We start from the raw sequence: 57,113 nt of genomic DNA, 5'->3' as shown, positions 1-57,113 counted from the left end.
GAAAGCGTAGGAGAACGCGTCGTCCCAGCTCTGCGGCCAGTCGAGGCTGTTGCGGGTGAGCGACATGTTGATCACGTCGGCCCCGTGGTCGACCGCCCAGCGCACGGCGTGCGCGATCTGTTCGTCGGAGTCGACCGATCCCGTGCCCAGCGCCACCGAGATCGAGAGCAGCGATGCCTCGGGTGCGACGCCGATCACGCCGTTCCCGTCGCCCGTGCCGCGTCCCGCGATGAGCGAGGCCACCATCGTGCCGTGTTCGGAGCTCTCGCCCACCGGGGTCTGGCCGTTCGTCGAGCCGATGCCCGAGACATCCGTGCCGTCGACCACGGCGCCCTGCAGTTCGGCGACGCTGCCGTCGACCCCGGTGTCGATCACCGCAACCGTGGCGCCGGCACCGCGAGTCGTGTCCCAGGCGTCGCTGAAGCCGTAGTCGCCGAGCCAGTACTCCATGTCACGGATCGAGTCGGCGCGCGCCGGCAGCACGGCGCCGACCGGCGCGATGCCCACGACACACACCGCCGCGAACGCGCCGACGAGGAGAGCCGGCCGACCACCGTGCACTCGGCGCCGTCGCATCAGGCGTCGATCAGGTAGTCGACGCACTCGCAGACCTCGGGCGACCAGTCGCCGCGCGCCAGGGCGAGATCACCGATCGGGTTCACACCGGGGCCCGCCGCCAGAGCGTGAGCGGCGAGGGCGTGCAGGCACTTCACCCGAGTGGGCATCCCACCGGCCGAGATGCCCGCGATCTCCGGCACCTCTCCGAAGACGGAGCGGTCGGCCAGATAGGCCTGATGCGCCGAGTGATACTGGGCCGACAGTGCCTCGTCGGCCAGCGCATCCTGCAGCTCCACCATGACGTGCTCGGCCTCGAGGTCGCTCATCGCGGCAGTGGCGGCCGGGTGCGACAGGTAATAGAGGGTGGGGAAGGGGGTGCCGTCGGCCAGGCGAGGAGCAGTGGCCACGACCGTGGGGTTGCCACAGACACAGCGCGCGGCGATGCCCAGCACGTTCCGCACCGGCCGCCCGAGCTGAGCGGAGGCGACCGCCAGGTCGTGCTCGCTGGCCGGCTCGAAAGGCGGGGTGGTCATTGCACGGTTCCGTTCGACTGCAGCTCTTCGGGTGTCTGGGTGGAGAGGCCCGCGGTCATGCCGGAGGCGAACAGCGACGACAGCCAGTCGACGTTCGTGGTGGTGATGGAGTCGCTCACCGGCGCATCCGTCGACCCCGCGCTCGGCACGTCGTCGATGATGAGGAAGCTGGTCTCGCCCGGCATCACGTAGTAGAGCCGGTCGCGGGCTTCGGCCTTGATGTAGGCCGGATCGCTCCAGCGGGCGATCTGCGAGGTCAGGTCGTCGTTCTGCTCCGACTTCGCATCCACGGCCGCCTGAAGTGCCGCGAGCTCCTGGCGCTGCTCGATGTAGACGCGGAGGCCGGGAGCGATGATGATCACGAACATCACGATGACCACGAACATCAGCACCGTGAATCCGGAGAAGCGGATGCTGCGCAGCCAGCTCCCCGGCGCCGGAGCGCCCCCGGGGGAGTTCTGCGGCAGCGCCACCGGCACCCGGGCGGGCCGGGTCTTCGGTGTGCGCTGCCGCATGAGAACTACCTTCGATCGACTCCTGGGCGGGATGCCTAGGCGGAGAAACGAGGGAACGCGCCGCGACCGGCGTAGACCGCCGCTTCGGCGAGTTCTTCTTCGATCCTCAGCAACTGATTGTACTTAGCCACGCGCTCGCTCCGGGCAGGCGCACCGGTCTTGATCTGGCCGGCGTCGACGGCGACCGCGAGGTCGGCGATCGTGGTGTCCTCGGTCTCGCCGGAGCGGTGCGAGAGGATGGCGGTGTAGCCGGAGCGCTGGGCCAGGGCGACAGCGTCGAGCGTCTCGGTGAGCGTGCCGATCTGGTTCACCTTCACCAGGATCGAGTTGCCGGTGCCGCGGGCGATGCCGGTGGCGAGGCGGGCCGGGTTGGTGACGAACAGGTCGTCGCCCACCAGCTGCACCTTCGAGCCGATCTCGGAGGTGAGGTGCGCCCAGCCGTCCCAGTCGTCTTCGTTCAGCGGGTCTTCGATCGAGACCAGCGGGTAGTTCGCCACGAGGTCGGCGTAGTAGGCCGACATCTCTTCAGCCGTGCGCTTCTGGCCTTCGAAGTTGTAGACCCCGCCGTCGAAGAACTCCGAGGCAGCGCAGTCGAGCGCGAGCGCGACATCCTTGCCGGGGGTGAATCCGGCCTGGGTGATGGCCTCGAGGATGAAGTCGAGCGCCTCGCGGTTGTTGGGGAGCTCGGGGGCGAAACCGCCCTCGTCGCCGAGGCCGGTGGAGAGGCCCTTCGACTTCAGCAGCGACTTGAGCGAGTGGTAGGTCTCGACGCCCCAGCGGAGCGCCTCGGAGAAGGTCTCGGCGCCGAGCGGAACAGCCATGAACTCCTGGATGTCGACCCCGGTGTCGGCGTGCGCGCCACCGTTCACGATGTTCATCAGCGGCACGGGCAGGGTGTGCGCGTTGGGTCCGCCGACGTAGCGGAACAGCGGCAGGTCGGCCGAGTCGGCTGCAGCGCGGGCCACGGCCAGCGACACACCGAGGATGGCGTTGGCGCCGAGGCGCTTCTTGTTCTCGGTGCCGTCGAGCGCGATGAGCGCGGCGTCGACGAGACGCTGGTCGGTGGCGTCGAAGCCCTCGATGGCCGGGCCGATCTCGTCGATGACGGCGTCGACGGCCTTCTCCACGCCCTTGCCGAGGTAGCGGCCCTTGTCGCCGTCGCGCAGCTCGTAGGCTTCGAAGGCGCCGGTGGACGCGCCGGACGGAACAGCGGCGCGCGAGACGACGCCGTCTTCGAGCAGAACCTCGACCTCGACGGTCGGGTTCCCTCGGGAGTCAAGAATTTCGCGAGCGCCAACGGCTTCGATGAGTGCCACGGGTGGTTTTCTCCTCAGGTTTTCGAACAGATGCGTTCAGGCAGGGCGGGAGCGCTGACCGTGCGCCCGCCGCTGGCTAGTCTAACGATTCGCAGCCGTCTCGACCGCCCGGCATCCTGGGGCCTCTCTCGGTGCGCAGGGTCGTCGTCGCCGCTCGATCCCGTCGTTGACGGCGCCGAGCAGACGCACGAACGGGGCGAGGTCGTTCTCGCTCCAGCCGGCGAGGGTGTCGGCGCAACCGGCGTGGACGCCTCGGCGGGTGCTCTCCATCCGTTCGATCGTGTCGGTCGTCGGAGGTCACAGGGCCCAGGGTGTCGGCGGTACTCACGGGTTCGCCGGGCGCTGCGCTACTCCCCCGCGGTGATCGCCTCGGCCTCTTCGATCTCGCCTTCTTCTTCGTGATCGACATGCGCGATGAGGCGGTGACCGACGATGACGATGAGCGAGGCGACGACCACCGATCCGGCCGCCACGTAGAACGGGGTGGCCGCCGCGAAGGCGACGGCGATCAACGAGGCGACAGGAGGAGCGACCGCGCCGCCGATGAAGCGCACAGCGGAATAGGCCGACGACGCTACCGGCCGCGGCAGATCGGTCGCCGCCATCACCGATTCGGTGAGCACGGTGTTCATCACACCGAGCAGGGCTCCGCCCACGATCACGGCGACGATCAGGCCCACCGTGCTCGACACGAAGAGCCCGGCGGCGACGAGGTCGAGTGCCAGCAGGAGAAGCACCGCCCAGAGCACGCGGGTGCGCGGGAGCCGCCGGGTGAGCAGCGGGGCCACCCAGACCGAGGTGATGGCCACGGCGAGGCCCCAGCCGAAGAAGGTGAGCCCCAATCCCATCGCGTCGAGACCGAGCGGGAACGGTGTGTAGGCGAGCAGGATGAAGAAGCCGATGTTGTAGAACAGCGCGGCCACGGCGAGCACGGCCAAGGCGGGCCGGGTGAGCGCCTTGAAGGGAGCGGAGAGCGGGGTCGGGGTGGGCCGCGCTGTCTCCTTCTTCATCAGGGTGGCGATGGCGATGAAGCCGATCGCCATCAGAACCGAGGTGCCGAAGAACGGGCCGCGCCAGCTGATCGAACCCAGGAGTCCGCCGAGCAGCGGGCCGATCGCGATGCCGAGGCCGAGCGCCGCCTCGTAGAGGATGATGGCCGAGCTCGCGCCGCCGCTCGCCGCGCCGACGATCGTCGCCAGCGCGGTCGAGATGAAGAGGGCGTTGCCGAGGCCCCAGCCGGCGCGGAAGCCGATGACCGACTCCACGTTCTGCGAGAGCCCGGCGGCGAGAGCGAAGACGACGATCAGTGCGAGACCGAAGAGCAGCGTCTTGCGGGCGCCGATGCGGGTGGAGAGCCAGCTCGTGAAGAGCATCGCGAAGCCCGTGATGAGCAGGTAGCTCGTGAACAGCAGGCTCGTCTGGGTGGGCGTGGCGTGCAGGCTGTCCGCGATGGCCGGCAGGATCGGGTCGACCAGGCCGATGCCCATGAACGCGATGACGCACGCGAACGCCACGGCCCAGACGGCCTTGGGCTGGTGCAGGATCGGGTTCTTCTTCGCCGGGGCGCCGGCCGTGGTCGACTTCTCCGCCGCTGCGGTCATCCTCAGGCGGCCTTCACGACGTCTGCCGCCCGCACGTCGGTGCACTCGTGGAGGAGGTCGACCGCCCGGCTGATCACGTCGATCTCCTCGTGGTCGAGGTCGGTGAAGAGCGGCGCGAGAGCGGAGCCCAGACGGTCGCGCCATTCGTCGAGCGCCTTGATGCCCTTCGGGGCGAGAGCGATCTGCCAGGCGCGGGCGTCGTCGACGTCCGCGATGCGGCGGATCCATTCGACCTCATTGAGGTTCGCGACGATCTTGGTCATCGTGGGCTGCGAGACGCGGCTCTGCTTGGCGAGCTCGCCGAGGCGCATCGGGCCGAAGGAGCTCAGCACGCTGAGGGTTCGCCAGGTGGCGGGAGAGGTCGACTCGCCCGTGGCCTGGGCGGCGATGCGGGTGAGGCGGTTCGTCACCGACACGAGGTCGGAGAGGAGTTCGGAGAGTTCGGATCGGGTGGCTGTGCTGGTGGAGGTGATTTCGTTGTTCACGGTCAACTACTATACATAGCTCAGCTATGCATCTGTCACCACGGCCGTTTTCGGCGTTAAGCCGAGAGCGATTTGAGGTCGAGCTCGGCGGCATCCGTCGTGTCCCAGCCCACCAGCGCGAAGCTCGTGAACCCCGCTGCAGCGGCTCGGTCGAGCAGCGGAGTGAGGTTCTTGGTGCGGCGTTCCAGACGCACCCGGGCTCCGCGGGCGACGAGCTGCGCCTTCAGCGAGAGCAGCCGGGTGGGGTCGGCGGCCTTGTCGTGCACCAGCACGATCGCCTCGGCGTGCGCGGCCTCGGGCTCGTCGATCAGATCGATGATGCGTTCGAAACCGATCGAGAAGCCGCAGGCGGGCACCTCCTCGCCGAGGAAGCGGCCGATCATGCCGTCGTAGCGGCCGCCACCGCCGAGCGAGAACGAGAAGTCGGGGTGCTCGATCTCGAAGATCGTGCCGGTGTAGTAGCCCATGCCGCGCACGAGGAAGGGATCGAATTTCAGCACGCCCTCGACGCCGGCTTCGCGGAGGGCCGCGCCGATCGACACCAGTTCGGCTACCGCATCCGGAGCCACCCCGGCGGGAAGCGCTGCGGCGACCTCCGACCCGGTGAGTCCGACTGCCTGCGCGAGCACGGGCGCACCGGCGAAGTACGCCTCGATGGCCTCGACCGCAGCAGGGGTCGCCTCACGGCTCCGCAACTCCTCGACCACGCCGGTGGGGCCGACCTTGTCGAGCTTGTCGACGGTGATCAGAACGGATGCGTGCTCCTCGGCGGCGAATCCGAACGCCTCGAGCATCCCGATCAGCAGCCGGCGGTCGTTGATGCGGATGCTGCAGCCCTCGAGTCCCAGCGAGTCGAGGGTGGCGAGGGTGGCGGTGAGGAGTTCGATCTCGGCGAGGATGCCGGCTTCGCCGATGATGTCGATGTCGCACTGCACGAACTGGCGGTAGCGGCCCTTCTGCGGGCGCTCGGCGCGCCAGACCGGAGCGATCTGCACCGCGCGGAACACCTGTGGGAGGTTCGCGCGGTGGGTGGCGTAGAAGCGGGCCAGGGGCACGGTGAGGTCGAAGCGCAGGCCGAGGTCGGCCAGCTGGTCGGGATCGTCGGCTTCGGCGGCCGCCTGGAGAGCCGCGGCATCCAGACCCCGCTTCATGACGTTGAAAGCGAGCTTCTCGTTGTCGCCGCCGAGGCCCGAGTGCAGGCGCCCGAAGTCCTCGACGACCGGGGTCTCGATCTCGTCGAAGCCGTGCGCCGCATAGCTCGCGCGGATGAGGCCGAGCGCGCGCTCGCGCTTCGCCTTCTCGGCGGGCAGGAAGTCGCGCATGCCGCGAGGGGGTGAGACGGGAGAAGCCATTCGTCCAGATTACCGACTCGTGCGAGCCGCCCCGATCCCGGGTGCCGCCGTCATCGGCGGTAGCGCAGACATCGCTCCGGTCAGCACTCGACGTACTCCTGCACGTTCGAGGACAAGGAAGCCAATCCACCGATGAGTGTCAACTGCTTCACACTCTGCTGCGCCAGGGCGCCCGTGACCGCTGTGGGTATGCAGTCCGGCACGGAGACGTACAGCGGCGCACCGAGCTTTCCGGCCCAGGCAGCGCCGGCCAGAGCATCGGGGAACTTGTAGCCCGTCACGACGAAGGCGCGATCGCTCGTGCCATAGGCGTCCAGGTTGATGGCGGCAGCGGCCTCGATGCGGTCCGCGCCCCAGAGCCGCGTGGTCGGAGCAATGAGCGAGAGGTCGTGCTCGATCCCCGTAGAAACCGAGTTCGGACCGCCCGCGATCTTGATTCTCGTGACGCCCAGGTCGACGAGTTGCTGCTTCGTCGCGTCGTCCAGCCTCGGAGCGCCGCCGTTGACGAGGATCACCGGGGCATCCGCGTGGCCTGCGGCCCCTCCGGCGGCGAGCGCGTCGGGGAAGTTCGCTCCGGTGGCGATGTAGGCCAGGCCCGAGTGGCTGTCGGCGAACGTTCCGGAAGCCACGGCCCGCGAGGCCTCGTAGCGGTCGGCGCCCGCGATGCGGTGCACGGTGGCGCCGATGCCCTCGATCTGCGAGACCACCGACTCCGACACGGAGTTCACCCCGCCCACCACGTAGACGTCTTTGACGCCGAGTCGTTGGAGTTCGGCTTTGACTGACGGCAGCAGCGATCCCGAGGGGGTCAGCAGAAGTGGGGCACCGCGGTGAACGGCCGCTGGCGCCGCGGAAAGGGCGTCGGGATAGTTCTCGCCGGTCACGACGAAGGCGGTGTCGGCTCCTTGCGGGTACGACCGGTAGGAGAGACCGAGTGCGACCTCGTATCGATCGGCACCACTGATGCGATCCGTGACCGGACCGGTGGGCGGCAACACGTTCATGTAGGCCTGAACGTTGAAGCTGGCCGGAGAGTGAGGAGCCTGGGGCAGGGTGACCTGCACGGTGACCGAGCGCGAGGTCGCTCCATCAGGGAAGTACGGAGTCAGAGGGCTCCTGGGGATCTGGACCGTGACGGTCGATCCGTCGGGCGAGGCCGTGCCGGTGGTGATTCCGAAGAATCCCCCTCCCCCGGGAGCGAACAGGCTGACGGAGATCGCTCCCGGTGTCGCCCAGTCGCCGTCCGGGCCATGCGTCCAGGAGCCAGGAGGGGAGGTGATCGTGATGGTCTGACCCGCCACGACGTCCGCGTTCACCGGTGACGACCCGAACGACGACGTGCGGCCGTACGAGGTCGCGGTCGCCTTCGTGAGAGGGATGGCTGCCGATGTCGAGTTCAGATCCGAGTGCACGTGCAGGATGGCGTTCAAAGTGACCGGCACGGCGACCGATCCGGTGTTGTAGCCGTTGGTCACGAGGAGCTCGAGTTCGGAAAAGCCCTGCAGCGATTGCGGCACCGGCACGGTGAACGTTCCGCTGGTGCTTCCGACGGCACCGCTCACGAGCGTCTGTGCGGCCTCACGGGTTCGTACGGCATAGTCCCACGACTCCGCGAAATGGCTCGAGAGTTGCGAGGGGAGGGTCACTTGCAACGCCGTGGTGTCGTCGGACACCATGAATCCGCCGACGGTCGGCGCCATGAACGATCCCCACGAGGCGTTGATGGAATCGAGCATCGGCGTCACGTTCTGGGTGAAGGCGACGGACGCCGGTGCCGGTGGCGCCGCATTCGCAGGAGCAGCGAAGCCCGCCATCAGAACCACCGCAGCCGCTGCTGCTCCTGCCAGCCGCATACTCAACCGCATCTGTCACTCCCCCGTTGATCGACACTCGTCGGTTGAGTGTAGCGGTCGTTGAGGGCCGTCAAGTATCGAGGGTCGACTCCGCGGCCGCGATCTCCTCGCGGAGGCCCCGGAGGGTCGCGCGAAGGGCCCGCTCGGCGTCGAGGCCCTGCGATTTCGCCGACGCGACGATCGCGAGCAGCAGACCACCCAGTTCGTCCTCGTTCTGCACGGGAACGATCGACGGCGCATCTTGGTCGAGCACGCCGACCTTCTGGGCCCGGCCCAGCAGCTTGTCGGCCAGGGCCAGCGACGGCATGCCGAGCGGGATGCCGTCGAGCACGCTCGTGCGCGAGGGTTTCTCGGCCGCCTTGAAGCCATCCCAGGCGGCTACGACGTCGTCGGCCGACTCCAGCTCCAGATCGCCGAAGACATGCGGATGCCGCCCCACCATCTTCTGGGTCATGTGCTCCGCGACGTCCTGGATGTCGAAGTCCTCACCGGGCGTGTGGGAGGCGATGTCGGCGTGGAAGATCACCTGGTAGAGCACGTCGCCGAGCTCCTCGATCATCTCCTCGCGGCTGCCGGACTCGATCGCCTCGATCAGCTCGTGCGTCTCCTCCACGAGGTACTGCACGAGCGAGGCGTGCGTCTGATCGGCATCCCACGGGCATCCGCCGGGCGCCCGCAGCACCGCGGTCACTTCGACGAGCTGATCGAGCTTGGTGGGGGCATCCGGGATCTCGGCCATGAGGCCAGCCTATTTCGCCTCGGCGACCGGCACCTTCGCGGGCGGGAAGATGGCGTCGAGGAGGCCCTGGGTCCAGGCGATGAGCTCGGCGTCGGGCAGGGGCTTGCCATCGACCACGGGCATCGGCACGGAGACCGCGGCGGTCTGGGCGAAGTACTTCGCGCCCGGATACATCCGCTGCAACCGCACCTGGATCGAGTCGGCGAGCTCGGCCGTGGCCACCCGCAGGTTCGACCCCATCGTCACCACCTCGCTGAGCCCCGCCTTCTGCGCCTGGCGCCGCAGCCGCGACACCGCGATGAGGTTCGACACCTGCACCGGCGGCTCACCGTAGCGGTCGGTGAGCTCCTCGATCACCCGGTCGATCGAGTCGTCGGACGCCGTCGGCGCACTGGCCGTGGAGAGCTTCTGATAGGCCTCGAGCCGCAACCGCTCGCTGTCGACGTAGTCCTCGGGGATGTGCGCGTCCACCGGCAGCTCGAGCCGCAGCTCGGTCTGCCCCTCGGCGACGTCGCCGCGGAACGTCGAGACGGCCTCGCCGATCATCCGCAGGTACAGGTCGAAACCGACCCCCGCGATGTGCCCGGCCTGCTCGCCGCCGAGCAGGTTGCCGGCACCACGGATCTCCAGGTCTTTCAGCGCCACCTGGATGCCCGATCCCAGCTCGTTGTTGGCCGCGAGCGTCGAGAGGCGGTCGTTGGCCGTCTCCGACAGGGGCTTGTGCTCGTCGAACAACAGATACGCGTATGCCCGTTCGCGCCCACGGCCCACGCGCCCGCGCAGCTGGTGCAGCTGGCTGAGCCCGTACTTGTCGGCCCGATCCACGATCAGCGTGTTCGCGTTGGCGATGTCGATTCCGGTCTCGATGATGGTGGTCGACACGAGCACGTCGAACTTGCGCTCCCAGAAGTCCACGATCACCTGCTCCAGCACGTGCTCGTTCATCTGACCGTGCGCCACCGCCACCCGCGCCTCGGGCACGAGCTCGGCGATCTGGGCGGCGACGCGGTTGATCGACGACACCCGGTTGTGCACGAAGAACACCTGCCCCTCCCGCAGCAGCTCGCGCCGGATGGCGGCGCCCACCTGCTTGTCGGAGTAGGGCCCCACGAAGGTGAGAATCGGATGCCGGTCCTCCGGCGGCGTGGCCAAGGTCGACATCTCGCGGATGCCGGTCACCGCCATCTCGAGCGTGCGCGGGATCGGCGTCGCGCTCATCGCGAGGATGTCGACGTTCGTCTTGAGCTTCTTCAGCTGGTCTTTGTGCTCCACACCGAAGCGCTGCTCCTCGTCGATGATGAGGAGCCCGAGGTCTTTGAAGGCGATGTTGTCGGCCAGGATGCGGTGGGTCGCGATGACGACGTCGACCGTGCCGTCGGCGAGCCCCTTGATGGTCTCGCGTGACTCCTTCTCGGTCTGGAACCGGCTGAGCGCCTTGAGGTGCACCGGGAACCCGGCGAAACGCTCCTGGAAGGTCTCGAGGTGCTGCCGCACGAGCAGAGTGGTGGGCACGAGCATGGCCACCTGCTTGCCGTCCTGCACCGCCTTGAAAGCCGCGCGCACCGCGATCTCGGTCTTGCCGAATCCCACGTCGCCGCTCAGCAGACGGTCCATCGGGATCGGCCGCTCCATGTCGGCCTTCACCTCGTCGATCACCGTGAGCTGATCGGGCGTCTCCTGGAAGGGGAACGCCTCTTCCAGCTCGTGCTGCCACGGGGTGTCGGGGCCGAAGGCGTAGCCCTTCGACGCCATCCGGGCCGAGTAGAGCTTCACCAGCTCCACCGCGATGTCGCGCACCGCCTTGCGGGCCTTGCCCTTGGCCTGGGCCCAGTCGCTGCCGCCCATCTTGCTGAGCGCCGGTGCCTCGCCGCCCACGTAGCGGCTCAGCAGGTCGAGCTGGTCGGTGGGCACGTAGAGCTTGTCGCCCGGGTAGCCGCGCTTGGAGGGCGCATACTCGATCACCAGGTATTCGCGGGTGGTCTTCACCGCGTTGCGGCCGCCCGACGAGACCTCGCGCTGGGTCAGTTCGAGGAACTTGCCGATGCCATGGGTCTGATGCACCACGAAGTCGCCGGCTTTGAGCTGCAACGGGTCGACCACGTTCTTGCGGCGACTCGCGAGCTTCTTCACCTGGCGCGTGTCGTAGCCCGCGGTGCGGCCGTAGAACTCGGTCTCGCCGATCAGGGCGAGCTTGAGTTCCGGCAGCTCGAAGCCGTGCTCCACCGCGCTGCGGATGAGATAGGCCATCCGCGGCTCGGCATCGGCCGGGAAGTCGTCGACCATCCGGGCCGGGATCTCCCGTTCCGACAGCACGTCGGCGGCGCGCTCGACGAGGCCCTGACCCTGGGCGACGACCACGACCGTCCAGCCGTCGGCGAGGCGACGTGACACGTGCTCGATCGCGCCGTCGGCATTGCCCGAGAAACTCGGCACCGCGTCGGCGGCGATGCGGATGGTGAGATGCTCCTCGATCTCGCGGTGCTCGGGGAGGATGTCCTCCTCGGCCGGTCCCTGTTGGAATTCGCTGAGCGTCCACCAGGCCCGGCCGGTGCCGGCCGCGTCGCGGAGCTGGTTGAGGGTGATGAACTCGCCCGACTCCAGGTCGATCGGTGCTTCGGCGCCGGCGGTGGCGGCGGTCCAGGCGGCGGCCAGGAACTCGCGGTTCGTCTCCGAGAGGTTCACGGCCCGGGTGGCGACCCGCTCGGGCGACACCACGGCGATGGCCGCTCCGGCCGGCAGGTAGTGCGCCACGGTCACGAGCTCATCGAGCAGTGCCGGAGCCAGCGACTCCATGCCCTCGACCGGGATGCCGGCCGAGATCTTCTCGAGCATGCCCGCGAGACTCGGGAACTCGTGCTGCATCTCGCGGGCACGCTGCCGGACGGCCTCGCTCAGCAGCAGCTCGCGGCTCGGCGGCAGGCTCACGCTCTCGACGTCGTCGGGCAGCGACCGCTGGTCGGCCACGGAGAAGGCGCGGATCTCCTCCACCTCGTCGCCGAAGAAGTCGACGCGGAACGGATGCTCGGCGATGGGCGGGAACACGTCGAGGATGCCGCCGCGCACCGCGTACTCCCCGCGCCGGGTGACCATGTCGACCCGGGAGTAGGCGAGCTCGACGAGCTGGCGGCTGAGGGCCGACAGGTCGAAGCCACGGCCGCCGCGCACCAGGTCGATGGGGTCGAGCTCGGTGAGGTTCGACGCGATCGGCTGCAGGGCGGCGCGAACGGATGCGACCACCACGATGGGAGCCGGAGCAGCGGTGGCGCCGGGGTCGGCCGCCGCGGCATCCGTCGCCCGCTGCCAGTCGACCAGGCGGCGGAGGGCGTCGATGCGCTTGCCCACGATCTCGGCGCTCGGGCTGAGCCGCTCGTGCGGCAGCGTCTCCCAGGCCGGGAATTCGACGATCTGCGCCTCGGGCAGGAAGCCGGCGAGCGACTCGCGGAGTTTCTCCGACTCGCGGCCCGTCGCGGTGACGACCATCAGGGCCTCGGGCAGCCCGCGCTCGACCCGGCGCCGCAGCATCGCCGCCAGTAGCGGCGCGCGCAGACCCTCGGGCAAAGAGAAATCGGCGTTGCGCCCGGCCTCGGCCAAGGCTTTCTCGAACGTGGAGGCGCGCGAAAGCGCCGGGATCAAGCCTTGAAGCATCACTCCGGCAATCTTACGCGGGGGTGCCGACACTCCGGCAGCGGAGGCGGCGAGTAGAGTCTGGGCGACAGCTGCCTGCAGCGAACAGCACGAACGAACCCCGAGGACACCGTGACCACGACGCCACCCGACGACCCCACCCCGGCCGACCCTGCCGCCGATGTGCCTGCCGCACCCCCGGCAGCACCGGAACGCGAACGGCCCCGCTTCGGCGAGTACGCGCCGACGTCCGGCACACCGGCTCCGCCCGCTCCCCCGGCCCCGGTCACGCCGGCGCCCGTCGCTCCGCAGTACGGTTCCGGGCCGCAGTACGGTTCAGCACCGCAGTACGGTTCGGCACCGCAGTACGGTTCGGCACCGCAGTACACCGGCTACCAGAGCCCGCTCGGCACCTCCGCGCCCGGCTACGCCTATCCGGGCCAGGCCCTGGCGCCCGCCGCCGCCCGACCGAAGACGGTCGGCGTCATCGCATTCGTCGTGGGCCTCGTGGTGCTCATCGGTTCACCGATCGCCAGCGGATTCGTGGCCCAGGGCATCTCGCCCCTGATGACCTACTACGCGAACGGCAGCATCGACGTCTCGGAGATCCCGGCCGATCAGATGGCCGCGGTCTCCGGCGCGGGGGTGGGCGTGATCGCCACGATCCTCTTCGCCGTGGTCTTCGGACTCTGGGCCCTCGTGCAGGGCATCGTCGCGACGGCGAGCAACCGAGGCCGCGGATTCGGCATCCTGGCGATCGTCTGCAGCGTGCTCGCGCCGATCGCGAGTGTGATCGTGTTCTACGCCGTGCTCTTCGCGGCGGCGCCGGAGTTGCTCCAGCGCTGACGCGCCGACGCCCGGACACTTCCGGCGGGAGGGTCAAGCGGGCGGCGCGGTGTGCACCTTGAGCTGCGCCGCCGTCAGTCCCTCCGAGGCGATCAGTTCGACCGCGTCGGCGGCGTCGACGATGAGGTTCGGCAGCGTCTCCCGCTCCGTGGAGGAGAAATTCTGCAGCACGAAGTCGGCGGCCTGCTGCCGACCGGGTGGGCGGCCGATGCCGACACGAACCCGGATGAAGTCGGCGCTGCCCGATGCCCCGATGATGTCGCGCAGCCCGTTGTGTCCGCCGTGGCCGCCTCCGGCCTTGAGCTTCACCGTGTCGAACGGGATGTCGAGCTCGTCGTGCACCACGATCACATGGTCGGGCGCGACATCGTAGTACTTCATCAGCGCGTTGACCGGGCCGCCGGACACGTTCATGTAGGTGTTGGCCTTGGCCAGCACGAACCGAGGGCCGCCCGGAACGAGCCGGCCCTCGGCCACGACGGCGTTGGCCTTGTGCGACGTGAAGGTCGCGCGCATCCGGTTCGCCAGCTCGGCGACCACCATCTGCCCCACGTTGTGACGGTTGGCGGCGTAGCCGGGCCCGGGGTTGCCGAGCCCGACCACGAGCCAGAGATCCGTACTCACGTCGTCAGAGGTTCTCGAATGCGGTGCGGAGCGGAAGGACTACTCGGCGCTCTCGTCGGACGCGGACTCGGCCTCGGCCGACCCCGACTCGCCCTCGGTGGCGGCGTTCTCTTCGCTCTCGACCGCAGCCGGTACGGTGATCCCGACGATGACGAGGTCTTCGTCGCTGATCAGAGTCGAACCCTTGGGGAGCTCGACGTCCTTCGCGTGGATGAGGGTGCCCTCTTCGAGGCCCTCGATCGAGACGACGATGCGCTCCGGGATGTTGGTGGCCTCGACCTCGACCAGGATGGTCGAGGCGTCCTGCGTGGCGATGGTGCCCGAGTACGACTCGCCCTCGAGGTGGATCGGGACCTCGACCTGAACCTTCTCACCCTTGCGCACGACGATGAGGTCGATGTGCTCGATGATCTGGAGAACGGGGTCCTTCTGCACGTCTTTGACCAGGGCGAGCTGCTCCTTGCCCTCGATGTCGAGTTCGAGCACCGCGTTGGCCTTGCGCAGGATGAGGCCGACCTGGTGGCCCGGGAGGGTCACGTGCTGGGGCTCGGTGCCGTGTCCGTAGATCACGGCGGGGATCTTGCCGGCGGCGCGGATGCGGCGCGCAGCGCCCTTGCCGAAGGTGGTGCGGGTCTCCGCGGAGACCCGGGTGTCGTCTGCCATTGTGTGCTCCTTCGCGAGCCGATTCAGCCCGCACTGTTGTGATTGTTCAACTCGACCGCATGAAGCGAGAGGAAAGACGTGCGAAAGCCTCATCCACCGCGTCGATAACGGATGCGCGCTCAGGGGCGTGCATCCCTCGCCGAAGTTCAGTGGCCCAGCCTAGCGCATCCGCTCTACTACGCTGAGAGTGTCCCAACTTCACGAGGAGCATCAGCCATGTCTACGCCTGCTGGAACCGCCAATATCGGAGTCGTCGGAATGGCGGTGATGGGATCGAACCTCGCCCGCAACCTCGCCAGCCGTGAAGGCAACACCGTCGCTGTCTACAACCGCAGCCCCGAGCGCACCCGCAAACTGGTGTCCGAGCATCCTGAGGCCGGATTCGTGGCCTCGGAGTCGGTCGACGACTTCGTCGCCTCGCTCGCAAAGCCCCGCACCGCGATCATCATGGTGCAGGCGGGCGCCGGAACGGATGCGGTCATCTCCGAGCTCGCCGAGCGCTTCGAGCCGGGCGACATCATCGTCGACGGCGGCAACGCGAACTTCCACGACACGATCCGCCGGGAGAAGGATGTCTCGGCGAAGGGCATCCACTTCGTCGGGACGGGCATCTCGGGCGGCGAGGAAGGCGCGCTGAACGGCCCCTCGATCATGCCCGGTGGCACCGCGGAGGCCTACAAGACGCTCGGTCCGATCCTCGCCTCGATCGCCGCGGTCGCCGAGGGCGAGCCCTGCGTCACCCACATCGGCACCGACGGCGCCGGACACTTCGTGAAGATGGTGCACAACGGCATCGAGTACGCCGACATGCAGCTCATCGCCGAGGCCTACGACCTGCTCCGCACCATCACCAAGCGCTCCCCGGCCGAACTGGCCGAGGTCTTCACGACGTGGAACTCCGGCGACCTGGAGTCGTATCTGATCGAGATCACCGCCGAGGTGCTCAAGCAGGTCGACGCGAAGACGGGCAAGCCGTTCGTCGACATCGTGCTCGACCAGGCCGGCGCGAAGGGCACCGGCGCCTGGACCGTGCAGAACGCCCTCGATCTCGGCACCCCGGTCGGCGGCATCGCCGAAGCGGTCTTCGCCCGCTCGGTGTCGTCGCACCCCGAGCAGCGTTCGGCCGTGCAGGCCACCATCACCTCGCGGCCCTCGGTCGTCGAGGTCGACGTCGACACCTTCGCCGACGACATCCGTGCCGCGCTCTACGCGTCGAAGGTCGTGGCTTACGCGCAGGGCTTCGACGAGATCATCGCCGGGGCGAAGCAGTACGGCTGGGACATCGACAAGGGCGCCGTGGCGAAGATCTGGCGGGCGGGCTGCATCATCCGCGCCCAGTTCCTCAACCGGATCGTCGAGGCCTACCAGAACAACCCCGACATCACCTCGCTGCTCGAAGACCCGTACTTCGCCGCCGCGGTCGCGTCGGGTGAAGAGGCCTGGCGCCGCGTCGTCTCGACCGCTGCGCTCTCGGGCGTGCCCGTTCCCGGATTCGGATCGGCCCTGTCGTACTACGACTCGCTCGCGTCGAAGCGCCTTCCGGCCGCCCTCGTGCAGGGACAGCGCGACTTCTTCGGCGCCCACACCTACAAGCGCGTCGACGAAGAGGGCGTCTTCCACACCCTCTGGTCGGGCGACCGCAGCGAGATCGCGACGGTGCCTTCGACCCACTAGGTTTTCACCCGGAGATCTTGCCCCCAAACGTCCTTCCCGCCGGGATTTCGGACGTTTGGGGGCAATTTCTTCAGGCCTGGCGGCGACGCCACACTAGGCGGGCTCTTCGGCCTTGACTCGCTGGCCGACCACGGCCGAGACGCCGTCTTGGCGCATCGAGACGCCGTACAGGGCATCCGCGATCTCCATCGTGCGCTTCTGGTGCGTGATGACGATGAGTTGGGATGTCTGCCGAAGGTCTTCGAAAATCGTGAGCAGGCGGCCGAGGTTCGCGTCGTCGAGGGCCGCCTCCACCTCGTCCATGATGTAGAACGGGCTGGGCCGGGCCTTGAAGATCGCGATCAGCAGGGCGACGGCGGCGAGCGAGCGCTCCCCGCCCGAGAGCAGCGACAGGCGCTCGATCTTCTTGCCGGCGGGCTTCACCGAGACCTCGATTCCCGTGGTGAGCATGTTGCCCGGATCGGTGAGGTGGATCGAGCCCGTTCCCCCCGGGAACAGAATCGGGAACACCTGCGTGAATGCTTCCTTGGTGTCGGCGAAGGCGCTCTCGAAAATGGTCTGCATCCGGTCGTCGATCTCTTCGATGATCGTCAGGAGGTCTTTGCGGGTGTTCGTGAGGTCGGTGAGCTGCTCGGTGAGGAACTTGTGCCGCTGCTCTAGGGCGTCGAACTCCTCGAGGGCGAGCGGGTTGACGCGACCGAGTTCGGCGAGCTTGCGCTCGGCCTTCGCGAGACGCTGCTGCTGCTCCGACCGCACGAACGGCCGGCCTGCCGGCGCGCGGCGTGGTTCGTCGCCGCCGATGGATGTGCCCGCGCCGGACGCGGCGCTCTCCTCCAGGTCGTCGTCGACCGCTGTTCCGAAATCGTCGTCTTCGCCCGCGTCGTTGTCGCCCGCGTCGTCGCTGCCCCTGTCGCGATCACCCGCGTCGGCTCCGGCGCCCTCGATCTCGGCGGTCGCCGCGACGACGGCCGCGGCGCTGGTGTCGATGAACACCACCTCGCCGTCGTCGGGAATCCGCTGATCGGGCCCGTATTCGGCGACCAAGACGTCTTCGACGAGCCCCAGCTCGGAGCCGGCGCGCTCGAGCAGACTCGACAGGTGCAGCTTCTTCTCGTAGATCTGCAACTCGAGGCCGTGAACGTTCTCGGTGATCGCCTGCAGGCGCTCGCGCAACCCGGCCTCGTCGCGGCGGAGCGCGAGCAGCTCCTCGTTCTGTTCGGCTCGTTCCGCTTCGCGCTGGGCGAGCCGCACCGTCGCCTCGCTGACCGAACGGTCGACCGAGTCCAGCACGGGAGGCAGCGACTCGACCACGTCGGTCGCCGCTTCGATCTGCCGCCGCCGGATCACGGCACGCCGGGCCGCGGCCTCGGCGGCCGCCCGATCGGCGTCGAGCTGCTTCTCGAGCGCGGCGGTGCGGGCTTGCTCGGCGCGCACGCGCTCACGCGCGGTCTCGACGCCCAGGCGTGCCTCGACCTCGCGGTCGCGAGCCGCTTCGAGCTCGGACAGGAGCCCGTCTCGCGAACTGACGTCGAGGATCGGCCGCGGCCGCTCGCGCACGGCTTCGAGGTCGCCTCTGGCCTTGTCGGCGGCTTGTTCGGCCTGCCCGACCGCATCCTGAGCCAGCTGCAAGGCCTTCTGCAGGCGTTCGAGTTCACCGGTGCCGGCCTCGACCTGCGCCTTGAGCCGACCGAGTTTCTCCGTGCGCGCAGCGAGCTTGGCGTCGTATTCGCGCAGCGCCGACAGGGCCGCCTGCGACTGTTCCTTGGCCACCTGGGCGATCCCGCGCTGTTCGGCCAGGGCGAACCGCGCCCGTTCGATCGTCGAGTTCTCCTCGTCGAGCGAGATCGCGGCGGAATCGCGCTCGGCCACCAGCTCGATACGCGACCGAGTCGCACCCGAGCCGCCGCGCAGGAGGAAGCGGGTGAGCACCTCGCCGCTTCGGGTGACGACGGTGAGCCCCGCTCCGGCGGAGGGCTCGAGCGCCCCCCACGCGCGGCGAGCGGTGTCGAGGTCGTCGGCGACGACCATCGACTGCAGCACGCCGAGAACACCGCCTGGGGCACTGACGACCGAGGTCGCGGGGACGATGCCGTCGATGTCGGCGAACGCCATGGCGCCGTCGGGCGCCGCACCGCCGCGTGCGGCGCCGGCATCCGGAACCGCGTCGGCGATGATCAGCTCGACCCGCCCCATGTCGCCCTCCGCGGCGGCGTTGGCGGCTGCCACGGCGGAGTCGACCGAGTCGGCGAGCACCGCGTCGGCGAGGGTGCCGAGCGCCGCTGCGATGGCCGCTTCGAAACCGGGGGTGACCTTGACGTGTTCGGCCACCAGCCCGCGCACGCCCTCGAGGCGGGCGGCGACGAGTTCGGCCGATCCGTCTTTCTGGTCGAGCGCCATCGTGAGGGCGCTGGTGCGGGCCGCCAGCGCATCGCGCTCGCGTTCGTGGGCGTGCAGCTCCTCACGCAGGCGCTCGATCTCGGCCTCGGCCTCGAACACCTGTGACTGGGCGAACTCGTACGCCTCGTCGAGGTCGGTCTCATCGACCTCGCCCACGGCCGCCTCGGCCTCCGCACGCGCGAAATCGGCCTGTGCCGTCTCCCGGCGCGCCGTGGCGGCATCGAGGGCGTTCTGCTGTCGCAGCACCTCGCCGCGCACGGTGGCCAGCCGGGTGTTCGCCGACTCGAGCTGCCCCGTCAGCTTCGAGAGCTCGAGGTCGTGCTTGGACACCAGGGCGCTCTGATAGGCGATCTGCTCGTCGAGGGCGTCGAGCGAACCGCGCGCTCGGATGGTGGCCTGTTGCGAGGCCTCCCACGCCGCCTGAGCGACGGCGACCTCGCCCTGCAGACGCACCACCTCGGCCTTCGAGTCGCTGACCATGGTGGGCGTGACGCTCGGGCCCGCATCGGGAACGCTCTCCTCGCTGCCGAGCAGGGCGAGCCGTTGAGTGGCGAGGTTGTAGAGGTTGCGCAACCGCTCCTGCACGGACTCGAGCCCGAAACTCGTGCGGCGAGCCAGGTCGACGGCGTCGCCGACCTGTGCCTGTTCGAGCCGGTTCACGCGCAACTGGTTCTGCTCCAGGCGCTCCTGCAGCACGATCCGCTCCGTATGGCGTTCGCTCTCGCTGCGGGAGTGCGCATCCAGAGCCGTTCGCAGCCCCACGATCTCGTCGGCCAGCAGCCGAGCCCGCGCATCGCGCACGATCGCGGCGATCGACTGCGCCTCTTTCGCGATCTCCGCCTGCCGGCCCAGCGGCTTCAGCTGCCGGCGGATCTCACCGGCCAGGTCGCTCAACCGCGTGAGGTTCGCCTGCATCGCCTCGAGCTTGCGTTGCGTCTTCTCCTTACGACGTCGATGCTTCAGGATGCCCGCCGCCTCTTCGATGAAGCCGCGCCGGCCCTCGGGAGTCGCGTGCAGCACCGCATCCAACTGCCCTTGGCCGACGATGACGTGCATCTCGCGGCCGAGGCCGGAGTCGGAGAGGAGTTCCTGCACATCGAGCAGCCGGCAGCTGTCGCCATTGATGGCGTACTCGCTCCCACCGTTGCGGAACAGGGTTCGGCTGATCGTCACCTCGGAGTATTCGATCGGCAGCGCCCCGTCGGCGTTGTCGATCGTGAGCGTGACCTCGGCGCGGCCGAGGGGACCCTTGGTGCTCGTGCCGGCGAAGATGACGTCTTCCATCTTGCCGCCGCGCAGGGTCTTGGCGCCCTGCTCGCCCATCACCCAGGCCAGGGCATCGACGACGTTGCTCTTGCCCGAACCGTTCGGGCCGACCACGCAGGTCACGCCCGTCTCGAATGCGAAGGTGGTGGGGTTGGCGAAGGACTTGAATCCCTTGAGGGTCAAGCTCTTCAGGTACACGCGCCGCCTCTCATCCCGCTTTCGCGCCTCCGGTGTGCACTACGGTATCGAATCCCACGCCCGTTCCCGTGCAATGACGGGCTTCGTGGTCTCATCGTGCACGCAACACGCAGAACTCGTTGCCCTCGGGATCGGCGAGCACCACCCAGCTCACGTCGTCTCCTTGACCCACGTCGGCCCTGGTCGCGCCGGCCGCCAGGAGCCTCTCGACCTCGGCCGACTGGTCATCGGGCCGGAAGTCGAGGTGCAGCCGGTTCTTCACCGACTTCTTCTCGGGCACCGGAACGAACAAGATCGAGGGCTGTGCCTCGGCGTGCGGCGCGATCTCCACCTCCGACTCGTCGTCGGCCTCGTAGGTGACGGGCCAGCCGAGCACCTCGCTCCACCAGTGCGCCAGGCTGCGCGGATTCTCAGCATCGATCACGATCTGTGTCCAGGTGAGTGTCATGCCGACCACGGTAGGCGGCATCCGCCTCGCTCCGGAAGGGGTGTGGACAACGAGCGGCGTCACGAGGGTTCTCCACAGCCGTACGCTGGAGAGGACGCGAAAGGAAACCCGGATGGCCCTGAAAGCACTGGTCTCCCCCGGCCCCGACCTGACCCGCGAGGAGCTCCTGCGCTACGCCCGGCAGATCGCGCTGCCCCACCTCGGCATCGAGGGCCAGCGGCGCCTGAAGGATTCGCGCGTGCTCGTGCTGGGCGCGGGTGGCCTCGGCTCCCCTGTGCTGCAGTACCTCGCAGCCGCCGGCGTCGGCACGATCGGGATCGCCGATTCCGACGTCGTCGAGGTGTCGAACCTGCAGCGGCAGACCATCCACACGGATGCCCGGGTCGGCGAACGCAAGACCGCCTCCGCCGCCGCCGCCGTGCGCGCCCTCAATCCGCTCGTCGACGTCATCGAGCACGACGAGGAGGTCACGACCTCGAACGTGCTCGAACTCGTCTCCGAGTACGACGTCGTCGTCGACGGCACCGACAACTTCGAGGTGCAGTACGTCGTGGACGCCGCTTGCGCGCTCGTCGGCAAGCCGCTCGTCTGGGCGTCCGTGCTCCGCTTCGACGGCCAAGTCACCGTATTCTGGGCCACCGCCCCCGACGGCCTCGACCGCACTCTCGACGACCTCTACCCCGAACAGCCCGACACCGACCCCGCCGAGTCGTGTTCCGTCGCCGGCGTGCTCGGGCCGGTCTGCGCCGCCCTCGGCGCCGTCATGGCCACCGAGACGCTCAAACTGCTCGGCGGCTACGGCGAGCCTCTGCTCGGCCGCCTGCTCGTTCACGACGCGCTCGACGCATCCTGGCGCGAAGTGCCGTTCGGGCACGCGACACCACGGGCAAAGGCCGCGAATATCGGCGAGCCCTACAGCGTTACCAATCAGGGAGCGGGCGTGACCGGCCCCGCGACCAAACTCTTCGAAAGGCAGTCCGTGACCGACGCATCCGCTTCACCCGCCTCATCCGCCGCGCTCGACTCCGTCTCCCCGGCGGAGCTGAAGGACCTGCTCGACGCCCGCGAACGAGGCGACGCCGACTTCGTGCTCGTCGACGTGCGGGAGCCGCACGAACACGCCCTCGTCTCGATCGACGGCGCCGAACTGGTGCCGCTCGGGCAGATCCTCAGCGACGCCGCACGGGAGATCCTTCCCCCGCAGGAGAAGGTGATCGTGCACTGCCACCACGACGCCCGCTCCCAGCGCGCCGCCGCAGCCTTGCGGGCGAACGGATGGGACGACGTGGTCTTCGTGCGCGGCGGCATCGACGCCTGGGTCACCGACGTGGAGCCCACGAAGCCCAGGTACTAGTCCCGCGCCGCCGTGCCGGGCCGAACTCTTCGGTCAGCCGCCCGCGAAGGGCGGGAGAACGTCGAGCTCGTCGCCGTCGTGAAGCACGGTGGCGCGATCCGTCGTCGCGTGCCGGTTCAGGATGAAGGAACACCGGTCGAGTACGGCCGTCGCGGCATCCGCATCCGGAGCACCGGCGGCCAGCTCCCGCATCAGGGCGTCGATCGTGTCTCCGGCGGCCTCGCGCTGTTCCTCGCCCACGCCGAGGGCGGCCTTCGCCGCGGCGAAGTAGCGGATTCGGATGCTCACTCAGCCGCCGATCGCGCTCATCGGGCGGTCGGGCTGCGCGAATCCGGCCTCGTTCATGCGGTGACCGGACGGCTTCGCCCACATCGCACCACGCCACAGGTCGGCGAGCTCGGCGTCGTCGGCGCCCGCGCGCAGAGGCCCGAGAAGATCGGTCTCGGTGTGCGAGAAGAGGCAGCTGCGCACCGCGCCCTCGGCCGTGAGCCGGGTGCGACGGCAATCCGCGCAGAACGGCTCGCTGACGGATGCGATGATCCCGACCAGACCGAGCACGGAGCCATCCGGCCCGTCGGCCTGCTCCCTGACCTGGAACAACTCGGCGGGCGCACCGTCGCGCGGCGCGTCGTCGGGGGTCAGGAGGTAGCGAACGGCCAGACGCTCACGGATCTGGGCCGCCGTGATCATCGACTCGCGCTCCCAGGTGTGGTCGGCGTCGAGGGGCATCTGCTCGATGAAGCGCAACTGGTGTCCGCCCGCCAACGCCCATTCGAGCAGCTCCACCGCCTGGTGGTCGTTGATCCCGGGCATCAGCACCGCATTGATCTTCGTCGATTTCAGCCCGGCGGCACGCACGGCATCGATGCCCGAGAGCACCCGGTCGAGGAACGGGCGACGCGTGATCTTCGCGAAGGTCTCGGGGTGGATCGAGTCGAGCGACACGTTGATCCGGTCGAGACCGGCATCGGCGAGCGCCGTCGCCCGGCTGGTGAGTCCGATCGCATTGGTCGTGAGCGAGATCTCCGGTCGGGGTTCGAGCGCAGCGACCGACCGGATGATCTCCACGAGGTCTTTGCGCAGCAGCGGCTCGCCACCCGTGAAACGCACCTGACGGACGCCGAAGTCGGTCACCGCGATGCGCGCGAACCGAGTGATCTCCTCGAGCGACATTAGCGCGGGTGGCGCGAGGAACGGAAGGCCCTCGGCCGGCATGCAGTAGGTGCAGCGCAGGTTGCAGCGGTCGGTGAGCGAGATGCGCAAGTCGGTGGCCTCGCGGCCGAAGCGGTCGACCAGACCGGATGCGGCCGGCCGCTCCGCAGGCAGAGCGACCGCCGGGCGCACCCCTCGCGGCGCGGACGCGCGACTCGACCCGGCCGCCGGACGCGGTTGCGGCATCCCCAGAACGACGCTCATACGCAAAGCCTACGCGGCGAGCCGGCGAAAGCGGGCCGGCGACCGCAGAGCGTTCCCCGTCAGCACGACGTAGAGAAGTCCGTCCGGCGCGCCAGGATCTCGTCAGCAACGGCTCCACCCCGGGCTCGACGGGCGTAGAGCTGAGACATGCACAGCCATTCCGATTCCGGGCACGTCGTCTCAGGACACCGCCGATGACCCTCACCACCCTCCTCCCGTCGTTGCGCCGCAGCATCCCCGACCCCCTCTCGACCGACCGCTGGCCCGAACACACCGTCGCGACCACCACCGATGTGCTCGTCGCCGGTATCTCCCTGCTTCGTCTCGTCGACGTCTGCGGCACACCCTGCGTGCATACGGCGGCCGCGGTCGTGCCGGGCACACACGGACGCCCCTCACCCACGGGGCAGGCCTGCGTGGTGGTCGTGTGCGTCCTTCGGATCGACCGGATGCCGGTGGACCCGACGTCGACCGCGACACCCGTTCTCCGTCTGACCGTCGACGGCGATCTCGGCCACGCGCATCCGGTGCCGAGCGAAGCGCGGTTGGTCGGCCGCGTGTCGACGAGCCGTCGGGTGCTCGCGGAGTGCTGCTCCCGCGACGAGCCGACGCTCGTCGTACCGGTGCCCGAGGATCTGGCGGTCGGCGACCTGATCGCCGTCCCGTGCGCGGGAACGGTGCCGCTGCGGGCGCTCCGGGAGCGCTGAGCTCCGCCCCTTCCGCATGCGTCGCCCGACCGCTCGACCGGTGGCGCCGACGGGGATGGTGCAGACTGGGATGATGCGCACGATCGAGGACCATCGCCGCGCCGTGTCGGCACTCGTGGCGGGGATCTCGAGCGCACTCGAGGCCGAGGTGCTGAGGGTGTCCGGCGAGGAACTGACGGCCCATCCGGAGCGATTCACCAACCGCGTGCTGGCCTCCGATCTCGTCGCTCCGTCGAGTCTCCCGTCGTTCGACAACTCGCAGATGGACGGTTTCGCAGTGCGCTCCGCCGACGTCGCGATCGCGTCGCCCACCTCGCCGGTCAGTCTTCCGGTCGCTGCCCGCGTCGCCGCGGGCGACTCGTTCACCCGTCATCTCCCCGGCACCGCGACGCCGATCATGACCGGTGCCGCCCTGCCCGAAGGTGCGGATGCGGTGATCCCGATCGAGCGCGCCGATCCCCCGGTCTTCCCAGCGCCCTCGAGCGAGGCCGCGGTGCGGTTCGCCGAGCCCGTGGCGACCGGCACCTTCGTGCGCACCGCCGGCTCCGACGTCGCGAGCGGCCAGATCCTGCTGCGCGCCGGAAGCCGCCTGGGACCGCCGCAGCTGGGGGTCGTCGCGGGAACCGGTGCGACGACGGTGCCGGTACGCCGGCGACCGAGGGTTCTGCTCGTGTCGACGGGCCACGAGATCCGCGACCCCGGTTCGCGATTGCAACCGGGGCAGATCTACGACGCGAACACCGTGGCTCTCACCGCGGCGCTGCAGAGCATCGGATGCGCGGTGACCGCGATCCCGTGCCGTTCCGACGACGCGGCCGACCTTCTCGAGATCGTCGTGCGCGAAGCGGCCGGCATCGACCTGGTGGTGACGGTCGGCGGCGTCAGCGCCGGTGCCCGCGAGGTCGTGCGCGACGCCTTCGAATCGCGGGGGGTGCGCTTCGAGAAAGTGGCCATGCAGCCGGGCGGACCACAGGGATTCGGGCTCGCGACCGTGCCGGAACCGGTTCCGGTGGTCTGCCTCCCGGGCAACCCGGTGAGCGCGCTCGTCTCCTTCGAGGCCTTCCTGCGGCCCGCCATCCTCTCGGCGCTCGGCGACTCCGACCCGCAGCGCGAGCTGCGGCGCGGACGGGCCGCGCATGCCTTCGACTCCCCTCCCGCAACCCACCAGCTGCGGCGCGGAATCGTGCACGACGACGGCACCCTGGAACTGGTGGGCGGCCCCTCGAGTCATCTGCTGCACTCGTACGCCGAGTCCACGGTGCTGGTGCACGTTCCCGTGGGGGTGTCGGCCGTCGCGGCCGGAGACGAGCTCGACTACTGGAGGATCGATGGCTGACGGCACCGAACTGACCCACATCACGGCCGACGGATCGGCGCACATGGTCGATGTGTCGGGCAAAGCGGTGACCAAGCGCGTCGCGACGGCCCAAGCCGTGGTGCGCACGCGGCCCGAGGTGATCGGACTCCTCATCGCCGGCGACCTCCCGAAGGGAGAGCCTCTCGCGGTGGCGCGGGTGGCCGGAATCCTGGCGGCGAAGCAGACCCCGAATCTCATCCCGCTCTGCCATCCGCTGCCTCTCTCCGGCATCACCGTGGAGTTCAGCACCGACGAATCGAGCATCCGGATCGAGACCTCGGTCACCACGACCGGTGTCACGGGTGTGGAGATGGAAGCGCTCACGGCCGCGTCCGTGGCCGCGCTGACGGTGTACGACATGATCAAGGCCGTCGACCGGGGTGCGACGATCACCGATATCGAGGTGCTCTCGAAGTCGGGCGGCGCGAGCGGCGAGTGGACTCGGCGATGACGGGGCACGGCGAGCGCGCCCACCGCGCCGAGAACCCCGGATCCGCTCCATCGCTCCGCCGGGCTCTGATCGTCGTGGCCTCGAACCGCGCCGCAGCCGGCGTCTACGACGACACCACCGGCCCCGTCATCCGGGACTGGCTCGCCGCGCGCGGGTGGGAGCCGTCCGTCGTCGTGGTGCCCGACGGCGAGCCCGTCGGTGCGGCCTTGCGCGAGGCCGTCGAGGGCGCGCTGGCACTCGTCGTCACAACCGGCGGCACCGGGGCCTCGCCTACTGATCGCACGCCAGAACAGACCCGCGCCGTGCTCGACTTCGAGGTGCCGGGTCTCGCAGAGGAGATCCGGCGGGTCGGCGCCGTCACGACGCCCCTCGCCGTGCTCTCGCGCGGGCTGAGCGGGGTGGCCGGACGAACCCTGATCGTCAACCTCCCGGGCTCGTCGGGCGGCGTGCGCGACGGACTCTCGGTGCTCGACGGGGTGCTCGATCATCTCGTGGACCAGATTCATGGAGGCGACCATGCCAGACACGACTGACATCGACGGGGTCGCCCCGGACTCGGGGGCGACGAGCGGTCCGGCCGGCCCGACGCCGGAGTCGGAGCGGGTCGTCTTCGCCCGGGTGTCGGAGTCGGGCGTCTCCGTCGAGGAGTGCGCGGCGGCCGTCGAGGACGCCGGATCGGGAGCGGTCGTGACGTTCGCCGGAGTGGTGCGCGACCACGACGAGGGGCGCGGGGTGGTCGCCTTGAGTTACAGCGCGCATCCGAGCGCCGCCGAGGTCATCCGCACCGTCGCCCTCGAGGTGGCCCGCGCCCATCCCGCAGTCAGACTGGCCGTCGCCCACCGCGTCGGCGACCTCGGCATCGGAGACGTCGCTCTCGCCTGCGCCGTCGCATCCGCTCACCGTGCTGAGGCCTTCGCGGCATGCGCGGCGCTCGTCGACGAGGTCAAGGCGACGGTGCCGATCTGGAAGGAGCAAGCCTTCGACGACGGCACCTCGGAGTGGGTCGCCTCTCTCGGGTGAAGCCGAAACCGCGTCTGACCAGGCCGAACGGATGGTCCGGTCCACTTCTGCACAATTCGCTCGACGAGAAGAACTACCCCCAGAACGGCCGTCGTTACACTCCCGACACATCGCTGAGGTCTACTAATGGTGCATCAGCAGATTCGAACGGAGCACCACGTGGACCTGAACACCATCGCAGCCATCGTCCCGGCCCGTCGTCGCGACGATCTCGCCGCGCTCGGCGCGACCGCCGCACCGCTCGCGGGTGGGTCATGGCTCTTCTCGGAGCCGCAGAACCATCTCACCTCCCTCGTCGATCTGATGGCTTTCGGCTGGCCCTCGCTCACGGTGACCGAGACGGGGCTGGAGGTGGCGTCCACCTGCACGCTCGCCGAACTCGCCGCGATGCCCGACGACCGGGGATGGCCGGCGCATCCGCTCTTCTTCCAGTGCTGCACGGCACTGCTCGGTTCGTTCAAGGTGTGGAACGTGGCGACGGTCGGCGGAAACATCTGCGCATCGCTGCCGGCGGGGCCGATGACCTCGTTGTTCTCCTCGCTGGATGCCACTGCGCTGATCTGGCGGGCCGACGGAACCGACGAGCGCATTCCGGTGGCGTCGTTCGTCACGGGTAACGGCACCAACGTCTTGCGACAGGGCGACGTGCTGCGATCCCTGGAGGTGCCACACTCCTCGCTGCGGGCCCGCACGGCCTATCGCAAGATCGCCCTCTCCCCGCTCGGGCGGTCGGGAGCCGTCATCGTCGGGCGGCTCGACGCCGACGGCGCCTTCACCCTCACGGTGTCCGGAGCGACGGTGCATCCCGAGCAGCTGAGCTACCCGTCGCTCCCGGATGCGCAGCAACTCACGAGCGACGTCGAACGGATCGAGACCTGGTTCACCGATCCGCATGGAGCCGCCGACTGGAGGCGGGCGGTGTCCGCGCAACTCGGCCGGGAGATCCTGGCCGAGTTGTCGGCGCCGGGCGCCTTCCTCGCGACAGGTTCGGAGGTCGTGCGATGAAGTTCATCATGAACGGCGAGCAGCTCGACGCCGATCCCGCACCCGGTCAGTGCCTGCGCACCTTCATCCGCGATCAGGGTCATTTCGAGGTGAAGATGGGCTGCGACGCGGGCGACTGCGGAGCCTGCTCAGTGATCGTCGACGGAACACCGGTGCACTCCTGCGTCTTCCCGGCCTACCGGGCCGAGAACGCGATCGTCACCACGGTGGCCGGACTCGGCGACCCTGCGGATCTGAGCGCCGTGCAGCAGAGCTTCGTCGAGAACGCGGGCTTCCAATGCGGATTCTGCACGGCTGGCATGGTCGTGACGGCCAGCACGCTGAAGCCCGAGCAGCTCGACGACCTGCCTCGCTTGATGAAGGGCAACCTCTGCCGCTGCACCGGATATCGCGCGATCGAAGCCTCGATCCGACAGGGAGTGTGCGAAGCGGCAGCCCTCCGGGGTGATGAGCACGACAGTGAAGCCGGCTGCGGCGCACCCTGCGGCGAGGTGCGGAAGACGGGTCGCTCGGCGCCCGCTGAGAGTGGCGGGACCGGTTCGGCCGATGTCGCCTCAGACGTGTCGACGGATGCCGGCACCGTGACGGCAAGCGCCGCTCCGCTGACGGTCGGAACGTCGGTGGGTGCCCCGGCCGGGCGACGCATCGTCAGCGGCCGCGAGCCCTACACCCTCGACGTCGCCGTGCCCGGACTCACGCACTTGAAGCTGCTGCAGAGCCCGCACGCTCACGCGCGCGTGCTCGCGATGGACACCAGTGCCGCGGAAGCCCTGCCGGGCGTGCACGCCGTGCTCACAGCCGCGGACTCCCCCGACACGCTGTACTCCACCGCCCGGCACGAGTTCCGCACCGACGACCCCGACGACACCCGGGTCTTCGATTCCGTCGTGCGCTTCCGCGGTCAGCGGATCGCGGCCGTCGTCGCCGACTCCGTCGCCATCGCGGAGGCCGCCTGCCGGCTGATCGAGGTCGAGTACGAGGTGCTGCCCGCCGTCTTCGATCCCGAAGAGGCTCGTCGGCCGGGAGCGCCCCTGCTGCACGCCGACAAGCCGTCGGCCCAGTCCCGCGTGGCGGAGCCGGAGCGCAACGTCATCGCATCCGTCCACTCGGAGATCGGGTCGGTCGACGAGGGACTGCAAGCCGCAGACGTGCGGGTGTCCGGCACCTGGCAGACCCACCGTGTCTCGCACGCGGCTCTGGAGACCCACGGCACGATCGGCTGGATCGACGACGACGAGCGCCTCGTGCTGCGCACGAGCTCGCAGGTTCCGTTTCTCGTGCGCGACGAGATCAGTCACATCTTCGGGCTCGAACCCGACCGGGTGCGGGTCTTCACCGCGCGCGTGGGCGGTGGTTTCGGCGGCAAGCAGGAGATCCTCACCGAAGACGTCGTGACCCTCGCCGTGCTGAAGACGGGTCGGCCGGTGCAGTTCGAGTTCACGCGAACCGACGAGTTCACGATGGCGCCGTGCCGGCACCCCATGCGGGTCTCGGTCGAACTCGGAGCCACGAACGACGGCAAGCTCACCTCGATCGCCGTCGACGTGCTGAGCGACACCGGAGCCTACGGGAACCACGGGCCGGGCGTGATGTTCCACAGCGTCGGCGAGACCGTGAGCCTCTACACCGCGCCCAACAAGAAGGTGGATGCCGAGGTCGTCTACACGAACAACATCCCGTCGGGCGCGTTCCGCGGCTACGGTCTCGGGCAGGTCGTCTTCGGTATCGAATCGGCGATGGACGAGCTCGCCGTAGAACTCGGGATCGATCCGTTCGAGCTCCGTCGCCGCAACGCGGTGCGACCCGGAGAACCACTCGTCGCAGCCCATGTGGAGGGCGACGACCTGATCTTCGGCAGCTACGGGCTCGACCAGTGCCTCGATCTCACGCAGAACGCGCTCGCACGGGGCAACGGGGTGACGGCACCCGCCGGATCCGAGTGGTCGGTCGGCGAAGGGATGGCAGCCACGATGATCGCCACCCTCCCGCCCCGCGGCCACTTCTCCCAGGCGACCGTCACCCTCGAGGCCGACGGCCGATACCTCATCGGAGTCGGCACCTCGGAGTTCGGCAACGGCACCACGACGGTGCACACGCAGATCGCGTCGAGCGCGCTCGGCACCTCCGTCGACCGGGTGCGCATCCAGCAGTCCGACACGGATGCCGCGAAATACGACACCGGGGCCTTCGGCTCGGCGGGAATCGTGGTGGCCGGAAAAGCCCTGCACGCTGCCGCACTGGCACTGAAGGCTGATGTGCTGCGCGTCGCCGCGGAGATCGCCGGCAACGGAGTCGGGTCGGACGTCGGTTCGGGTGCCGGTGAACTGGGCCCGGATGGGGTGCGGATCGGCGATCGCCTCATCACGCTGGCCGAGATCGCCGCCGCGGCGGGCGGTTCCCTCAGCGCTGACGGGTCAGAAGACGGCTCGCGGCGTTCGCTCGCCTTCAACGTGCACGGCATGCGGGTTGCGGTGAATTCCGCGACCGGCGAAGTGCGGATCCTGCAATCGGTGCAGACCGCCGATCCCGGCTTCGTCATGAATCCCGCCCAGCTGCGCGGGCAGGTGGAGGGCGGTGTCGCGCAGGCGATCGGGTCGGCGCTCTACGAAGAGATGATCCTCGACCAGGGTCTGGTGAAGACGCAGGTGTTCCGCAGCTACCACGTTCCGCAGATGGTCGACGTTCCGGTGACCGAGGTGTACTTCGCCGAGACGGACGACGAGGTCGGGCCGTTCGGAGCGAAATCGATGAGCGAGGCGCCCTACAATCCCGTCGCCGCGGCCCTGGCGAACGCCGTCCGGCGCGCCACCGGCGTTCGGCCGCATGAGCTTCCGATCTCGCGCGACCGGGTCTGGAGGATGCTCAACAGCTGACCGTGGATCGATCGCAGGCCCGTCGATCCAGACCGGTGCCGCCTCAACGGAGGGTTCTCCGAGCGGCATCCGCGATCACAGCGGCGAGGCGTTCCAGGGAGCGCGTGTGCAGTTGCCACTGCTGCCAGTAGAGCGGCACGTCGATGGCACCCCGCGGGTCGAGATCGACGAATTCCGGCCCGGTCGGGGTGTCGCTCTGCAGGTCGGGAACCATTCCCCAGCCGAAGCCGAGCCGCACGGCCGCCACGAAGTCGCCCGAGGCAGGAACGAAGTGGCGCGGCGGGTCGAGCGCGGCCGGCCCGCCCGACCCGCGCGAACGGAGGTACGCGTCCTGCAGGTCGTCACGCCGGTCGAAGACGACCACAGGTGCCCGGGCCAGCGCCTCGGCTGTCACGCCGTCGGGGAACCACGTCGCCGCGAACGCCGGACTGGCCATCGGGCGGTAGCGCATCGTGCCCAGAAGGGTCGACGAACAGCCCTGCACCGGTTCCGCCACAGCGGTGATCGCCGCCATCACGGTGCCTTCACGAAGCAAGGTCGTGGTGTGCGCCTGGTCTTCGCGGTGGAGGTCGAACGCCATGGTGGACGCGAGCCCCGCGAGGGCCGGCAGAATCCACGTAGCGAGGGAGTCGGCGTTGACGGCGATCGGCATCCGCATGGGCGCCGTCCGGACGCCGAGATCCGCCCGCCCACCGACGGCGCCGTCGGCGAGCGGATCGTCGGGGTCGCCGAGCCCGCGCATCGCGTCGCCGGCCAGCGTCTCGATCTGCCGGGCCAGGAGCAGGATCGCTTCGCCGGACTCGGTCGCGCGCACCGGTTTGCTCCTCTGCAGCAGCACGCGGCCCACCGTGCTCTCCAGTGCCTTGATCCGTTGGCTCACGGCCGACGGCGTGACGTTCAACGCGCGCGCGGCCGCCTCGAATGTGCCCTCGGTGACGGCGGAGCTCAGAGCGGCGAGTTGGGCGAGATCCAGCTGCATGATTAGTCAATCTAATGCAGCCTCAGAATGTTTAGCTGGATTGCTGCGCACGAGCCCCCTACGGTCGAAAGGTGCCCGTATCGATCGACGCCCTCGCAGCCCTCGCCGGCTTCGGCTTCGGCCTCTCGCTCATCGTCGCCATCGGCGCGCAGAACGCGTTCGTGCTTCGCCAAGGTCTCCTGCGCCGGCACGTGTTCGCGGTGGTCGCCGTCTGCGCGGTCTCGGATGCGGTGCTCATCGGCATCGGGATCAGCGGGGTCGGGCTTGTGATCGACCGCCTCCCGGTCGTGATGACCATCGTGCGGATCGGCGGGGCCGCGTTCCTGGTGGTGTACGGCATCCTCGCGGCACGACGGGCGCTGCGGCCGTCGACGCTCTCCCCCGACGCGGGGCGCGCCTCCGCGGGGCTCGCCGCCACGGTGGCCACCTGCCTGGCGCTCACCTGGCTCAACCCGCACGTCTACCTCGACACGATCGTCCTTCTCGGATCGGTGGCGAACTCGCACGGCGACGCGCGGTGGCTCTTCGGTCTCGGCGCGGCCATCGCCAGCGTCGTCTGGTTCACGACACTGGGCTACGGGGCACGGCTCCTGCGCCCGGTCTTCGCGCGGCCGCTCGCCTGGCGCATCCTCGACGGGGTCATCGCGCTCGTGATGTTCGCCATAGCCCTCTCGCTGATCCTCGGCATCTGACGAAGCATCCGAGAACCCGTCGTTCTCGGTGCAGCAGGCGTTCGTCGTTCATCGAGCACGAGCGGCGCGACCGGATGGAGCGACGAACCACTCACGCTCTCAGCGGTCGAGGAGCTCTCCCACCGCCGCGGTGACCCTCCGGGCGACGTCCCGCTCGTCGACCCGCACCAGCGCACCGTCGCGCACGACCTCGCGCCCGTCGACGAGCAGCAGGGCGAGAGGTGGCTGCGCACCCAGCGTGAGCGCGGCGACGGGATCGACGATCCCCGCGTGCTCCACGCCGTCGATCTTCCAGAGGGCCAGGTCGGCGAGCTTGCCGACCTCGATCGAGCCGAGCTCGCGGTCGCGGCCGAGCACCCGCGCCCCACCCATCGTGGCGATGTAGAGTCCCGACCGGCCGCTCATCCCGTCGGCGCCCGCCCGCAGCCGGTTGACCAGCACCGACATCCGGATCTCCGTGCCCAGCTGGCCCGATTCGTTGGATGCCGATCCGTCGACCCCGAGTCCGACCGGCACACCCGCGGCGAGCAGTTGCGGAACGGGCGCGATGCCGGCCGCGAGCCGCGCGTTCGACGAGGGGCAGTGCGCGACGCCCGTGCCCGTGGCGGCGAAGCGCGCGATCGCCTTCTCGTCGAGGTGCACGCAGTGCGCCATCCAGACGTCGTCGCCGAGCCAGCCGAGATCGTCGAGATACTCGGTCGGGGTGCGGCCGAAGCGTTCGAGGCAGTACGCGTCTTCCTCCACGGTCTCGGAGCCGTGCGTGTGCAGCCGAACGTCGAGCGATCGGGCGAGAACGGCGGCCTCGCGGAGCAGATCGGAGGTGACCGAGAAGGGTGAGCAGGGCGCGATCGCGATCTTGACCATCGCCTCCCGCGAGGGGTCGTGGAATCGGGCGACCGCATCCGCACTCGCCTGCAGCGCGTCGGCGGTCGTCTCGACGGCGAAGTCGGGGGGAAGCCCGCCCTGCGACGCGCCGAGATCCATCGATCCGCGCGTGCCGTGCAGCCGCACGCCGAGCGAGCCGGCCGCGTCGACGATGCCGCCCAGGATGTCTCCCGCCCCGCGCGGGAACACGTAATGGTGATCGCCCATCGTCGAACACCCCGAGAGCGCGCCGACCGCCATCCCGCCGAGAGCCCCGGCGCCCACCGTGTCGGCCGTGATCTTCGACCAGGTGGGGTAGAGCGCGGTGAGCCAATCGAAGAGGATCGAGTCCTGCGCGATCCCCCGGGTCAGCCACTGGTAGAGGTGGTGGTGCGTGTTGACGAGACCCGGCGTCAGGAGATGCCCGGTGCCGTCGATGCGAGTCACGGAGCGATCGGCGGCGGATGCCGGCGCAGCGACCGCCGAAGCCGGGTTCGACGACCCCGCCAGCGCCCATGCCGGAGCCGGCCCGGCACCCACGGCGACGATCTCCCGCCCGTCGACCACCACATGCCCGGAGTCGTATTCCGTTCCGGCTATGTCCACCGTCGCGACGTAGGCGTTCTCGATGACGATCCGCAGGTCACTGCTCATTCGCGGCCTCCACGGCGCTCGGTCGATGGATGGGGCCCTCGGTGGTGCGCAGCGACGCGCCTGACCGCCGGGTGCGCACGGCGAGGATCTCGGAGAGGATCGAGACGGCCGTCTCTTCCGGCGAGGATGCGCCGATGTCGAGTCCGATCGGCGAGTGCAACGAGTCGAGGGCGGCGGGATCGAGGCCCCGGTCGAGCAGAGCCCGAACGCGCCGGTCGTGTGTGACCCGTGATCCCATCGCGCCGACGTAGGCGACAGGAAGCGCCAGGGCCACTTCGAGGAGCGGGATGTCGAACTTGTCGTCGTGGGTCAGGATGCAGAGGGCTGTGCGCTCGTCGACGGCGGTCTGCGCCAGGTAGTCCGAGGGCCACTGGTTCACCACCTCGGCCGACGGGAATCGTTCGGGCGTCGCGAAGACCGGCCGGGCGTCGCAGACCGTGACCCGATAGCCCAGCAGTGCGGCGGCGTTCGAGAGCGCGACGGAGAAGTCGACCGCTCCGAAGATGATCATCCGCGGCGGCGGGGCACTCACCAGGAATACCGCCTCGACCGTCTCGCCGTCACACTCGACGCGTCGTCGCACCGAACGACCGGCGTGAACCGAGGCGTCCAGCGCCGCGAGTACCCGCGCACGCACGACGGACCCCTCGGGGCCGTCCTTCGCCGCCAGCACGTCCACCAGGTCGCCCGTCATGACCAGTGCGAGCCCGGCCGCGCGCCCGTCACGGGCTCGCTCGAGCTCGTCGCGAACGGGCCCGGAAAGCGCGTTGCGCGCATCCGGAAGCCCGAACTCCTGCACGAACACGCGCAGCCGTCCCCCGCACGCGAGACCCACCGCGAAGGCGTCGGCGTCGCTGAATCCGAACTCGCAGAGCTCGGCGACGCCCGACGCCAGCACCCGTTCGCAGGCCTCGTAGACCGCACCCTCGACGCAGCCACCCGAGATGCTGCCGATCACCCGGCCCTCGTCGTCGACCGCCATCGAGGTGCCGAGCGCCCGCGGCGCACTGCCGTCGACTCCGACGACCGTCGCGACTGCGAGCCGGTGCCCGCCACCCAGCGATGCGAGCACCGACGAAGCGAGTTCGAGCATCCGTCCCTCCGATCCGCGGCCTGAGAGCCCGGGCCTCCGGCCCCGGCGTCATCAGCCTGACACATGAAAGTGTTAGAAAATCACCATGCTCATCATCCACGACGCCGCCCACATCGTCATCGACGCCACGACGGAACGGAGTGCGGATGATGCCGCCCGGCTCGTGGTCGGCCCGACCATGGCCGCCCCTGACGCCCCGTCACCCGACGCCTCCGGGCCGTACGGACTCGTCGATTCAGCCGGCGCGACCGGCCCGGTGGAGCACCTCGACGCGAGTGGATGCGTGGTGACCCCCGGCCTCGTCAACGCCCACCACCACCTGCTGCAGAGCGCATTCCGCACACTGCCGGGCACCCGCGGAGTGCCGATGCACGTCTGGCTGCCCACGATGGCCGCGGCGTATGCCGAAATCGGCATCGATCCCGAACTCGCCCGCGCTTCCGCGCTCGTCGGGGTGGCCGAGGGCCTGCTCGCCGGGGTCACGACCGTGGCCGATCATCACCTCACCTGGCCGGCCGGCAGCGACACCGTCGGCATCGCGCGAGCGACGGCGGACGCAGCCCGGGAACTCGGCGGCCGTCTCGCCTTCGTGCGCGGCTCGGCCCGCGACGATCCCGAAGAGGCCGCGGCCTCGGCCGACGCGATCGCCGAGGCCCTGGTGCCGGATGCGCGGGGCGGGGTCTCCGCCGACGGAATGTTCCAGCTCGCGGTCGGCCCGGCAGGCGTGCACAGCGACAGCGAGGCCACGTTCCGGTTGCTCGGCGAGGTCGCTGCGCGGCGCGGCCTTCGTCGCCGCACCCAGGCGAACGAACAGGTCGACGTCGCGATCGCCCTCGAGAAGTACGGCAAGCGGCCGATCGCGCTCCTCGAGGAGTGGGGCTGGCTGGCGCCCGACGTGACGCTCGCCCACCTCTGCGCCGTGACCGACGAGGAGATCGCGCTGCTGGCGTCGCGCGGCGTCACCGCCACGCATGCTCCGGGCTGTGACCTGCCGATGGGCTGGGGCATCGCGCCGGTCGCGGCGTTGCGCGCGGCGGGGATCCCGGTAGGCCTCGGTACGAGCGGGGGCGGCAGCAACGACGCCGGACACCTGCTCGCCGACGCGCGGCTCGCGATGCAGGTGGCGCCGCTCGCCGGCCCTCCGATCGACGCGCGGAGCATCCTGTCGATGGCGTCCGAGGGATCGGCGATCGGTCTGGGCCGCCCCGAGCTCGGCCACCTGCGCCCGGGGGCGGCCGCCGATCTCTGCGTCTGGGACGTCTCCGGCGTCGCGGATGCCGGCGTGGCCGATCCCGTGGCGGGACTCCTGTGGGCCTCCCCCGGCCGTCGCCCCCGCCACGTCGTCGTCGGCGGCCGGGTCGTGGTGCGCGACTACGAACTCGTCGCCCACGACCAGCGCGCCCTGGCATCCGATCTGACGACCTTGCTCGCCACCCGTCGAGCCTAGAGCTCCAGCACCAACCGGGGGCACGCCGCCCTCGAGACGCAGATCATCATCACCTCGTTCGCCTCCTGCTCGTCGGGGGTGAGCACCGAGTCGCGGTGGTCGACCTCGCCCGAGACCACGGGCGTCTCGCAGGTTCCGCAAGTGCCCTCGCGGCACGACGAGAGCACCAGCACGCCGGCTTCCTCCACCACCTCGAGAATCGACCGGTCGGGCGGCACCGACAGGGTCATGCCCGAGATCTCGAGCTCCACCTCGAACGCTTCGTGCCGCACCGGTTCGGTGACTTCGCGTGCCTCGAACCGCTCCAGGTGCAACGTGCCGGCGGGCCATCCGGATGCCGCGGATTCCTGCTCGAGGGCCGCGAGCATCCGTGCCGGGCCGCAGCAGTACACCGACACCGGCCCGTCGGCCAGTCGCGCCGAGAGCGACGTCACGTCGAAGCGGGACCCGGTGGCATCCGTCGCCCCCGACGACTCCTGCTCCACGGGCGAACCCGGCACATGCACCCGCACCCGCTCGCCGAACTCCCGCACCAGTTCGTCGACGAAGGGCATCCGTTCGAGCGAGCGCCCGGCGTAGTCGAGGGTCCAGGAGGCGCCGGCGGCCTCGACGGCCCGGATCATCGGCACCACGGGCGTGATGCCGATCCCGCCCGCCACGAAGGCATAGTTCGAGGACGCGGTCGGAGGCACGAGAGCGAAATGGTTCAGTGGACCCCGGATGCGCAACGACGACCCCTCCGAGACGTGCGCGTGCAGGTGCTCCGATCCACCCCGTCCGTCGGGTTCACGCAGCACCGCGACGTGGTAGCGGGAGAGGTCGCCCGGGTCGCCGCACAGCGAATACTGCCGCTCCACGCCGGGCTGCACGACGACGTCGACATGCGCGCCGGGCTCCCACGCGGGCAGCGCGGAACCATCGGCCGCCCGCAGCTCGAGCAGCACGACATCCTCGGCCACCGGCGTCGCCGCGGTCACGACCGTATCGATCTCATGGAGCACTGCGGTCACGATGAGGCCCTCCGCTCCTTGACGATGAACAGCCGGTATTCGTCTTCGCCGAGCGAACACCACCGGTGCAGCGTGCCTCCGGCGTAGTGGATCGAGTCGCCCGGCACCAGTTCGAACTCGCCGTCGTCGGCGAGGTCGACGAGCACCGCCCCGCTCACGACGTGCAGGAACTCGGCCTCGGCGTGGTGGTAGAACTCCCCCGGCTCGCGGTTCGAACCGCGGAACTCCATCGGGATGAACGATCCGTCGCCGTGCACGAGAATGCGCGCCGCGCCTCCGCCGAACGGCCCCTGCGGCCCTTCGGCCTTCCGCACGAGTGACACACGGGAGACGCCGGCCCCGGGGAGCAGGTCGTCGGTCGCCGCCGCGATCAGCTCGATCTGACTCGACCCGAGTGCCCGGGCGATCCGCTCGAGCGAGAGCATGCTGGGCCGTGCCTGCCCCCGTTCGAGCTGGCTGAGGAACGGATGCGAGAGCTCGGCCAGACGGGCCAGCTCCACCAATGTGAGCCCACGCGCCTGGCGCACCGAACGGATGCGCGCGCCGAGGCGCTCGGTCTGCTCGTCGAGGGCGACGCTTCCGGACACGATTCGCGCCCCTTTCGGTCGGAACACCTCAGACAGTAACCACGAACCCACCCGCGCGCGAAATCGGCATCAGCGGCAATTAACAATCGGAAATGTTTGCGTTACGTGCCGGAAACGAGCCGTCCGTAGCGTGAGCCGTGTTGAACCCATCAACATCCACCACGGTCACCCCGACGTCGCGATGATCATCACCCGGGCAACCATGCCCATCGACAGCGGGGAGATCGATCCGATGAACACCCTCCCCCAGCGACTCACCCGACTGACGGATGCGACGCTCCCCGACGGCCGCGTCGTCGACGTCGAGATCACCGGCGACAGCGTCATCGCGGTGACGCCGGCCGGCTCGAGTCGACCCGACCCGAGGGACCTCGCGAACGACACGACCCTCGCCCTCGACGGGTTTCTCCTGCTCACCGCCCCCGCCGAGCCACACGCCCACCTCGACAAGGCGCTCTCCTGGGACCTGATCGAGCCTCCGATGGGCGACCTCGGCCTCGCCATCGAGTCCTGGAAGCGCTACGCCGCGACGATGTCGACCGAGAGCATCGCCGACCGGGCCCGTGAGCAGGCGCTCCGGATGCTCGCGAACGGCACCACGGCCATCCGCTGCCACGTCGACATCCTGAGCGGCCCCGACCCGATGCGCGGTGTGCGCGCCCTGGCTCAGGTGCGCGAAGAGCTCCGCGGACTCCTCGACCTCGAACTCGTCGCCCTGGCCGGCCCCACGGCGCCCTCCGACGACGTGCTCGAAGCCCTCGACCTCGGTGTCGATCTCGTCGGCGGCGCACCGCACCTGGCCGACGACCCCGAAGCCGACCTGCGCCGACTGCTCGCCCTGGCCGAGCTCCGCGGAGTCGGTGTCGACATGCACACCGACGAGAGCCTCGACGGCGCACTCACCCTGCGCACCCTGGCCGAGGTCGTGCGCGACTGGGATGCGAGCCGCCCCGTGACGGCCGGTCACTGCGTTCGCCTCGGCACCCTTCCTCCCGCCGAACTCGACGAGGTCATCGCCGAGATCGTGCGCAGCGACATCGGCATCGTCACCCTCCCGATCACGAATCTCTACCTGCAGGGCTGGGAGCATCCGGTCTCCACCCCACGCGGCCTCACCGCCGTGCGGAGCCTGCTCGACGCGGGCGCCCGGCTCGGCGCGGGCGCCGACAACGTGCGCGATCCGTTCAACCCCGTGGGCCGGAGCGACGCCCTGGAGACCGCCTCCTTGCTGGTCACGGCCGGCCATCTCACGCTCGACGAGGCGTACGCCGCGGTCAGCTGCGGGGCCCGCGACGTGATGAGCCTCCCGGTCGCCGGCGTCGAGGTGGGCGCGCGAGCCGAATTCCTCGCCGTGCGCGGCCGCAGCCTCTCGGATGCGATCGCCAACGCCTCCGCCGATCGTCTCGTCGTGCACGCCGGTCGCCTGGTCGCCCGGAGCCAGGTCACCCGGTCGATCGCGCTGCCCGACCTGACCGCATCCGCACCGCCAACCATCCCCGCACCAGCCGAACCCATTCTCGAAACGAGGTGAGAAGCTCCATGACCATCGCCCCCTCCCCCGTCGCTCCGGCGACCACCACCGATCAGCTGTTGCGCTTCGAGAACGTCGCCATGACGTTCCCGAACGGCACCACCGCCCTCTCCGGCGTCTCCCTGACAGTCAATCGCGGCGAGTTCGTGACCGTCGTCGGGCCGTCCGGATGCGGCAAGTCGACCCTGCTGCGCATCGCCTCGGGCCTGACACCGGCCACCGAGGGCGTGACCCAGGTCGACACCAGCCGCATCGGTTACGTGTTCCAGGACGCGACGCTGCTGCCCTGGCGCGACGTGCAGTCGAACGTCGAACTGCTCGCCGAGCTCAACGGCATCCCGAAGAAGCAGCGCACCGCCACCGCGAAGGAGGCCATCGACCTGGTGGGGCTCTCCGGGTTCGAGAAGCACCTGCCGAAGACGCTCTCCGGCGGCATGAAGATGCGCACGAGCCTCGCCCGCTCGCTCACCCTGAACCCCGAGCTCTTCCTCTTCGACGAGCCGTTCGGAGCACTCGACGAGATCACCCGTGAGCGCCTCAACGACGAACTGATCCGGCTCTTCACCGAGCAGCAGTTCGCCGGTCTCTTCATCACCCATTCGGTCTCCGAGGCGGTCTACCTCTCCACCCGGGTCATCGTGATGTCGGGGCGACCGGGGCACATCGTCGACGAGTTCCCGGTGGAGTTCCCGTTCCCGCGCGATCCCGACATCCGCTTCACGGCCGAATACGCCGAACTCTGCGGCAAGGTCTCGCACGCTCTCCGAGAGGGACACTCATGACCACCACTCCCCCCGCACCCCCGAAGGTGCGCACGCTCGCCCGCTCGGCCACGGTGCGCAAGGCGAAGAACCGCACGAGCACCTGGCTGCCTCCGCTGCTGGTGTTCCTCGGCCTCATCGGGGTCTGGTATGCCATCACCTTCCTCGTGCTCGACGAGAAGCGCCGCTTCCTGATGCCCCCGCCGCACGAGGTGGTGGCCGCGTTCTTCGATCCGGCCACCTTCGTCGAGATCATGCAAGCCCTCGGCCGCACCACCCTGGTCGCGCTCGTGGGGCTCGCCTTCGCCATCGTGATCGGCGTGCTCTGGGCCGTGGCCATGAGCCAGGCCAAGTGGGTGGAGCGCTCGCTCTACCCCTATGCGGTGGTGCTGCAGTGCATCCCGATCCTCGCCCTCGTGCCGCTGATCGGCTTCTGGTTCGGTTTCGAATACCCGGCCCGCGTGATCGTCTGCATCATGATCGCGCTCTTCCCGATGGTGTCGAACACGCTCTTCGGCCTGCAGTCCGTCGACCCCGGTCAGCGCGAGCTGTTCCAGCTGCAACGTGCCGGCCGCTGGACCATCCTCACGAAGCTGGAGTTCCCCGCCGCCCTTCCGGCGATCTTCGCCGGGATGCGGATCTCCGCCGGTCTCGCCGTCGTCGGCGCGATCGTGGGCGACTTCTTCTTCCGTCGCGGCGAGCCCGGACTCGGCTCGCTGCTCAGCACCTACACCGCGCGGCTCCGCTCGGCCGAACTGTTCGCCACGATCTTCGTCGCCGCCCTGCTCGGCGTCGCGATCTTCGCGCTGTTCGGCTGGATCGGCAAACGCGTCGTCGGCAAGTGGTACGACTTCTCGGCCAACTGAGCCGCCTCCGACTCATCCGTCCCACCCTGCACCACCCGCACCATCCCGTCCAGCACCACCCCGCAGCACCTAGAAGGAGATGACATGCGCAGCACCCGAACCCGGCTCGTCCTCGCAGCCGGACTCGTCGCGACCACCGCGATCGCACTCTCAGCCTGTAGCAGCAGTTCGTCGGCCACCGACGACTCGACCCCGTCGGCCGACCTCACCATCGGCGCGACCGACCTGTCGGGCGTCTGCCCGTCGAACATCGTGCTGCAGACCGACTGGAACCCGGAGGCGGAGCACGGCCACCTCTACGAGCTGCTCGGCCCCGACCCGAAGATCGACGCGGCCAACAAGAAGGTCAGCGGCCCGCTCTACAGCGGCGGCGAGTACACGGGCGTCAACGTGGAGATCCGCTCGGGCGGCCCGGCCATCGGCTTCCAGAGCGTGACCTCGATCATGTACCAGGACCCCGACATCATGCTCGGCTACGTCTCGACCGACGAGCAGATCCAGAACTCGGCCGACTTCCCCACCACGGGCGTCTTCGCCCCGTTGGAGAAGAGCCCGCTGATGATCATGTGGGACCCGGCAACCTACCCCGACGCCAAGACCATCAAGGACGTCACGAGCAAGGGCGCGATCGTGCGCTACTTCGCCGACTCCACCTACATGGAGTACCTGAAGGAGCAGGGCATCGTGCCCGAGGCGCAGGCCGACGGCAGCTACGACGGCACGCCGGCGAACTTCGTCGCCGACGCCGGCAAGGCGGCCCAGCAGGGCTTCGCCTCGGCCGAACCCTACATCTACGAGAACGAGGTGAGCGACTGGATGAAGCCGGTCGACTTCCAGCTCATCAACGACACCGGCTGGGACTACTACCAGTCGGTGATGGCCGTCCGCACGGGTGACCTCGAAGCCAACGCCGACTGCCTGAAGGCCCTGGTGCCCGTTCTGCAGCAGGCCGAGGTCGACTACTTCGCCGACCCCGCGCCGGTGAACTCGCTGATCCTCGACCTGGTCGACCAGTTCGACACCGGCTGGGTCTACTCGCAGGGCGTCGCCGACTTCTCGGTGAAGCAGATGCAGGACCTCGGTCTCGTCTCCAACGGCGCGAACGACACCATCGGCGACCTCGACGAGGCCCGGATGTCGTCGTTCTTCGACAAGGCCGTGCCGATCCTCGAGAAGATCGGCGCCACCCCGGCCGACGGTCTGACCGTGGACGACATCTACACCAACGAGTACATCGACACCTCGATCGGCCTCCCGGCCAGCTGAGCGGCTGCATCCCGACCCTTCGAAACCGCACTGATTCACAAACCCACTGAAAGGCACTGATCCCATGTCGCTCCGCCCCGTGACCGATCGCCGCACGACGAGCTCCCGGCTCGCCGGAACGCGCATCGTGGTCACGGGCGGAGCGCGGGGGATCGGCGCCTCCATCGCCCGGCGCTGTGCGGCCGAGGGTGCTGAGATCAGCGTCCTCGACCGCCTCGCCGAGCAGGGCTCCGCCCTCGCCGGCGAACTGGGCTGCCACTTCGTTCCCGCCGACCTCAGCGATCCGTCGAACACCACGGATGCGCTGGGCCGGGCCATCGAGGCCCTCGACGGCATCGACGTGCTCGTCAACAACGCCGGCATCCTGCGTTTCGGCTCGCTGCTCGACATCACCGTCGACGAGTGGGACACCGTCTTCGCCATCAACACCACGGCCATGCTCGTCACCACCCAGGTGGCGGCCCGATCGATGATCGCGGCCGGCACGGGCGGCAAGATCGTGAACCTCGCCAGCATGGCCGGCAAGACCGGCGGCGCAGGGCAGGCGCACTACGCCGCCTCCAAGGCCGCCGTGATCGCCCTCACCCGGGTGACCGCGCTCGAACTCGGCGCATCCGGGATCACGGCCAACTGCATCTGCCCCGGCTACGTGCTCACCGACATGGGCGCCGCCACCCGCACCGAGGCGGATGTCACCGAGTGGTCGAGCTACTCGCCGCTCGGCCGGCTCGCCGACCCGGCCGACGTCGCCGGCGTCGCCGCCTTCCTCGCCTCCGCCGACGCCGACTACATGACCGGCCAGGCCGTCAACGTCACGGGCGGCATGGTCATGCACTGACCCCGCCCGTCACCCGCTTCATTCGAATCATCCACGCACCAGAGGACTTCACCATGACCGCCTCCCCCGACCAGATCGCCGCTCTCGCTGCCGAACTCACCGAGTTGCTCGGCGAGCGCGGGATCACCACCGAACTCCGTGGCCGCGAGAAGGCCTCGCTCGACGGCGCGAAGATGTCGCCGATCCTGGCCGAGCAGCTTCCGCTCGGGCTCGCCGACATCGTGGCCTTCCCGGCGAGCGCCGAGCAGATCGTCCAGACCGTCGCCGCTGCGGTGCGCCACGGCGTCGCCGTGACGCCGCGCGGCAAGGGCACGGGCAACTACGGCCAGGCCATCCCCCTCGAGGGCGGGCTGGTGCTCGACACGTCGAAGGCCCGGGCCGTGGTCGAGGTGGGCGAGGGCTACCTCGTGGCCGAAGCCGGCGCGACCATGGTCGCCATCGAACAGGCCGCGCGCGAAGCCGGGCAGCAGATCCTGATGTACCCCTCCACCGCCCAGTCGACGATCGGCGGCTTCCTGTCCGGCGGCTCGGGCGGCACGGGATCGATCAAGCACGGCTCGAACATGAGCGGCCGCTACGTGCTGGCGCTCGACGTCGTGCACGCCTCTCCGGTCGCCGAGCTCGTGCACCTCGAGGGCGAAGCCGCACAACCCTACGTGCACACCTACGGCACGGCCGGCATCATCGCCCGCGCCACCATCGCGCTCGAGCCGGTCCAGGAGTGGGTCGGCTTCTACGCCAGCTTCCCGTCGTTCGCCGACGCGACCTCCGTCATCCGCCAGGTCGGCTGGCTGGAACCCACGCCCCGCCTGGTCTCGGCCGATCTGCCGCGCATCGCCGATGCCCTGCCCGACGACCCGGCCATCCCGAAGGGTCGTGCGTCAATGCGCGCCATCCTCGATGCTTCGACCGTCGCCGCGGCGACGGCGCTCGTCGAGGGTGCCGGCGGCCGCGTGGAGGAGGTGCGCGAGGGCCCGCAGGCCACGGTGAAGATCTCGATGCTCTCCTACAACCACCCGATCGAGTGGCTGCAGAAGTCGGCCGAGGACACCTACTTCCACGTCGAGGTCTCCGGTGCGGCCCTTGTCGAACGCCTCGACGAGGTGCACGAGGTCTACCCCGGTGGGATGCTGCACATCGAGGCCCAGCGCGATCATCCGATCGGGATGCTCGCCGCGCCCTACGTCAGCGCCGAGGAGGTGTACGCGGGCTACGACCGGCTCGCCGCCATCGGTGTCGGTTTCCACAGCCCGCACCAGTGGTACGTCGACCACCAGGTCGAGCGCACGAAGGAGCTGGCCGCGCAGACCGATCCCGACGGACTCCTCAACCCGGGCAAGATCCCGCTGGCCGAGACCGTGCCGACGGGGGTGAAGTGGGCATGAGTCGCCGACTCGTCGAACTCTCCGGCACCGCAGCCACCGCGGCGCTCTCGTCCGATTCGGTGATCGTGCTGCCCACCGGTGCCATCGAGCACCACGGCCCGCACCTGCCGCTGATGACCGACTACCTCATCGCCGACAGCGTCGCCAACGCCTCGGTCGAGCGGGCCGCAGCCGAGGGTCAGGACGTCTGGATCCTCCCCACCATCGCCTACACGAAATCCGACGAGCACCACTGGGCGCCCGGCACGATGTGGATCAGTTGGGACACGCTGATGCAGACCGTCGTCGAGCTCGGCAACTCCATCGCCGCCACCCCGGCTCGCAAGCTCGTGTTCTTCAACGGGCACGGCGGCAACCTGGCTCTGCTGCAAGTGGCCTGCCGAGAGCTGCGACGCCGCTTCGGGTTGCAGACCTTCCTGATGGGGGCGACCGTGCCGTCGGGCGCGCACGACGGACCGGAGGAGTTCGGCCTCGGCATCCACGCCGGACACGCCGAGACCTCGCTCGTGCTGCACCTGCGCCCCGAGCTGGTGGACCTCTCGCTCGCCGAGCGCAGCGTTCCCGAGCACCTGGCCGGCTACGAGCACATCGGCTTCAAGAAGCGCGTGACCTTCGGCTGGCTCTCCAACGACTTCGCCACCAATGGCACGGTCGGCGACCCGACCGGCGCCACGGCGGCCTACGGCGCGGAGCTGTTCGAGGCATCGGTCGTCGACACGGTCGCGGCCCTCGCCGAGGTTGCCCGGTTCGACGCCTCGGGAGCGGCGTGAGCGCATCCGCCGCCGAGGAGATCGCCGGGCTGCTCGCCGCTTGGCTCCCGTCGAACGACGACCCCGCGCGCCCGCTCATGACGCTCAGCACCGGAACCTCGAGCGGGTACCCGGATGCGCGCACCGTGCTGCTCAGCGAGTACGACGAGCGGGGCTTCTTCTTCCACACCGACTCGCGCTCGCGCAAGGTGACCGATGTCACCGGTGATCCGCGGGCAGCGCTCACCCTGCTCTGGCCCGGCCGGCAGCTCGTGGTGCAGGGCGACGTCTCCCGCGCCGACGACGCCGAGGAACTCTGGGCCTACCGGCACCGCTCGCGCTACCTGCAGTTGCTCGCCTGGCTGAACACCCCCGAGTTCGCGGCCTTGCCCCTCGAAGAACGCCTGGTTCGCTGGGCGGAGTTCGACGCTGCGCATCCGGAGGGCGCCCTCGACCCGCCGCCCACCTGGTCGGGATTCCTGGTGCGCCCGGTGCGCCTCACCTTCTGGGAGGGCCGCCCCGACACCGCGAGCCGGCGCACCGAGTTCCGCCGCACCACCGACGGCTGGCAGACCGCGCTGCTCCCCGGCTGAGCGGCGCTACTTGTTGCCCGTGAGGGCCATCGTGCCGCCGAGTCCGATCATCATGACGCCGCCCGTGCCGCGCATCCGCGACATCCGCTTCGGCGACTTCGCGAACCAGTTGCGTGCGAAACCGGCCGAGAGCGCCCAGCCCGAGTCGCAGACCAACCCGATCATGATCGAGGTGAGCCCGAGTAGCAGCATCTGAAGCGGCACCGAGCCGGCCGAGTAGTCGACGAACTGCGGCAGCACGGCCACGAAGAAGACGATGGTCTTGGGATTGGTGAGCCCCACCACGAAGCCCTCCGCCACGAGTCGCCACGACGAGCGCACGGTGGTGCCCGCCTGCTCCCCCGCCACGACGTTGCGGTGCCGGATGGCCTGTACCCCGAGGTAGACGAGGTAGGCGGCTCCGACGAGCTTCACGATCGTGAAGGCCACGATGGACTGCGCCACGATCACGCCCACGCCGACCGCCACCGCCACCACCTGCGGCAGCGCGCCGAGGGCATTGCCGAGCACGCTGAGCAGCCCGCCCCGCCGGCCGAAGGCGAGCGACCGCCCGATCACGAAGAGCACGCTGGGCCCGGGGATGAGGATGATCACGAGCGCCGCGAGTGCGTACGCGAGCCAGTTGCCGAAAGGAACCATCCTTCGATATTAAGACCCCCGGTGTCGGCCGTCACGCCTAGGCTTCAGGGGTGACAGACCGCCGGCCCGATCCCACCAGCCGCGTCTCGGGCGAAGACTGGTACGGCCGCGAGCTCGGGGCCGACGACGTGTTCGAGGGCGTGCTCTTCCAGGACTGCGATTTCACCGAGCTGATCGATCACGGGGCGAGCTTCACCGATTGCGTGTTCCGCGGCGTGCGCTTCAACGTGTCCGAGCACACGGATGCCGCGTTCACGAACTGCACCTTCGAGCGGTGCTCCTCCTTCGACGCCTCGTTCACCCGCTGCAAGCTGGTGGGCAGCGCCTTCGTCTCCTGCGAGTGGGATCTGACGAAGGTCGACGGCGGCAACTGGGGCTTCGTGTCACTGGCTCGCAAAGACCTGAGCGGCGCATCCTTCACCGGGGTGCGGATGCGCGAGGCCGACCTGAGCGGCGCCCGCTGTGGTGGGGCGGTGCTGCGCGATCTCGACCTGAGCGGCGCCCTCTGGCACCGGGCCGAGCTCGCGGGCTGCGATCTGCGGGGCAGCGACCTCTCGTCGCTCGATCCGCTCACGGTCGAGCTGGCGAAGGCGATCGTGACCATCGATCAGGCGGTCACGATCGCCCAGGCCCTCCGTCTCGACGTGCGACCCGAGTAAGTACAACTCGCTACCCGAACCGCATCCGAGACACAACGCAACATCCGAGACGCAACGCAACGGGCCCTACTCGACGACCCAGAGTGAGCGTGAGGCCGCGCAGCGACCTCACGCGAACATGTCGCGCGGCGCCGGGCAAGGACCGGCGCCGCCCGAGGACGCCGCGCGAAGCACGGCGCCCGAGGCGACTAGTGCTGCAGCGCCTTCGCCTTCAGCAGGTTGTACTCGTCCTGGGTGATGGTGCCGGCATCCAGCAGCGCCTTGGCCTTCGCGATCTCGTCCGACGCGCTCGAACCCGCCACGTTACGGATGTAGTCGTCGGCCGCCGTCTGCGCCTGCTTGACCTCTTTGTTCTGACGCTCGGCCATGCCGCGACCGCGCGCGATGAGGTAGACCAAGGCGGTGATGAACGGCACGAAGATCAGGAAGAGGATCCACAGCGCCTTCCACCAGCCGTTCAGCTTGTGGTCGCGGAACAGGTCTCCGATGATCGCGAACAGCGCCATCAGGTAGGCGATGAACACGAACGCCCAGAGGAACCAGCCGATGACGTCCCAGAAATTTCCCCAGAAGCTCATGATGAGTCCTCCCAATCTGCCTCGTGTCGGGCGAGGCTTCCCCGGCGCGCGTAGGGCATGCCACCCATCACAGTAGCGGTCAGGAGAAGTTGGCGAGACCCTTTCCGATCACGACGACGCCGATGATCAACAGCAGAACGGCCATGACCGTCGAATTGTTGCGTGTCAGCCACCCTCGAAGGGATTCCAGCGGCGTGGCCATGCGCTGAGCGGCCGCCAGGTAGGCGATCACCGGAACGGCGACGGTGGATGCCGCGATCACCACGTAGACCACCACGGCGACGACGCTCGCTCCGGCGTTCGGAGCATCCGAACCGACCGCGACGCCGGCCGCCACACCCATGAGGAGGTTCTTCGGGTTCACGGCCGCCAGCACGAAGCCGAGAGCGAAACCGCGCCCTGCCGTCATCGAGTCGATGGCCGCCATCCACTTCGGGAGAACGGGCGCGATGCCCTCCTTGGGCCGCGAGCGCCACTGCCGCACGGCCAGGGCGAGGAGGGCGATGCCCAGCACGATCTTGATGACTCCCGAGATCGGCTTCGGCGCATCCGACCCCGACTCGGGCAGGAACGACGAGAGCAGCGCGAACACCACGACGGCCACGACGATGCCGAGCACCCAGCCCATCAGGAAGCCGACGCTCGTTCCGCGAGCCTTCGGCGAGAGCAGCATCAGGATGGCGGCGATGATCGGGATCGGACTGATCGCGACGCCGAGCGCCAGCGGGAGCACCTCGCCGATGACCTGACCCATGTCGTCCCCCGCTTCTCGTTGGTCACACCCTAGGGGTGGATCCGGTGCCGCGAACAGACCGCCACGCCTCGACGTCCCTGCGTGGTCACCGCTTCGCTGCGGCTGCGGCGATCCCCTCGGTCAGCACGGTCAGGAGCCTCGGCGAATCCATCTCGGGCAGGCGCACCTCGATCAGCACCGCCTTCTCGGTGTTCTCGTGGGCGAGCGCCAGCGCTTCCGCCAGCTCGTCCTGGCTGCCGACGGATGCGGTGACCACACGGTCGGCCGCGCCGAACGCGGCGGGAATCAGCGTCCAGTCCCACGGCGTGATGTCCTGGTAGACCGCCGACGGACTCTGGATCTTGCGCTCGACGGTGTAGCCGTCGTTGTTGAGCAGGAAGATCACCGGAGTGAACCCGCGGTGCAGGATCGTGGCGAGCTCCTGCACCGTCAACTGCGCCGCACCGTCGCCCACGAAGAGCACCGACCGCCGTTTCGGCTGCGCGAGGCAGGCGCCCAGCGTCGCCGGGATCGTGTAGCCGATCGACGACCAGACGGCTTGGCCGAGCAGGTCGGATTCATCGGGCAGCACCAGATCGAGCGCGCCGTAGAACGAGGTGCCGGCATCCGCGATCACCGTGGTGCCGGGCCGCAGCCAGCCCTGGATGGCCGCCCAGAAGAACTCCTGGTCGAGCGGTTCGCCCGCCAGGGGCGCGGCGGCGACCGCGACCGACGGATGCCCCACCGGCAGCACCTCGGCCCGCGGGGTCTGGCCCAACACGACGTGCAGGGCGCGCAGCGAGTCTTCGAGCCGCACGCCGTAGAAGGTGGTGTCGGCGATGCGGGCTGTGGTGAGGCCGAGCTCGATCGCGGCGTCCTCGTCGAAGCGCTGCGTGAAGAAGCCGGTGAGGAAGTCGCTCATCACGGTTCCCGCGAGAACGAGGAGCGGCGCGTCGTCGACGGCGGCGCGCGCCTCGTCGACCCGGGTGAAGGCGCCCATGTAGGTGCCGAGGCTGGCCGGATGCGACTCGTCGAGCACCGCTTTCGACATGTTCTGCGAAGCGATGTACACGCCGTCGTGGTCGGCGATCTGGCGGACGATCGCCTCGAGGCTGCAGCGGTGCACCTGCGAGCCGACCAGCATGGTCACCTGGTCGTGGCGGGCCACCGTCTCGGCGAGCATCGCCGTGAAGCGCTCGAGCTCGTTGCGGTCGCTCGACGCGGCCACCAGAGGCGTACGCAGGTTCGCGGCGTGCACCGGCAGGGTGGCGACGTCGCTCGGGATGCCGAGGTACACCGGCTTGGATTCACGGAGCGCGGTCATCAGCGCGGCGTCGATGTCGCGTGTGGCGGTCTGCGCCTTGACGACGGTCGCGCTGACCGTGACCTCGCGATAGGCGCGCAAGAAGTGGTCGTAGTCGCCGTCGATCAGGGTGTGGTGGAGGTGGGTGCCGGCCGCGCGGGCGCCGGTGGTGGGCATCCCGGTGATCTGCACAACGGGCACGTCTTCGGAGTAGCTGCCCGCCACCCCGTTGATGGCCGAGAGCTCGCCCACCCCGAAGGTCGTGACGAGGGCGCCGAGGCCCCGGCGCACGCGGGCGTAGCCGTCGGCCGCGTAGGCGGCGTTCAACTCGTTGGTCGAACCGACCCAGTGGAATCCTTCGACCGTCGCCATCTGATCGAGAAGGCTGAGGTTGAAGTCTCCCGGCAGGCCGAAGACGTGGTGGGCGCCGAGCTGCACGAGGCGGGTGGCGAGGTACTGACCGACGGTGACGGTCAGGGGGGCGGGTGTTCCGGATTGTGTCTGGTCACTCATGAGGAACAGCTTCTCATCCGGCGCGACCCCGCGCATCCGGTGCCGCGGACGCGTTCGGTCAGCCGAGACCGAGTCGCTCGGCCACCACACCCATCGCGTCGGCGAAGGCCACTTCGGCGCCCGCCGCAGGGCCGCCCGAGAGGTTGACGCCGGCCACTCCATCGACCGCCAGGAACTCCTCGCAGAGCCGGGTGATCGCATCCAGTGCTGCGTCGTACGGATGCGCGGCGTGCAGGATGCCGTCGAGGAACCCCTCGGGCAGCACCAGTGTCGTGAACGACTTCAGCAGCGACGCGCTCCCGGCGTCGATCACCATCGGCACGCACGGGATGAAGGCGGGCGCGATGCCCAGCCCGTGGCTCTCGGCGATGAATCGGCGCACGGGTTCGACGCCGCCCGAGTGGTTCACGAAGCAGACGTCGGCGCCGGCGAGCACCTTCTCGTGCAGGCGGGCGGCGCGGCGGTCGACGGGCGGAGTGAGCGGCGCCTCGGCCACCGACACGAGATGGCCGGCCTGGCGGGCGAGGGCGGTGAGCTGGGTGGAGTCGAGGTCGAAGACGGGCAGGGCGTCGTGCCGGTTGCCGGTGGCCGTGTGATCGCCGGTCACGCAGTGCACGCCGGCCACGCCCACGTCGGCGAGGCCGGCGAGCTCGCCCTCGAGGGCGACGCGGTTGCGGTCACGGCAATTCAGGCCCGTCCAGACGGCGAGCCCCTCGTTCTGCACCAGCTGGGCGCGGTAGCTCGGTGAGAACTGCACGCGTGACCGGCCGGAGTCGCCGGCGAGCGTCGCATCCACCCGCCCGGCGAGGGCCTGCGCGCAGTCGGTGAGCGAGGCGCGGTCGACGGATCGGCCCGGGAAGTCGGCGACCACGATGGGGCGAGCGGCCAGCAGGGCGCGCATCGCGGCCGCGCCCCGCTGAGGAGCGACCGGGAACTCGTGGGCATCGGCGAGGTGGTGCACGTCGACGGAAGCGTGCCCGGCCGCCACGACCGCGTGCCCGGTGGCGGCGCCCGCACCCTCGATGGCGGCGTTCGCCACGCCCGTGGGCGAGAGCGGGTTCGGCGCGATCCCGTGCCACCGCACCGTGGGCGTCTCGAGGAACACGCAGCGGAAGTCGCCGACCTCGCAGCTGCCGTCGAACTCCACGCCGCCGCAGGGACCGTACTCCATGTGCTTGGGGCAGGCGAGGCGCTGCTCGGTGGTGACGACCATCCGCTCATGGTAACCGGGGCCTGTGACCGCTGTGTTTCGCGTCCGTTCCTCCACATCGCCGACGACTCCCGAATCCCTCCCCCGTTGGAGGCGGTCGGGTGCGCGGGGTGAGCGACATGGTGTGGAATAGCAGTCAGCCCGTTCTCGCCCCCACCCGCCTCACCCTCAGGAGCCCGGATGTCTCAGCCCTACGATCTCGCCATCCGCGCCTCTTCCGTGTTCACCGAAGGGCGGTGGCGGCCGGCCACCATCGCCGTGCGCGGCGGCGTGGTGGCGGCGATCGCCGACCACGACGAGGAGGTGCCGGCGCACACCGTCGTCACCCTGCCCGAGGGTCAGGTTCTGGTGCCCGGCATCGTCGACTCGCACGTGCACGTCAACGAGCCGGGTCGCACGGAGTGGGAGGGCTTCACCACGGCGACGCGCGCGGCCGCGGCCGGAGGGGTCACCACGATCGTCGACATGCCGCTGAACAGCATCCCGCCCACCACGACGGTCGAGGCACTTCACCTCAAGCGCGCGGCGGCTGCTCCTCAGGCGAGCGTCGACGTGGGGTTCTGGGGCGGAGCCATCCCGTCGAGCCTCGGCGCCCTCGAGCCGCTCTGGGCGGCCGGCGTGTTCGGGTTCAAGGCGTTCCTCTCTCCGTCGGGGGTCGACGAGTTCCCGCATCTCTCGACCGCCCAGCTGCGCTCGGCGCTCACGGAGATCGCCGGGTTCGGGGGGCTGCTCATCGTGCACGCCGAAGATCCCGAGGTGCTCGATCGTTCGGGCAACCACGGCGGCGCCGACTACGGCGCGTTCGTGGCGTCACGGCCCGAGCTGGCCGAGGAGGATGCGATCGCCCATGTCATCGACGGCGTGCGCGCCACGGGGGCACGCGCCCACATCCTGCACCTCTCGAGCGCACGGGCCCTCGGTGCCATTCGCGCGGCGAAGGCCGAGGGGCTGCCGATCACGGTCGAGACCTGCCCGCACTATCTCAGCTTCTCGGCCGAGCACATCCCCGACGGGGCCACCCAGTTCAAGTGCTGTCCGCCCATTCGCGACGAGGCGAACCGCGACCTGCTCTGGGAGGCGTTGCTCGACGGCACGATCGACCTGATCGCCTCCGACCACTCCCCCTCCACCGCCGAGCTGAAGTTCGCTGGCGACGGTGACTTCCAGGAGGCCTGGGGCGGTATCTCCGGGCTGCAGCTGAGCTTCCCCGCGGTCTGGACGGCGGCACGAGAGCGTGGCATTCCGCTCGAGCGGGTGCTCGGCTGGATGGCGGTGAACACGGCGGCCCTGCTCGGTCTCGACGAGGTGAAGGGCGCCATCGCGGTGGGCGCCGATGCCGATCTCGTCGCGTTCTCGCCCGACGAATCGTTCGCCGTGCACGCCGAGGAGCTCGAGCACAAGAACGCGGTCTCGGCCTACGACGGCCGCACCCTGCGTGGGGTCGTCGAGACCACGTGGTTGGCGGGTGAAGTGGTGTACCTCCGCGGCGAGGCCGACGGTGAGCGGATGCCGCGGGGGCGCCTGCTCGAACGGCGTTCCACGCCCTGAGTCGCCACGTAAATTGATCGTTAATTCCTGCGGGCGAGGCGCGCATCCGTCTCGGGCCCGCAGCACCGCACGTCAGACTGGAAGCGCGTGGCCTTGCGATGTCTCGCCGCGCAGGGAGTAGGAACCATGTCGATCATCCTCGGTCCGCATCAGTACGGCAAAGCGGAGAACCGCATCGTGCGGATCTACCGTGATTCCCCGCGCCACGAGATCCATGACGTGAACGTCTCCACGGCGCTGCGGGGCGATTTCGACGCGGCGCACCTGCGGGGCGACCAGGGCACGGTGCTCCCCACCGACACGCAGAAGCAGACCGCCTACTCCTACGCGAAGGAGAAGGGGCTCCTCTCGATCGAGAGCTACGGTCTCGAGCTGGCCCGCCACTTCGTCGACGACGTGGAGCCGGTGTCGGGTGCCCGGATCGAGATCGAGGAGTTCGCCTGGGAGCGCGTGCTGGTCGACGGCTCCGAGCACGACTTCACCTTCGTGCGCAAGGGTCAGGAGATCCGCACGGCCGCGATCACGGTCGAGGGTTCGGGCGACGCGCAACGGGAATGGGTGATCGGCGGGTTCAAAGACCTGGTCATCCTGAAGACCACGGGGTCGGAGTTCCACGGTTTCCTCGAAGACGAGTACACGCTGTTGCAGCCCACGACCGACCGCATCATGGCCACCTCATTGGTGGCGCAATGGCGCTTCACGACGACCGATGTCGACTGGGAGGCCACCTACGCCGGCATCAAGCAGATCATGGTGTCGACCTTCGCCACCGTGCACTCGCTGGCGTTGCAGCAGACGCTCTACGAGATGGGCAAGGCGGTGCTGGAGGCCTACCCGTTCATCGCGGAGATTCGGATGTCGGCGCCGAACAAGCACCATTTCCTCTACGACCTGGCTCCGTTCGGTCTCACGAACGACAACGAGGTCTTCAACGCCGACGATCGCCCCTACGGCCTCATCCAGGCTTCGGTGCTCCGCGACGACGCTCCGGATGCGGGCCCCGCCTGGACCATCGCCGGCGGTTTCGCCTAAGCCCGCCGACCCGTCCCCGGACCCACGGCGGGTCCGCCGATGAGTCCTACCGCGTCACGATCGCCGACACCCGGCCGCCCTACCCCGAGTCAGCGCCGCAGGATCGCTCTACCGGCCCACCCCGGCCCGTGTCACAGGATGGCCGCACCCGGCCCATCCCGACCAGTCTCGCGCACTGACCGAACCCCATCCCACCACGTCGCGGGATGGCATGCATCTGTCCCATGCCCGGCCGATGTGTCGGAACAGCCTGCCGCCCCAAGGCCGGCCGCAGCATCGTGATGGCTCGCACCCGCCCAACCGGTGGCCGGTGCAGTGGAGCCATGCTCACCACCCGGGCAGCGGTTGCCACCGCTCCATCCTCAGCCGGTCAAGCCGAGATCGAAGGCGCGGCGGCATGGTCTCCGGGCGGCGAGCCTGGTTCGCGCGTGCGCGCTCTCGGGGCGGGAGCATGCCGCCGGGGTTGTGGGTGTGGGTCAGGCGGCGGTGTGGTGTCGTGGGGGCAGGGTGGTGCGGCGGCGGGTCGTGGGAATGGGGGTTTGCTCGGGGTCGCGCCAGCGGGGTGGCACGAGGTGGGGAACACCGGCGTGCATGATGAGCTTCCAGGCCGATTTGTGGAGGTGGCTGTGGTGGAAGTGACACAGCAGCACTCCGTTGTCGATGTCGGTGCGCCCCGGTAGGTGATCGGGTGATGCCCACTCGGTGACGTGGTGGGTTTCGCACCAGGCGGGCGGCCGGTCGCAGCCGTGCCAGACGCAGCCGCCGTCGCGGGCGGCGAGGGCCCGGTTCTGGGCGGGGCTGAACAATCGGCGGGTCTTGCCGAGGTGCAAGACCTCGCCGCGGTCGCCGAGCACGGTGGTCACGACCGGGGCGTGGCAGCGGAGCTGCTCGATGGCGGCCACCGGAACGGGCTCTTCGATGCCGTCGATCCAGCCCACCCCGCGCCCGGCTTCCAGGTCGGCGAGGGTGACGTGCACGTTCACGGTGGTGGTCGAGCCGTTGAGGTGGGGCATGTCGGGCGCGGCCGCGGCGCGGGCGATGAGTTCGGTGACGGTGTCGACGTTCTTCTGCGCCGGGGTGCGGTCATCGGCGGTGATGGTCTGCGTGACGTACTCGTCTTCGGACACGAACCGCGGACCGGTGACACGCGCATCCGCCCCCTCCGGCCCCACAGCATCCGGCGTGGCGACACCCGACCCTGCGGCACCCGACCGGTCCGGATCGGAACCGGAGGCGCACGTGCCAGAAGAACCGGGGCGGGTGATACGCGGACTCTGCAGCGCCTCGATGCTGGAGCACCACACCCCGGCCTGCTCCGGGGTGAGCGCGAACCGGCCCCGAACCATCCCATCCGCCGACCGGGAGAACGTCAACGACCGCTGCTGCTGAAGCACCTCATCACGCGGCGCCGCACCATCCGGGTCGAGGAGCTCCCGCAACCGGACAGCGAGCGCCGCCGTCTGATCCGGTGTCAGACCCCACGTCACGGTCTCCTCGACCAGACTCTGCTCGGCCTCGGCGACCGCGTCAGCGGGCAGACCCCGCCCGATCAGGTGCGCGCACTGCTTCGTGATCACCACCGCGGCCTCGACGGCGAGCACCCCACGATTCAACCCCTCGGACACGCGAGGAAACGGCTCCGGCCCCTGCACGCCACCGAGCTGCAGCGCGCCCCGCAGGCGCTGCCCGAGCGCGAGACGCTTCTGGCTCTCGGCCACCGACACCCCGGCCACCGCCGACACGAGCTTCGCCGGGCTGGTGAAGTTCTGCGACCGGCTCAACCCCTCATCACCCAACTCCGGCCGTGACCGAGCCCCCACTTCACCCGCGAACCGCACCCGAGCCGCATCCACCAGCCGACCCAGCCGCTCCAACCCCGCCACCTCAGCGAGCAGACCCGCATCCGAAAGACCACCCGGATCGGCACTCAGAACGGCACCGAGATCGACACCGAGATCGGCGAACACCGAGTCGAGTCGAGGTGCGATTGGCATGCCTTCATTCTACCAAGACAAGGCGAGAAATGCTCGCCTAATCACACGGGCGGGCCTGCTTTCAACCCCGCGAATCGGGGTCAACTCCCCCGATAGGTCGAGTACGCGAACGGGCTCAGCAGCAACGGCACATGGTAGTGCGCCGCCGCGTCGGACAGCTCGAAGACGATCTGCACCTCCGGATAGAAGGCGCGCACCTCCTGCTCGGCGAAGTAGGTGGCCGTGTCGAACGTCACGCGATAGCGGCCGACAGGCAGCGCGACCGGGCCGAGCCGGCTGGCGCGGCCGTCGGCGTCCGTCTCGGCCGATCCGATCATCACCCAGTTGCCGACATCGTCGTGCTCGAGGATCACCGGCACCCCGGCGGCCGGGAGACCGATGGTCGAGTCGAGCACATGGGTGGTGACGTGGCTGCGTTCGGTGTCGTTCGCGGTGGTCATGGTGCTCCTGTCGAGGTCGTTGAGCAGAGGCGGAGGTCGGTGGGAACGAGGCGGAGGTCGGTGAACAGGGTGGAGAGAGCGGATGACATAGCTCTCGGCGCGGACTGCCACGCAGAGCCGAGCGGGCGTCAGACCGGATACAACGACCGTAGCCGGAGCATCGTGATGTCGTGCAATTCGGAGGCGACGGTCGCCGCCTCGGTGGCGTCGTCGAGTTCGAGACGGCGCGTGAGCTCGGCGAGGATCTCGGCCCGCGACCGCCCGGCGGCCCGGA

Annotated in this window: 53 protein-coding genes (2 of these 53 running past the window's edge); 23 read left to right on the top strand and 30 right to left on the bottom strand. The window is 69.4% G+C overall.

The features are described 5' to 3' along the window. The 11 genes from BLW00_RS16245 to mfd all read right to left on the bottom strand — a co-directional run. Positions 1-576, bottom strand: partial view of a S8 family peptidase gene (locus BLW00_RS16245; protein WP_092555971.1) — the start only. The gene continues 699 nt to the left of window position 1, outside the view; 576 of the gene's 1,275 nt are visible here — the first part of the coding sequence; it begins with the start codon at positions 574-576; the stop codon falls past the left edge of the window. Further along, positions 576-1,091 carry a DUF501 domain-containing protein gene (locus tag BLW00_RS16240; protein WP_092555969.1) on the bottom strand — a complete coding sequence of 172 codons (516 nt, stop codon included), beginning with the start codon at positions 1,089-1,091 and terminating at the stop codon, positions 576-578. The genes BLW00_RS16245 and BLW00_RS16240 overlap by 1 nt, the downstream gene beginning before the upstream one ends. Beyond that, entirely contained in the window at positions 1,088-1,606 is a 519-nt protein-coding gene (locus BLW00_RS16235; protein WP_092555967.1) for an FtsB family cell division protein, read from the bottom strand. Before BLW00_RS16235 ends, BLW00_RS16240 begins: the two co-directional genes overlap by 4 nt. Before the next feature lie 35 nt (positions 1,607-1,641). Continuing rightward, the gene (eno, locus tag BLW00_RS16230) at positions 1,642-2,922 is read right to left on the bottom strand and encodes a phosphopyruvate hydratase (protein WP_092555965.1); all 1,281 of its coding nucleotides are present in this window, start codon (positions 2,920-2,922) and stop codon (positions 1,642-1,644) included. An 81-nt stretch (positions 2,923-3,003) separates the two neighbouring features. After that, positions 3,004-3,192, bottom strand: coding sequence for a hypothetical protein (locus BLW00_RS16225; protein WP_092555963.1), 189 nt, complete (start codon positions 3,190-3,192; stop codon positions 3,004-3,006). A 77-nt stretch (positions 3,193-3,269) separates the two neighbouring features. Then, entirely contained in the window at positions 3,270-4,523 is a 1,254-nt protein-coding gene (locus BLW00_RS16220; RefSeq protein ID WP_092555961.1) for an MFS transporter, read from the bottom strand. 2 nt (positions 4,524-4,525) lie between these two features. Beyond that, positions 4,526-5,008 (bottom strand): MarR family winged helix-turn-helix transcriptional regulator, encoded by a 483-nt coding sequence (locus BLW00_RS16215; protein ID WP_245741629.1) that lies wholly within the window; start codon positions 5,006-5,008, stop codon positions 4,526-4,528. Between the two features lie 56 nt (positions 5,009-5,064). Further along, on the bottom strand, positions 5,065-6,360 hold the full coding sequence (gene hisS / locus BLW00_RS16210) for a histidine--tRNA ligase (RefSeq protein ID WP_092555959.1): 1,296 nt from the start codon (positions 6,358-6,360) through the stop codon (positions 5,065-5,067). A gap of 80 nt (positions 6,361-6,440) precedes the next feature. After that, positions 6,441-8,225 (bottom strand): cell wall-binding repeat-containing protein, encoded by a 1,785-nt coding sequence (locus BLW00_RS16205; protein WP_092555957.1) that lies wholly within the window; start codon positions 8,223-8,225, stop codon positions 6,441-6,443. Between the two features lie 58 nt (positions 8,226-8,283). Further along, the gene (locus BLW00_RS16200) at positions 8,284-8,952 is read right to left on the bottom strand and encodes a MazG family protein (RefSeq protein WP_092555955.1); all 669 of its coding nucleotides are present in this window, start codon (positions 8,950-8,952) and stop codon (positions 8,284-8,286) included. 9 nt (positions 8,953-8,961) lie between these two features. Next, entirely contained in the window at positions 8,962-12,600 is a 3,639-nt protein-coding gene (gene mfd / locus BLW00_RS16195; RefSeq protein ID WP_092555953.1) for a transcription-repair coupling factor, read from the bottom strand. A gap of 108 nt (positions 12,601-12,708) precedes the next feature. On the opposite strand from mfd, the gene BLW00_RS16190 reads away from it, so the two are divergent. After that, positions 12,709-13,422, top strand: coding sequence for a DUF6264 family protein (locus tag BLW00_RS16190; protein ID WP_092555951.1), 714 nt, complete (start codon positions 12,709-12,711; stop codon positions 13,420-13,422). Positions 13,423-13,455: 33 nt separating this feature from the next. Here the strand turns inward: BLW00_RS16190 and pth are convergent, their stop codons facing one another. Next, positions 13,456-14,046, bottom strand: a complete 591-nt coding sequence (gene pth, locus BLW00_RS16185; RefSeq protein WP_092555949.1) for an aminoacyl-tRNA hydrolase — start codon at positions 14,044-14,046, stop codon at positions 13,456-13,458. Positions 14,047-14,085: 39 nt separating this feature from the next. Further along, entirely contained in the window at positions 14,086-14,709 is a 624-nt protein-coding gene (locus BLW00_RS16180; RefSeq protein WP_092555947.1) for a 50S ribosomal protein L25/general stress protein Ctc, read from the bottom strand. A 216-nt stretch (positions 14,710-14,925) separates the two neighbouring features. Between BLW00_RS16180 and gndA the strand changes: the two genes are divergently transcribed. Further along, the gene (gene gndA / locus BLW00_RS16175) at positions 14,926-16,383 is read left to right on the top strand and encodes an NADP-dependent phosphogluconate dehydrogenase (RefSeq protein ID WP_092555945.1); all 1,458 of its coding nucleotides are present in this window, start codon (positions 14,926-14,928) and stop codon (positions 16,381-16,383) included. 93 nt (positions 16,384-16,476) lie between these two features. Here the strand turns inward: gndA and BLW00_RS16170 are convergent, their stop codons facing one another. Continuing rightward, a complete protein-coding gene (locus BLW00_RS16170; RefSeq protein ID WP_092555943.1) occupies positions 16,477-20,244 on the bottom strand; it encodes a chromosome segregation SMC family protein in 3,768 nt (1,255 codons plus the stop codon). Positions 20,245-20,335: 91 nt separating this feature from the next. Further along, complete coding sequence (locus BLW00_RS16165; protein WP_092556214.1) at positions 20,336-20,692, bottom strand: VOC family protein; 357 nt, start codon at positions 20,690-20,692, stop codon at positions 20,336-20,338. A gap of 112 nt (positions 20,693-20,804) precedes the next feature. On the opposite strand from BLW00_RS16165, the gene moeB reads away from it, so the two are divergent. After that, positions 20,805-22,046: a molybdopterin-synthase adenylyltransferase MoeB gene (moeB, locus tag BLW00_RS16160; protein ID WP_092555941.1), complete on the top strand. Its 1,242-nt coding sequence runs from the start codon at positions 20,805-20,807 to the stop codon at positions 22,044-22,046. A 33-nt stretch (positions 22,047-22,079) separates the two neighbouring features. On the opposite strand, the gene BLW00_RS16155 is transcribed toward moeB, so the two are convergent. Further along, the gene (locus tag BLW00_RS16155; RefSeq protein ID WP_322788343.1) at positions 22,080-22,334 is read right to left on the bottom strand and encodes a MoaD/ThiS family protein; all 255 of its coding nucleotides are present in this window, start codon (positions 22,332-22,334) and stop codon (positions 22,080-22,082) included. Beyond that, on the bottom strand, positions 22,335-23,444 hold the full coding sequence (moaA, locus tag BLW00_RS16150) for a GTP 3',8-cyclase MoaA (protein WP_407650975.1): 1,110 nt from the start codon (positions 23,442-23,444) through the stop codon (positions 22,335-22,337). Positions 23,445-23,656: 212 nt separating this feature from the next. Here moaA and BLW00_RS16145 point away from each other — a divergent pair, with 212 nt between their 5' ends. The 7 genes from BLW00_RS16145 to BLW00_RS16115 all read left to right on the top strand — a co-directional run bounded on the left by BLW00_RS16145 (position 23,657) and on the right by BLW00_RS16115 (position 30,875). After that, entirely contained in the window at positions 23,657-24,169 is a 513-nt protein-coding gene (locus BLW00_RS16145; protein ID WP_092555937.1) for a hypothetical protein, read from the top strand. A gap of 73 nt (positions 24,170-24,242) precedes the next feature. Beyond that, complete coding sequence (locus BLW00_RS16140) at positions 24,243-25,505, top strand: molybdopterin molybdotransferase MoeA (RefSeq protein WP_245741628.1); 1,263 nt, start codon at positions 24,243-24,245, stop codon at positions 25,503-25,505. Next, positions 25,498-25,977, top strand: coding sequence for a cyclic pyranopterin monophosphate synthase MoaC (gene moaC, locus BLW00_RS16135; protein ID WP_092555933.1), 480 nt, complete (start codon positions 25,498-25,500; stop codon positions 25,975-25,977). Before BLW00_RS16140 ends, moaC begins: the two co-directional genes overlap by 8 nt. Continuing rightward, complete coding sequence (locus BLW00_RS16130) at positions 25,974-26,510, top strand: MogA/MoaB family molybdenum cofactor biosynthesis protein (RefSeq protein ID WP_092556208.1); 537 nt, start codon at positions 25,974-25,976, stop codon at positions 26,508-26,510. The genes moaC and BLW00_RS16130 overlap by 4 nt, the downstream gene beginning before the upstream one ends. After that, positions 26,494-26,997 (top strand): molybdenum cofactor biosynthesis protein MoaE, encoded by a 504-nt coding sequence (locus tag BLW00_RS16125; RefSeq protein ID WP_092556210.1) that lies wholly within the window; start codon positions 26,494-26,496, stop codon positions 26,995-26,997. The genes BLW00_RS16130 and BLW00_RS16125 overlap by 17 nt, the downstream gene beginning before the upstream one ends. A gap of 159 nt (positions 26,998-27,156) precedes the next feature. Next, the gene (locus tag BLW00_RS16120) at positions 27,157-28,002 is read left to right on the top strand and encodes an FAD binding domain-containing protein (RefSeq protein ID WP_092556206.1); all 846 of its coding nucleotides are present in this window, start codon (positions 27,157-27,159) and stop codon (positions 28,000-28,002) included. Beyond that, a complete protein-coding gene (locus BLW00_RS16115) occupies positions 27,999-30,875 on the top strand; it encodes a molybdopterin-dependent oxidoreductase (RefSeq protein ID WP_092555931.1) in 2,877 nt (958 codons plus the stop codon). The genes BLW00_RS16120 and BLW00_RS16115 overlap by 4 nt, the downstream gene beginning before the upstream one ends. A gap of 43 nt (positions 30,876-30,918) precedes the next feature. On the opposite strand, the gene BLW00_RS16110 is transcribed toward BLW00_RS16115, so the two are convergent. After that, on the bottom strand, positions 30,919-31,854 hold the full coding sequence (locus BLW00_RS16110) for a LysR family transcriptional regulator ArgP (protein WP_092555929.1): 936 nt from the start codon (positions 31,852-31,854) through the stop codon (positions 30,919-30,921). Positions 31,855-31,925: 71 nt separating this feature from the next. On the opposite strand from BLW00_RS16110, the gene BLW00_RS16105 reads away from it, so the two are divergent. Beyond that, the gene (locus tag BLW00_RS16105) at positions 31,926-32,546 is read left to right on the top strand and encodes a LysE/ArgO family amino acid transporter (RefSeq protein WP_092555927.1); all 621 of its coding nucleotides are present in this window, start codon (positions 31,926-31,928) and stop codon (positions 32,544-32,546) included. A gap of 99 nt (positions 32,547-32,645) precedes the next feature. On the opposite strand, the gene BLW00_RS16100 is transcribed toward BLW00_RS16105, so the two are convergent. Together BLW00_RS16100 and BLW00_RS16095 are read right to left on the bottom strand one after the other, a co-directional pair. Continuing rightward, a complete protein-coding gene (locus tag BLW00_RS16100; protein WP_092555925.1) occupies positions 32,646-34,064 on the bottom strand; it encodes an 8-oxoguanine deaminase in 1,419 nt (472 codons plus the stop codon). After that, positions 34,054-35,157, bottom strand: coding sequence for an XdhC family protein (locus tag BLW00_RS16095; RefSeq protein WP_092555923.1), 1,104 nt, complete (start codon positions 35,155-35,157; stop codon positions 34,054-34,056). Before BLW00_RS16095 ends, BLW00_RS16100 begins: the two co-directional genes overlap by 11 nt. Positions 35,158-35,242: 85 nt before the next feature. Between BLW00_RS16095 and BLW00_RS16090 the strand changes: the two genes are divergently transcribed. After that, positions 35,243-36,604: an amidohydrolase family protein gene (locus BLW00_RS16090; RefSeq protein ID WP_245741627.1), complete on the top strand. Its 1,362-nt coding sequence runs from the start codon at positions 35,243-35,245 to the stop codon at positions 36,602-36,604. Here BLW00_RS16090 and BLW00_RS16085 read toward each other — a convergent pair. Then, positions 36,601-37,614 (bottom strand): PDR/VanB family oxidoreductase, encoded by a 1,014-nt coding sequence (locus tag BLW00_RS16085; protein ID WP_092555921.1) that lies wholly within the window; start codon positions 37,612-37,614, stop codon positions 36,601-36,603. The two genes, BLW00_RS16090 and BLW00_RS16085, sit on opposite strands and share 4 nt — an antisense overlap. Next, positions 37,611-38,201: a helix-turn-helix domain-containing protein gene (locus tag BLW00_RS16080; RefSeq protein WP_092555919.1), complete on the bottom strand. Its 591-nt coding sequence runs from the start codon at positions 38,199-38,201 to the stop codon at positions 37,611-37,613. The genes BLW00_RS16085 and BLW00_RS16080 overlap by 4 nt, the downstream gene beginning before the upstream one ends. A 130-nt stretch (positions 38,202-38,331) precedes the next feature. On the opposite strand from BLW00_RS16080, the gene BLW00_RS16075 reads away from it, so the two are divergent. The 8 genes from BLW00_RS16075 to BLW00_RS16040 all read left to right on the top strand — a co-directional run bounded on the left by BLW00_RS16075 (position 38,332) and on the right by BLW00_RS16040 (position 46,190). After that, positions 38,332-39,732 carry an amidohydrolase family protein gene (locus BLW00_RS16075; RefSeq protein WP_245741626.1) on the top strand — a complete coding sequence of 467 codons (1,401 nt, stop codon included), beginning with the start codon at positions 38,332-38,334 and terminating at the stop codon, positions 39,730-39,732. An 8-nt stretch (positions 39,733-39,740) separates the two neighbouring features. Further along, entirely contained in the window at positions 39,741-40,514 is a 774-nt protein-coding gene (locus BLW00_RS16070; RefSeq protein ID WP_092555917.1) for an ABC transporter ATP-binding protein, read from the top strand. After that, entirely contained in the window at positions 40,511-41,359 is an 849-nt protein-coding gene (locus BLW00_RS16065) for an ABC transporter permease (RefSeq protein WP_092555915.1), read from the top strand. Before BLW00_RS16070 ends, BLW00_RS16065 begins: the two co-directional genes overlap by 4 nt. A gap of 84 nt (positions 41,360-41,443) precedes the next feature. Further along, the gene (locus BLW00_RS16060; protein WP_092555913.1) at positions 41,444-42,625 is read left to right on the top strand and encodes a nitrate ABC transporter substrate-binding protein; all 1,182 of its coding nucleotides are present in this window, start codon (positions 41,444-41,446) and stop codon (positions 42,623-42,625) included. 64 nt (positions 42,626-42,689) lie between these two features. After that, a complete protein-coding gene (locus BLW00_RS16055) occupies positions 42,690-43,463 on the top strand; it encodes an SDR family NAD(P)-dependent oxidoreductase (protein WP_175494317.1) in 774 nt (257 codons plus the stop codon). 53 nt (positions 43,464-43,516) lie between these two features. Continuing rightward, entirely contained in the window at positions 43,517-44,848 is a 1,332-nt protein-coding gene (locus BLW00_RS16050; protein ID WP_092555911.1) for an FAD-binding oxidoreductase, read from the top strand. Beyond that, positions 44,845-45,618, top strand: coding sequence for a creatininase family protein (locus tag BLW00_RS16045; protein ID WP_092555909.1), 774 nt, complete (start codon positions 44,845-44,847; stop codon positions 45,616-45,618). Before BLW00_RS16050 ends, BLW00_RS16045 begins: the two co-directional genes overlap by 4 nt. Then, the gene (locus BLW00_RS16040) at positions 45,615-46,190 is read left to right on the top strand and encodes a pyridoxine/pyridoxamine 5'-phosphate oxidase (RefSeq protein WP_092555907.1); all 576 of its coding nucleotides are present in this window, start codon (positions 45,615-45,617) and stop codon (positions 46,188-46,190) included. Before BLW00_RS16045 ends, BLW00_RS16040 begins: the two co-directional genes overlap by 4 nt. Before the next feature lie 6 nt (positions 46,191-46,196). On the opposite strand, the gene BLW00_RS16035 is transcribed toward BLW00_RS16040, so the two are convergent. Beyond that, the gene (locus tag BLW00_RS16035) at positions 46,197-46,829 is read right to left on the bottom strand and encodes a LysE family translocator (RefSeq protein ID WP_092555905.1); all 633 of its coding nucleotides are present in this window, start codon (positions 46,827-46,829) and stop codon (positions 46,197-46,199) included. Between the two features lie 50 nt (positions 46,830-46,879). Between BLW00_RS16035 and BLW00_RS16030 the strand changes: the two genes are divergently transcribed. Beyond that, a complete protein-coding gene (locus tag BLW00_RS16030) occupies positions 46,880-47,488 on the top strand; it encodes a pentapeptide repeat-containing protein (RefSeq protein ID WP_092555903.1) in 609 nt (202 codons plus the stop codon). 188 nt (positions 47,489-47,676) lie between these two features. Here BLW00_RS16030 and BLW00_RS16025 read toward each other — a convergent pair whose 3' ends face one another. The 4 genes from BLW00_RS16025 to BLW00_RS23520 all read right to left on the bottom strand — a co-directional run bounded on the left by BLW00_RS16025 (position 47,677) and on the right by BLW00_RS23520 (position 51,828). Beyond that, a complete protein-coding gene (locus tag BLW00_RS16025) occupies positions 47,677-48,066 on the bottom strand; it encodes an SHOCT domain-containing protein (RefSeq protein ID WP_092555901.1) in 390 nt (129 codons plus the stop codon). Between the two features lie 79 nt (positions 48,067-48,145). Beyond that, positions 48,146-48,820, bottom strand: a complete 675-nt coding sequence (locus BLW00_RS16020; RefSeq protein ID WP_092555899.1) for a GAP family protein — start codon at positions 48,818-48,820, stop codon at positions 48,146-48,148. 85 nt (positions 48,821-48,905) lie between these two features. Then, the gene (locus tag BLW00_RS16015; RefSeq protein WP_175494316.1) at positions 48,906-50,615 is read right to left on the bottom strand and encodes an alpha-keto acid decarboxylase family protein; all 1,710 of its coding nucleotides are present in this window, start codon (positions 50,613-50,615) and stop codon (positions 48,906-48,908) included. Between the two features lie 58 nt (positions 50,616-50,673). Further along, positions 50,674-51,828: a methylenetetrahydrofolate reductase C-terminal domain-containing protein gene (locus BLW00_RS23520; protein ID WP_092555895.1), complete on the bottom strand. Its 1,155-nt coding sequence runs from the start codon at positions 51,826-51,828 to the stop codon at positions 50,674-50,676. A 177-nt stretch (positions 51,829-52,005) separates the two neighbouring features. Between BLW00_RS23520 and allB the strand changes: the two genes are divergently transcribed. Further along, positions 52,006-53,373 (top strand): allantoinase AllB, encoded by a 1,368-nt coding sequence (gene allB, locus BLW00_RS16005; protein ID WP_092555894.1) that lies wholly within the window; start codon positions 52,006-52,008, stop codon positions 53,371-53,373. A 126-nt stretch (positions 53,374-53,499) separates the two neighbouring features. Next, positions 53,500-54,405 carry a factor-independent urate hydroxylase gene (gene pucL / locus BLW00_RS16000; protein ID WP_092555893.1) on the top strand — a complete coding sequence of 302 codons (906 nt, stop codon included), beginning with the start codon at positions 53,500-53,502 and terminating at the stop codon, positions 54,403-54,405. A gap of 476 nt (positions 54,406-54,881) precedes the next feature. On the opposite strand, the gene BLW00_RS15995 is transcribed toward pucL, so the two are convergent. The 3 genes from BLW00_RS15995 to uraD form a co-directional block, all read right to left on the bottom strand. Further along, complete coding sequence (locus tag BLW00_RS15995; protein ID WP_092555892.1) at positions 54,882-56,399, bottom strand: HNH endonuclease signature motif containing protein; 1,518 nt, start codon at positions 56,397-56,399, stop codon at positions 54,882-54,884. A gap of 80 nt (positions 56,400-56,479) precedes the next feature. Then, complete coding sequence (gene uraH, locus BLW00_RS15990) at positions 56,480-56,839, bottom strand: hydroxyisourate hydrolase (RefSeq protein WP_092555891.1); 360 nt, start codon at positions 56,837-56,839, stop codon at positions 56,480-56,482. 128 nt (positions 56,840-56,967) lie between these two features. Continuing rightward, a protein-coding gene (gene uraD, locus BLW00_RS15985) for a 2-oxo-4-hydroxy-4-carboxy-5-ureidoimidazoline decarboxylase (RefSeq protein WP_092555890.1) crosses the window boundary here: on the bottom strand, positions 56,968-57,113 show its 3' portion. It continues 352 nt past the right edge of the window; the window shows 146 of its 498 coding nt (coding positions 353-498); the start codon falls outside the window, past its right edge; it ends in the stop codon at positions 56,968-56,970.

The organism is Herbiconiux ginsengi, assembly GCF_900107435.1.
GTDB classification, from domain to species: domain Bacteria; phylum Actinomycetota; class Actinomycetes; order Actinomycetales; family Microbacteriaceae; genus Herbiconiux; species Herbiconiux ginsengi.
Note: the sequence above shows the minus strand (reverse complement) of the source record. Positions and strands in the feature narration are given on the sequence as shown.

Excerpts from the sequence above, each read along its gene's own strand:
- BLW00_RS16060 (WP_092555913.1), top strand. The coding sequence starts at position 41,444 with ATGCGCAGCACCCGAACCCGGCTCGTCCTCGCAGCCGGACTCGTCGCG.
- BLW00_RS16055 (WP_175494317.1), top strand. The coding sequence starts at position 42,690 with ATGTCGCTCCGCCCCGTGACCGATCGCCGCACGACGAGCTCCCGGCTC.
- BLW00_RS16020 (WP_092555899.1), bottom strand. The coding sequence starts at position 48,820 with ATGGGTCAGGTCATCGGCGAGGTGCTCCCGCTGGCGCTCGGCGTCGCG.
- BLW00_RS23520 (WP_092555895.1), bottom strand. The coding sequence starts at position 51,828 with ATGGTCGTCACCACCGAGCAGCGCCTCGCCTGCCCCAAGCACATGGAG.
- BLW00_RS16130 (WP_092556208.1), top strand. The coding sequence starts at position 25,974 with ATGACGGGGCACGGCGAGCGCGCCCACCGCGCCGAGAACCCCGGATCC.
- moeB (WP_092555941.1), top strand. The coding sequence starts at position 20,805 with ATGGCCCTGAAAGCACTGGTCTCCCCCGGCCCCGACCTGACCCGCGAG.
- BLW00_RS16090 (WP_245741627.1), top strand. The coding sequence starts at position 35,243 with ATGCTCATCATCCACGACGCCGCCCACATCGTCATCGACGCCACGACG.
- BLW00_RS16045 (WP_092555909.1), top strand. The coding sequence starts at position 44,845 with ATGAGTCGCCGACTCGTCGAACTCTCCGGCACCGCAGCCACCGCGGCG.
- BLW00_RS16015 (WP_175494316.1), bottom strand. The coding sequence starts at position 50,615 with ATGAGTGACCAGACACAATCCGGAACACCCGCCCCCCTGACCGTCACC.
- gndA (WP_092555945.1), top strand. The coding sequence starts at position 14,926 with ATGTCTACGCCTGCTGGAACCGCCAATATCGGAGTCGTCGGAATGGCG.
- BLW00_RS16125 (WP_092556210.1), top strand. The coding sequence starts at position 26,494 with ATGCCAGACACGACTGACATCGACGGGGTCGCCCCGGACTCGGGGGCG.
- BLW00_RS16165 (WP_092556214.1), bottom strand. The coding sequence starts at position 20,692 with ATGACACTCACCTGGACACAGATCGTGATCGATGCTGAGAATCCGCGC.
- BLW00_RS16100 (WP_092555925.1), bottom strand. The coding sequence starts at position 34,064 with ATGAGCAGTGACCTGCGGATCGTCATCGAGAACGCCTACGTCGCGACG.
- BLW00_RS16240 (WP_092555969.1), bottom strand. The coding sequence starts at position 1,091 with ATGACCACCCCGCCTTTCGAGCCGGCCAGCGAGCACGACCTGGCGGTC.
- BLW00_RS16110 (WP_092555929.1), bottom strand. The coding sequence starts at position 31,854 with ATGCAGCTGGATCTCGCCCAACTCGCCGCTCTGAGCTCCGCCGTCACC.
- BLW00_RS16025 (WP_092555901.1), bottom strand. The coding sequence starts at position 48,066 with ATGAGCTTCTGGGGAAATTTCTGGGACGTCATCGGCTGGTTCCTCTGG.
- BLW00_RS16145 (WP_092555937.1), top strand. The coding sequence starts at position 23,657 with ATGACCCTCACCACCCTCCTCCCGTCGTTGCGCCGCAGCATCCCCGAC.
- moaC (WP_092555933.1), top strand. The coding sequence starts at position 25,498 with ATGGCTGACGGCACCGAACTGACCCACATCACGGCCGACGGATCGGCG.
- allB (WP_092555894.1), top strand. The coding sequence starts at position 52,006 with ATGTCTCAGCCCTACGATCTCGCCATCCGCGCCTCTTCCGTGTTCACC.
- BLW00_RS16225 (WP_092555963.1), bottom strand. The coding sequence starts at position 3,192 with ATGGAGAGCACCCGCCGAGGCGTCCACGCCGGTTGCGCCGACACCCTC.
- BLW00_RS16115 (WP_092555931.1), top strand. The coding sequence starts at position 27,999 with ATGAAGTTCATCATGAACGGCGAGCAGCTCGACGCCGATCCCGCACCC.
- BLW00_RS16070 (WP_092555917.1), top strand. The coding sequence starts at position 39,741 with ATGACCATCGCCCCCTCCCCCGTCGCTCCGGCGACCACCACCGATCAG.
- BLW00_RS16205 (WP_092555957.1), bottom strand. The coding sequence starts at position 8,225 with ATGCGGTTGAGTATGCGGCTGGCAGGAGCAGCAGCGGCTGCGGTGGTT.
- BLW00_RS16065 (WP_092555915.1), top strand. The coding sequence starts at position 40,511 with ATGACCACCACTCCCCCCGCACCCCCGAAGGTGCGCACGCTCGCCCGC.
- uraH (WP_092555891.1), bottom strand. The coding sequence starts at position 56,839 with ATGACCACCGCGAACGACACCGAACGCAGCCACGTCACCACCCATGTG.
- hisS (WP_092555959.1), bottom strand. The coding sequence starts at position 6,360 with ATGGCTTCTCCCGTCTCACCCCCTCGCGGCATGCGCGACTTCCTGCCC.
- BLW00_RS16050 (WP_092555911.1), top strand. The coding sequence starts at position 43,517 with ATGACCGCCTCCCCCGACCAGATCGCCGCTCTCGCTGCCGAACTCACC.
- BLW00_RS16140 (WP_245741628.1), top strand. The coding sequence starts at position 24,243 with ATGCGCACGATCGAGGACCATCGCCGCGCCGTGTCGGCACTCGTGGCG.
- BLW00_RS15995 (WP_092555892.1), bottom strand. The coding sequence starts at position 56,399 with ATGCCAATCGCACCTCGACTCGACTCGGTGTTCGCCGATCTCGGTGTC.
- BLW00_RS16095 (WP_092555923.1), bottom strand. The coding sequence starts at position 35,157 with ATGCTCGAACTCGCTTCGTCGGTGCTCGCATCGCTGGGTGGCGGGCAC.
- BLW00_RS16180 (WP_092555947.1), bottom strand. The coding sequence starts at position 14,709 with ATGGCAGACGACACCCGGGTCTCCGCGGAGACCCGCACCACCTTCGGC.
- BLW00_RS16220 (WP_092555961.1), bottom strand. The coding sequence starts at position 4,523 with ATGACCGCAGCGGCGGAGAAGTCGACCACGGCCGGCGCCCCGGCGAAG.
- pucL (WP_092555893.1), top strand. The coding sequence starts at position 53,500 with ATGTCGATCATCCTCGGTCCGCATCAGTACGGCAAAGCGGAGAACCGC.
- moaA (WP_407650975.1), bottom strand. The coding sequence starts at position 23,444 with ATGCCGCAACCGCGTCCGGCGGCCGGGTCGAGTCGCGCGTCCGCGCCG.
- BLW00_RS16235 (WP_092555967.1), bottom strand. The coding sequence starts at position 1,606 with ATGCGGCAGCGCACACCGAAGACCCGGCCCGCCCGGGTGCCGGTGGCG.
- BLW00_RS16200 (WP_092555955.1), bottom strand. The coding sequence starts at position 8,952 with ATGGCCGAGATCCCGGATGCCCCCACCAAGCTCGATCAGCTCGTCGAA.
- BLW00_RS16035 (WP_092555905.1), bottom strand. The coding sequence starts at position 46,829 with ATGGTTCCTTTCGGCAACTGGCTCGCGTACGCACTCGCGGCGCTCGTG.